45 protein-coding genes (1 of these 45 running past the window's edge) are annotated in these 57,671 nt (G+C 64.5%); 24 read left to right on the plus strand and 21 right to left on the minus strand.

Annotated elements, in window-relative coordinates:
• The 8 genes from BX592_RS34860 to BX592_RS16835 form a co-directional block, all read left to right on the plus strand.
• Nucleotides 1-80 (plus strand): coproporphyrinogen III oxidase (locus BX592_RS34860; protein WP_166676387.1); only part of this gene is annotated, 80 nt, incomplete at its 5' end.
• A 137-nt stretch (nucleotides 81-217) separates the two neighbouring features.
• Nucleotides 218-1,039 carry a nicotinate-nucleotide adenylyltransferase gene (locus BX592_RS16805; protein ID WP_134192955.1) on the plus strand — a complete coding sequence of 274 codons (822 nt, stop codon included), beginning with the start codon at nucleotides 218-220 and terminating at the stop codon, nucleotides 1,037-1,039.
• A 2-nt stretch (nucleotides 1,040-1,041) separates the two neighbouring features.
• Nucleotides 1,042-1,500, plus strand: coding sequence for a ribosome silencing factor (gene rsfS, locus BX592_RS16810; RefSeq protein WP_134192956.1), 459 nt, complete (start codon nucleotides 1,042-1,044; stop codon nucleotides 1,498-1,500).
• Between the two features lie 47 nt (nucleotides 1,501-1,547).
• Entirely contained in the window at nucleotides 1,548-2,018 is a 471-nt protein-coding gene (gene rlmH / locus BX592_RS16815; protein ID WP_134192957.1) for a 23S rRNA (pseudouridine(1915)-N(3))-methyltransferase RlmH, read from the plus strand.
• A 269-nt stretch (nucleotides 2,019-2,287) separates the two neighbouring features.
• Nucleotides 2,288-2,917 carry a Maf family protein gene (locus BX592_RS16820; protein WP_134192958.1) on the plus strand — a complete coding sequence of 210 codons (630 nt, stop codon included), beginning with the start codon at nucleotides 2,288-2,290 and terminating at the stop codon, nucleotides 2,915-2,917.
• A 9-nt stretch (nucleotides 2,918-2,926) separates the two neighbouring features.
• The gene (rng, locus tag BX592_RS16825; RefSeq protein ID WP_134192959.1) at nucleotides 2,927-4,408 is read left to right on the plus strand and encodes a ribonuclease G; all 1,482 of its coding nucleotides are present in this window, start codon (nucleotides 2,927-2,929) and stop codon (nucleotides 4,406-4,408) included.
• Between the two features lie 156 nt (nucleotides 4,409-4,564).
• Nucleotides 4,565-4,762: a hypothetical protein gene (locus BX592_RS16830; protein ID WP_134192960.1), complete on the plus strand. Its 198-nt coding sequence runs from the start codon at nucleotides 4,565-4,567 to the stop codon at nucleotides 4,760-4,762.
• Between the two features lie 432 nt (nucleotides 4,763-5,194).
• A complete protein-coding gene (locus BX592_RS16835) occupies nucleotides 5,195-5,506 on the plus strand; it encodes a hypothetical protein (RefSeq protein ID WP_134192961.1) in 312 nt (103 codons plus the stop codon).
• A 46-nt stretch (nucleotides 5,507-5,552) separates the two neighbouring features.
• Here BX592_RS16835 and BX592_RS16840 read toward each other — a convergent pair whose 3' ends face one another.
• The 5 genes from BX592_RS16840 to msbA all read right to left on the minus strand — a co-directional run bounded on the left by BX592_RS16840 (nucleotide 5,553) and on the right by msbA (nucleotide 12,745).
• A complete protein-coding gene (locus BX592_RS16840) occupies nucleotides 5,553-6,860 on the minus strand; it encodes a glycosyltransferase (protein WP_134192962.1) in 1,308 nt (435 codons plus the stop codon).
• Nucleotides 6,861-6,923: 63 nt separating this feature from the next.
• Complete coding sequence (locus BX592_RS16845; RefSeq protein ID WP_134192963.1) at nucleotides 6,924-8,246, minus strand: O-antigen ligase family protein; 1,323 nt, start codon at nucleotides 8,244-8,246, stop codon at nucleotides 6,924-6,926.
• On the minus strand, nucleotides 8,243-9,373 hold the full coding sequence (locus BX592_RS16850) for a glycosyltransferase family 9 protein (protein ID WP_134192964.1): 1,131 nt from the start codon (nucleotides 9,371-9,373) through the stop codon (nucleotides 8,243-8,245). Before BX592_RS16850 ends, BX592_RS16845 begins: the two co-directional genes overlap by 4 nt.
• A 432-nt stretch (nucleotides 9,374-9,805) precedes the next feature.
• Nucleotides 9,806-10,891, minus strand: a complete 1,086-nt coding sequence (locus BX592_RS16855; protein WP_134192965.1) for a glycosyltransferase family 4 protein — start codon at nucleotides 10,889-10,891, stop codon at nucleotides 9,806-9,808.
• A 60-nt stretch (nucleotides 10,892-10,951) separates the two neighbouring features.
• Nucleotides 10,952-12,745, minus strand: coding sequence for a lipid A export permease/ATP-binding protein MsbA (gene msbA / locus BX592_RS16860; RefSeq protein WP_134192966.1), 1,794 nt, complete (start codon nucleotides 12,743-12,745; stop codon nucleotides 10,952-10,954).
• Nucleotides 12,746-13,035: 290 nt separating this feature from the next.
• On the opposite strand from msbA, the gene BX592_RS16865 reads away from it, so the two are divergent.
• Nucleotides 13,036-13,800: a glycosyltransferase family 2 protein gene (locus BX592_RS16865; RefSeq protein ID WP_134192967.1), complete on the plus strand. Its 765-nt coding sequence runs from the start codon at nucleotides 13,036-13,038 to the stop codon at nucleotides 13,798-13,800.
• A 122-nt stretch (nucleotides 13,801-13,922) separates the two neighbouring features.
• Here BX592_RS16865 and dnaE read toward each other — a convergent pair whose 3' ends face one another.
• Nucleotides 13,923-17,510 carry a DNA polymerase III subunit alpha gene (gene dnaE, locus BX592_RS16870; RefSeq protein WP_134192968.1) on the minus strand — a complete coding sequence of 1,196 codons (3,588 nt, stop codon included), beginning with the start codon at nucleotides 17,508-17,510 and terminating at the stop codon, nucleotides 13,923-13,925.
• Nucleotides 17,511-17,803: 293 nt separating this feature from the next.
• On the opposite strand from dnaE, the gene BX592_RS16875 reads away from it, so the two are divergent.
• Together BX592_RS16875 and gluQRS are read left to right on the plus strand one after the other, a co-directional pair.
• Nucleotides 17,804-18,667: a sulfurtransferase gene (locus BX592_RS16875; RefSeq protein ID WP_134192969.1), complete on the plus strand. Its 864-nt coding sequence runs from the start codon at nucleotides 17,804-17,806 to the stop codon at nucleotides 18,665-18,667.
• Nucleotide 18,668: 1 nt separating this feature from the next.
• A complete protein-coding gene (gene gluQRS / locus BX592_RS16880; RefSeq protein WP_134192970.1) occupies nucleotides 18,669-19,640 on the plus strand; it encodes a tRNA glutamyl-Q(34) synthetase GluQRS in 972 nt (323 codons plus the stop codon).
• A 27-nt stretch (nucleotides 19,641-19,667) separates the two neighbouring features.
• On the opposite strand, the gene BX592_RS16885 is transcribed toward gluQRS, so the two are convergent.
• On the minus strand, nucleotides 19,668-20,423 hold the full coding sequence (locus BX592_RS16885) for an SDR family NAD(P)-dependent oxidoreductase (protein WP_134192971.1): 756 nt from the start codon (nucleotides 20,421-20,423) through the stop codon (nucleotides 19,668-19,670).
• A gap of 232 nt (nucleotides 20,424-20,655) precedes the next feature.
• Nucleotides 20,656-22,365 (minus strand): methyl-accepting chemotaxis protein, encoded by a 1,710-nt coding sequence (locus BX592_RS16890; protein WP_134192972.1) that lies wholly within the window; start codon nucleotides 22,363-22,365, stop codon nucleotides 20,656-20,658.
• 415 nt (nucleotides 22,366-22,780) lie between these two features.
• On the opposite strand from BX592_RS16890, the gene BX592_RS16895 reads away from it, so the two are divergent.
• Nucleotides 22,781-24,016 carry an MFS transporter gene (locus BX592_RS16895; RefSeq protein WP_134193135.1) on the plus strand — a complete coding sequence of 412 codons (1,236 nt, stop codon included), beginning with the start codon at nucleotides 22,781-22,783 and terminating at the stop codon, nucleotides 24,014-24,016.
• Between the two features lie 342 nt (nucleotides 24,017-24,358).
• A complete protein-coding gene (locus BX592_RS16900; RefSeq protein ID WP_134192973.1) occupies nucleotides 24,359-26,287 on the plus strand; it encodes a propionate--CoA ligase in 1,929 nt (642 codons plus the stop codon).
• 124 nt (nucleotides 26,288-26,411) lie between these two features.
• Here BX592_RS16900 and BX592_RS16905 read toward each other — a convergent pair whose 3' ends face one another.
• Nucleotides 26,412-27,146 (minus strand): 5'-methylthioadenosine/adenosylhomocysteine nucleosidase, encoded by a 735-nt coding sequence (locus BX592_RS16905; RefSeq protein ID WP_243849595.1) that lies wholly within the window; start codon nucleotides 27,144-27,146, stop codon nucleotides 26,412-26,414.
• A gap of 89 nt (nucleotides 27,147-27,235) precedes the next feature.
• Nucleotides 27,236-29,602: a UvrD-helicase domain-containing protein gene (locus BX592_RS16910; protein ID WP_134192974.1), complete on the minus strand. Its 2,367-nt coding sequence runs from the start codon at nucleotides 29,600-29,602 to the stop codon at nucleotides 27,236-27,238.
• Between the two features lie 276 nt (nucleotides 29,603-29,878).
• Here BX592_RS16910 and BX592_RS16915 point away from each other — a divergent pair, with 276 nt between their 5' ends.
• On the plus strand, nucleotides 29,879-32,746 hold the full coding sequence (locus BX592_RS16915; protein ID WP_134192975.1) for a valine--tRNA ligase: 2,868 nt from the start codon (nucleotides 29,879-29,881) through the stop codon (nucleotides 32,744-32,746).
• A gap of 115 nt (nucleotides 32,747-32,861) precedes the next feature.
• Complete coding sequence (gene galU, locus BX592_RS16920; protein ID WP_134192976.1) at nucleotides 32,862-33,743, plus strand: UTP--glucose-1-phosphate uridylyltransferase GalU; 882 nt, start codon at nucleotides 32,862-32,864, stop codon at nucleotides 33,741-33,743.
• Between the two features lie 198 nt (nucleotides 33,744-33,941).
• On the opposite strand, the gene BX592_RS16925 is transcribed toward galU, so the two are convergent.
• The 4 genes from BX592_RS16925 to BX592_RS16940 all read right to left on the minus strand — a co-directional run bounded on the left by BX592_RS16925 (nucleotide 33,942) and on the right by BX592_RS16940 (nucleotide 37,223).
• The gene (locus BX592_RS16925; RefSeq protein ID WP_134193137.1) at nucleotides 33,942-34,169 is read right to left on the minus strand and encodes a sulfurtransferase TusA family protein; all 228 of its coding nucleotides are present in this window, start codon (nucleotides 34,167-34,169) and stop codon (nucleotides 33,942-33,944) included.
• A 117-nt stretch (nucleotides 34,170-34,286) separates the two neighbouring features.
• Nucleotides 34,287-35,327: a Gfo/Idh/MocA family oxidoreductase gene (locus tag BX592_RS16930; RefSeq protein ID WP_134193138.1), complete on the minus strand. Its 1,041-nt coding sequence runs from the start codon at nucleotides 35,325-35,327 to the stop codon at nucleotides 34,287-34,289.
• Entirely contained in the window at nucleotides 35,327-36,349 is a 1,023-nt protein-coding gene (gene iolG, locus BX592_RS16935; RefSeq protein ID WP_134192977.1) for an inositol 2-dehydrogenase, read from the minus strand. Before iolG ends, BX592_RS16930 begins: the two co-directional genes overlap by 1 nt.
• On the minus strand, nucleotides 36,342-37,223 hold the full coding sequence (locus BX592_RS16940; RefSeq protein ID WP_134192978.1) for a MurR/RpiR family transcriptional regulator: 882 nt from the start codon (nucleotides 37,221-37,223) through the stop codon (nucleotides 36,342-36,344). Before BX592_RS16940 ends, iolG begins: the two co-directional genes overlap by 8 nt.
• 268 nt (nucleotides 37,224-37,491) lie before the next feature.
• Between BX592_RS16940 and BX592_RS16945 the strand changes: the two genes are divergently transcribed.
• The 8 genes from BX592_RS16945 (at nucleotide 37,492) to BX592_RS16980 (ending at nucleotide 48,023) form a co-directional block, all read left to right on the plus strand.
• Nucleotides 37,492-38,538 (plus strand): sugar ABC transporter substrate-binding protein, encoded by a 1,047-nt coding sequence (locus tag BX592_RS16945; protein ID WP_134192979.1) that lies wholly within the window; start codon nucleotides 37,492-37,494, stop codon nucleotides 38,536-38,538.
• A 168-nt stretch (nucleotides 38,539-38,706) separates the two neighbouring features.
• Entirely contained in the window at nucleotides 38,707-39,885 is a 1,179-nt protein-coding gene (locus tag BX592_RS16950; protein ID WP_134192980.1) for an ABC transporter permease, read from the plus strand.
• A 14-nt stretch (nucleotides 39,886-39,899) separates the two neighbouring features.
• Nucleotides 39,900-40,739 carry an ATP-binding cassette domain-containing protein gene (locus tag BX592_RS16955; protein WP_243849586.1) on the plus strand — a complete coding sequence of 280 codons (840 nt, stop codon included), beginning with the start codon at nucleotides 39,900-39,902 and terminating at the stop codon, nucleotides 40,737-40,739.
• 48 nt (nucleotides 40,740-40,787) lie between these two features.
• Complete coding sequence (locus BX592_RS16960) at nucleotides 40,788-42,812, plus strand: bifunctional 5-dehydro-2-deoxygluconokinase/5-dehydro-2-deoxyphosphogluconate aldolase (RefSeq protein WP_134192981.1); 2,025 nt, start codon at nucleotides 40,788-40,790, stop codon at nucleotides 42,810-42,812.
• A complete protein-coding gene (gene iolD / locus BX592_RS16965) occupies nucleotides 42,809-44,809 on the plus strand; it encodes a 3D-(3,5/4)-trihydroxycyclohexane-1,2-dione acylhydrolase (decyclizing) (protein ID WP_134192982.1) in 2,001 nt (666 codons plus the stop codon). The genes BX592_RS16960 and iolD overlap by 4 nt, the downstream gene beginning before the upstream one ends.
• 10 nt (nucleotides 44,810-44,819) lie before the next feature.
• The gene (gene iolE / locus BX592_RS16970) at nucleotides 44,820-45,734 is read left to right on the plus strand and encodes a myo-inosose-2 dehydratase (RefSeq protein ID WP_134192983.1); all 915 of its coding nucleotides are present in this window, start codon (nucleotides 44,820-44,822) and stop codon (nucleotides 45,732-45,734) included.
• Nucleotides 45,731-46,537, plus strand: a complete 807-nt coding sequence (iolB, locus tag BX592_RS16975) for a 5-deoxy-glucuronate isomerase (RefSeq protein ID WP_134192984.1) — start codon at nucleotides 45,731-45,733, stop codon at nucleotides 46,535-46,537. Before iolE ends, iolB begins: the two co-directional genes overlap by 4 nt.
• A gap of 358 nt (nucleotides 46,538-46,895) precedes the next feature.
• Complete coding sequence (locus BX592_RS16980; protein ID WP_134192985.1) at nucleotides 46,896-48,023, plus strand: hypothetical protein; 1,128 nt, start codon at nucleotides 46,896-46,898, stop codon at nucleotides 48,021-48,023.
• Between the two features lie 93 nt (nucleotides 48,024-48,116).
• Here BX592_RS16980 and BX592_RS16985 read toward each other — a convergent pair whose 3' ends face one another.
• From BX592_RS16985 to BX592_RS17010, 6 genes are all read right to left on the minus strand, one after another.
• Nucleotides 48,117-48,992: an NmrA family NAD(P)-binding protein gene (locus BX592_RS16985; RefSeq protein ID WP_134192986.1), complete on the minus strand. Its 876-nt coding sequence runs from the start codon at nucleotides 48,990-48,992 to the stop codon at nucleotides 48,117-48,119.
• A 150-nt stretch (nucleotides 48,993-49,142) separates the two neighbouring features.
• Entirely contained in the window at nucleotides 49,143-49,925 is a 783-nt protein-coding gene (locus tag BX592_RS16990; protein WP_134192987.1) for an inositol monophosphatase family protein, read from the minus strand.
• Between the two features lie 106 nt (nucleotides 49,926-50,031).
• Nucleotides 50,032-51,180: an iron-containing alcohol dehydrogenase gene (locus tag BX592_RS16995; RefSeq protein WP_134192988.1), complete on the minus strand. Its 1,149-nt coding sequence runs from the start codon at nucleotides 51,178-51,180 to the stop codon at nucleotides 50,032-50,034.
• Nucleotides 51,181-51,327: 147 nt separating this feature from the next.
• Entirely contained in the window at nucleotides 51,328-51,858 is a 531-nt protein-coding gene (locus BX592_RS17000) for an NUDIX domain-containing protein (RefSeq protein WP_134192989.1), read from the minus strand.
• Between the two features lie 117 nt (nucleotides 51,859-51,975).
• Entirely contained in the window at nucleotides 51,976-53,010 is a 1,035-nt protein-coding gene (locus BX592_RS17005; RefSeq protein WP_134192990.1) for a threonine aldolase family protein, read from the minus strand.
• 283 nt (nucleotides 53,011-53,293) lie between these two features.
• Nucleotides 53,294-54,649 (minus strand): YbfB/YjiJ family MFS transporter, encoded by a 1,356-nt coding sequence (locus BX592_RS17010; RefSeq protein ID WP_134192991.1) that lies wholly within the window; start codon nucleotides 54,647-54,649, stop codon nucleotides 53,294-53,296.
• A 144-nt stretch (nucleotides 54,650-54,793) separates the two neighbouring features.
• On the opposite strand from BX592_RS17010, the gene BX592_RS17015 reads away from it, so the two are divergent.
• Nucleotides 54,794-55,726 (plus strand): LysR family transcriptional regulator, encoded by a 933-nt coding sequence (locus BX592_RS17015; protein ID WP_134192992.1) that lies wholly within the window; start codon nucleotides 54,794-54,796, stop codon nucleotides 55,724-55,726.
• A 144-nt stretch (nucleotides 55,727-55,870) separates the two neighbouring features.
• On the opposite strand, the gene alaS is transcribed toward BX592_RS17015, so the two are convergent.
• A protein-coding gene (gene alaS, locus BX592_RS17020; protein ID WP_134192993.1) for an alanine--tRNA ligase crosses the window boundary here: on the minus strand, nucleotides 55,871-57,671 show its 3' portion. 824 nt of this gene lie beyond the right edge of the window; 1,801 of the gene's 2,625 nt are visible here — the last part of the coding sequence; the start codon falls outside the window, past its right edge; the stop codon is at nucleotides 55,871-55,873.

Consider the following 57,671-nt stretch of genomic DNA (forward strand, 5'->3'; position numbering starts at 1 on the left):
GCTATGACTGGCAGCCGGAGCCGGGCACGCCCGAAGCGCGGCTGCAAACCGACTTCCTCGTGCCGCGCGAATGGGTCTGAATGAAACCGATGGCGTGCTGGACCACCGCGCGGACCGACCTACGGACCGCGCCGCAAGCGCCGCACGGGCAAGCCGGCCGGCCGCCCCGATCACAGACGAATCCGCGCGCAATCCGGGCGCCCACCCTGCCACGCTTATGACTTCCGCTTTGTCGTCCGCCGCTGCGTCGTCTGGTTCGTTGACCGCTGTATCATCTGGTTTGCTTTCCGCTGCGTCCTCAGCGTCGTCCGGCACGCGCTCCGTTTCACCGCGCGCGCGCCGCGTCGGCGTGCTCGGCGGCACATTCGACCCGATCCACAACGGCCACCTCGCGCTCGCACAACGCTTCGCGGACGTTCTGCAACTCACCGAGCTGATCCTGCTGCCGGCGGGGCAACCCTGGCAGAAGGCCGGCGTATCGGCGGCGCCGCATCGTCTTGCGATGACCCGTGCCGCCGCCCGCGCGCTGAACCTGCCGCGCGTCGCGGTCACCGTCGCGACCGACGAAATCGAACATGACGGCCCAAGTTACACGGTCGATACGCTGCGGCGCTGGCGCGAGCGCGAAGGCGCCGACGCATCGCTGTCGCTGCTGATCGGCGCGGACCAGCTGGTGCGTCTCGACACGTGGCGCGACTGGCAGCGCCTGTTCGACTATGCGCATATTTGCGCGGCAACCCGGCCAGGCTTCGATCCGGCGTCGGCGGCGCCCGCCGTGGCCGCAGCGATCGCCGCGCGCGTCGCCAGCGCCGACGTGCTGCGCGCGACACCGGCAGGCCATTTGCTGATCGATACAACGCTAGCATTGGATGTGTCGGCGACCGACATCCGCGCGCAGGTGCGGCAGCGGGTCGGAAACCCGGTCGAAAACAAGGTCGCCCCAAAGGGCTCAAGCACCCTGCCCGACACCCCGCTGGAAAGTCAGGTTCCCGCCGCGGTGTGGGACTATATTGTTCAACATCACCTCTACCAATCGTAAAAATGGATATACGCAAGCTGCAACGCACGATCGTCGACGCGCTCGAGGACGTCAAGGCACAAGATATCAAGGTGTTCAACACCAGCCACCTGACCGAGCTGTTCGACCGCGTGATCATCGCGAGCGGCACGTCGAACCGGCAGACGAAAGCGCTCGCATCCAGCGTGCGCGAAAAGGTGAAAGAGTCAGGCGGCGACATCATCAGCACCGAAGGCGAGGACATCGGCGAATGGGTACTGGTCGACTGCGGCGACGTGGTCGTGCATATCCTGCAGCCGGCGCTGCGCCAGTACTACAACCTCGAGGAAATCTGGGGTGACAAGCCGGTGCGCATCAAGCTCGCGAAATCGAGCCCGTTCGGACCGTTCAGCGGCGCGCGTCCGAGCGAGCCGCTCGACGAGGACGAAGAAGACGAGGTGGTCGCGCGTCCTGCACGAAAAGCGCCGGCGCGCCGCCGCTGATCGTCCGGCGCGCGCGGGCCAGTGCCGCGGCGCCTTCACCGCTTACCATGAAACTGCACATTCTCGCCGTCGGCCACAAGATGCCTGACTGGATCGCCGCGGGCTTCGACGAGTACGCGAAGCGCATGCCGCCTGAGCTGCGGATCGAACTGCGCGAAATCAAACCGGAGCAGCGTTCGTCCGGCCGCCCCGCCGACAGCGTAATGGCCGCCGAACGGCAGCGCATCGAAGCGGCGTTGCCGAAAAACGCGCGCATCGTCGCGCTCGACGAGCGCGGCAAGGACTGGACCACGATGCAGCTCGCCGGCGCGCTGCCCGGCTGGCAGCAGGATGGCCGCGACGTCGCGTTCCTGATCGGCGGCGCGGACGGGCTCGATCCCCCGCTGAAAGCGCGTGCCGATCTGCTGTTGCGGCTATCGAGCCTGACGCTGCCGCATGCGATGGTGCGCGTGCTGCTCGCCGAACAGCTGTATCGCGCATGGACGATTACGCAGAATCACCCGTACCATCGCGCGTAAGCATCGGCGGTCGGCGCCGCAACGCCGACGCTTGCGTCGTCATTCGCTTTCTTTGCCGACGATGTCCACCGGCCGCGACAGACCGGCGGCGCATCTGTTGTAATGCGTTGCGATGGCGGCAAGTCGCGGCGATCCACACGGTGGTCGTTCAGGTCACATGGTTGACACCGCTGTTAAATCCCATCGCTGGTCAATCCCGCTGCTAAATCCGTCTGTTATTCCCGCGGATACCCCGCTGATACCTCTTAACCGTTTGTCAGGATCCGTTCATGCCGACGCCGTCTAACGTTTCGTATCCGTTCGTTTACCTCGCGTCGCAGAGCCCGCGCCGCCAGGAGTTGTTGCAGCAACTCGGCGTGCGCTACGAACTGCTGCTGCCGCGCGCGGACGAAGATGCCGAAGCGCTCGAAGCGGAACTGCCCGGCGAGCGCGCGCACGATTACGTGATGCGAGTGTGCGTGCTGAAAGCACAGGCCGCGCGCGAGCGCCTCGACGCAAGCGGCCGGCCAGCGGCGCCGATTCTGGTTGCCGACACAACCGTCACGATCGACGACGCGATCCTCGGCAAGCCACGCGACGCGAGCGATGCGCTCGAGATGCTCACACGCCTCGCCGGCCGCGATCACGAAGTGCTCACCGCGGTGGCCGTCGTCGATGCATCCGGTGTGCCGCTGCCCGCCGTCCTTTCGACATCGCGCGTGCGCTTCGCCGCTGCCACGACCGATGCGCTCACGCGCTATGTCGCAAGCAAAGAGCCGCTCGGCAAAGCCGGCGCCTATGGCGTGCAGGGGCGCGCGGCCGAGTTCATCGAACATATCGACGGGTCCTATTCGGGTATCATGGGTTTGCCGCTCTTTGAGACCGCTGCGCTACTGCGCGCGGCGCGCATCGACTTCTAGAACAAAACCATGAACGAAGAAATCCTGATCAACGTCACGCCGCAGGAGACGCGTGTTGCGTTGGTCCAGCAAGGTGCCGTACAGGAGCTTCATGTCGAACGCACGCTGTCGCGCGGGCGGGTCGGCAATGTCTATCTCGGCAAAGTCGTGCGCGTGCTACCGGGCATGCAGTCGGCGTTTATCGATATCGGTCTCGAACGCGCGGCGTTCCTGCATGTGGCCGATATCTGGCATCCGCGCATCGCCGGTCGCATTGCGGGCGATACGCAGCAAAGCGCGCCGCATCAGCCGATCGAAAAAATCGTGTTCGAAGGCCAGACGCTGATGGTGCAGGTGGTCAAGGATCCGATCGGCACGAAGGGCGCGCGCCTGTCGACGCAAGTCAGCATCGCCGGGCGCACGCTCGTCTATTTGCCGCAGGAACCGCATATCGGCATCTCGCAGAAAATCGAGAGCGAAGCCGAACGCGAAGCGATCCGCGCGCGGCTCACGTCGGTGCTGCCGGTCGACGAGAAAGGCGGCTATATCGTGCGAACCATCGCCGAAGACGCGACCAGCGAAGAACTCGCGGGCGACGTTGCGTATTTGCGCAAGACGTGGGCCACCATTCAATCGCAGTCGCAGCGCTTGCCCCCGACCAGCCTGCTGTATCAGGACCTGAACCTCGCGCAGCGCGTGCTGCGCGATTTCGTCAACGACGACACCACGCGCATTCAGGTCGATTCGCGCGAAACGTTCCAGATGCTGTCGGAGTTCGCGACAGAGTTTACGCCGGCGGTGCTCGCGAAGTTGCATCACTACCCAGGCGAGCGGCCGCTGTTCGACCTGTACAACATCGAGACGGAAATTCAGCGTGCGTTGTCGCGGCGCGTCGACCTGAAATCGGGCGGCTATCTGGTGATCGACCAGACCGAGGCGATGACGACGATCGACGTGAATACCGGCGGCTACGTGGGCGCGCGCAACTTCGACGATACGATCTTCAAGACCAACCTCGAAGCCGCGCATACGATCGCGCGTCAATTGCGGCTGCGCAATCTGGGCGGCGTGATCATTATCGATTTCATCGATATGGAGAACATCGAGCATCGCGACCAGGTGCTGTCGGAACTGAAGAAGGCACTGTCACGCGATCGCACGCGCGTGACCGTGAACGGCTTTTCGCAGTTGGGGCTAGTCGAGATGACCCGCAAGCGCACGCGCGAGTCGCTTGCGCATGTGTTGTGCGAGCCTTGCCCGGTGTGTCAGGGCAAAGGTCAGGTGAAAACCGCGCGTACCGTTTGCTATGACGTGCTGCGTGAAATTTTGCGCGAGTCGCGTCAGTTCAACCCTCGCGAGTTCCGGGTCGTCGCGTCGCAGCAGGTGATCGATCTGTTTCTCGAAGAAGAGTCGCAGCATCTCGCGATGCTGATCGATTTCATCGGCAAACCGGTGTCGTTGCAGGTGGAGTCGAATCTGAGCCAGGAGCAGTACGACATCGTGCTGATGTAGGTTGCATCGCGGGATGCGCGGCGTTGCTGCGTCACCGTTACCGCGTAACCGGGTCAGCGCGCGGGGCAGCAGCGCGAATCGCAAGCGAGTCGGTTTTTGCGCATGGCACGCGGTTTGCTTTATCGGCATACCACACTGCTCGCCTGACACAACATCATGCATTCCGACCGCATCGAACTGGCCGATGACTCCACGGCCGAAACGCCGGGCTTCGGCACGCGCTTCACGTCATACGCGGCGCCCGCCGGCCGCACCGACGCGTCGCCTGAGCCGACGCCGATCGGTTTTCTCACGCTTGGCATCGCATGGCTGTTCGGACTCGAAGCGCTGCTCGCCGACGAGCATCGCCGCTAACCCGACACCAGGAAGATTTGTTACATTCGTTGTAGATGTTACAAGACGTAACATAAGACGATCCGATCCCGAAACCCGTCACCGTGCGCGCGGGCTGTGCGAATCACCTAGACTTTTTGTACGAGGTCGAAACGAAACGGAGGCTGCCATGGCTGAGTCAATGGTAAGCGTCGTGATAGCAGTAGCGCTGATCGCTTTCGCGGCCATTCTTGTTGTTCATCATCAATTCAGGCGCGACTCGTATCGCGGCAGAGCGCCGGGACACTTCGAGCGCCGACATCTGTGGGAACGGGTGCGGCATCGGCATTAGCGAGTCCGCACACCAGCACGAGCGACACGGCAGCCGCATCCGCGACCGGCCCGTTTGACGATGCTCAAAACGATGCGGCTTACCGCGCCGTACGCGCGGCATCGGCAGAAAACGAGGCCACCATGTCCGACGATCAAGTCCGCTGGGAATCGGTCGACTATGAAGGGTTCGAGATTCACGTGTCGACGCGTCCAAAGGAACTCGTGCGACCGGGCGACACGTCACCCGCGCGCTACACCTATATCGGTTACGTATGTCATCCCGGTGCGAACCCCGCGCTGCCAGGCCATACGGTACCGTTTCACGCCGACGGTGAAGACGTGTTCGCGACACCGCGCGACGCGCACGACGAGGCGGTTCAGGTCGGCCGCAGCGTCGTCGACGGCACGCATCCGGATCTGTCGGTGTTATCGCTCGTGACGAGCGGCGTTTGACAGGTGACGGCGACGCGCAACTGGCGACGCTGGTCACGCGACTGGGTCACGCGCGACGTCGGCCCGCCGCGTCGAGGTTCGCCGATAGCATCCGCGCAAGCGTCAGCATCCGGCGGTTCGCGTGGTTCGGCGCGAACGTGTCCGCCTTGGCCAGCCCGTTAGTGATCAACGATTTGCGCAAGGCACGGTCGGTCAGAAGACGCTGCATCTCGTGCGCAAGCGCATGCGCATCGCCCGCCGGCACCAGCAAACCGGCGCGGCCGCCATCGAGCAGATCGCGAGGTCCAGTCGGGCAATCGGTTGACAGCACAGGTGTGCCGATGGCCATCGCTTCGCGCAACACCATCGGCAATCCTTCGTAGCGGCTGCTCAACACCAGCATCTCCGCGTGCCGGACATAGGGGAACGGGTTCGCACGAAATCCCATGAAATGCACGTGCGCGGTGATGCCGAGTTCCGTCGCGAGCCGTTCAAGCAGCGGGCGGTCCGGACCTTCGCCGATCAGCACGAGATCGGGTGCCACCCGGGCGCACTCGCGAAGCAGCGCATACGCGCGCAGCAGCGTCGCGTGATCTTTCTGCCCCTCATCGAGACGCGCGACCGAGGCGATATACGACGCCGCCGGCCGGTCGTCGATCGGCGCGCGCGCTTCGCGGCGGATCGCATCGACGTCGATCACGTTCGGCAATTCCATGATCCGCAACGGGTGCGCGCTAAATAACTGGCGCGCTTCGCGCTCCATATCGGGCGTCAGCACGGCGATTGCCGAGTATCGGCGGAACTGGCTGATGCGCCGCTCGATATAACGCGGGCTCTTCCTCGAGAGCCGCGTCGCCAGACTGAAATGGCTCACGCCGAACCACGGCACGCCGCCGTGCCCCGCGAGGTGCCGCAACGAGAAATCGAAATCGCAAATTACATCGTGCTCGCGCACTAACTCCCGAAAACGGCGCGCGGCAAGCGGCCTGACCGCACCGTATTTGACCACCTTGTGCACGAGCTTTTCCGCGGCGCCCATCTTGCGGCGCCGCGCGATGTTATGCAGCGCATGCATCCATTTCGACCGCGCGAGCACATGCACCTGGACATCGGGCGGAATCGATCTGGCGAGCCAGAACGCGAGGTCGTCAGTAGGGTAGCCGACCGACACGCTCGGCGTGAAGAGCCGCCGGTCAAGAACGTTGAGCCACGACAGCAACGATGTTTCCGTGCCGCCCTTGCCGAAATCGTTGATATGAAAAAGGATACGAACCGGACGCGCGGGCGCGTCTTCTACACTATCGGCGCCACCTTGCCCGTGCGTTCCGAGCGGCGCGCCGTCATGTCGCGTACCGCGTACGTTGTCGTCGGTCATCTCGTTTTCAGCTCATTCCCGTGCATGCCACTCAGTGTCCGTGCGGCCGGCCCGTGAACCGGCTCAGCCGACGTCGCGCGACATGCGCGGCGTTGGCATCCGTGCGTCGCGCCGTCGTTCGCCACTGCCAAGCATCAGGCCAGCGAACGACCAGAACGCGAGCATGGTCGTTTGCCACATGAAATCATCCGTGAAATTTTTCGCAATCATACCAACGACAAGCGCAATTCCTGCGGTGCATAACCACAGGTTGATCTGTCGCAATCGCCAGAACCGCCCGACGAGCGCCGCGAGCAACGCGATCTGCAGCGCGACCCCGATCACGCCGGTTTGAAGCCATGTGTTGAGGAACAGGTTGTGCGCGTGCGTCAACGCAACCGGTTCGAGCTTCAGCAGCGCGTCAGGCATCACGCTGTGGTACGCGAGACCGGGCAACGGCTTACCGAAACCGATGCCGAACCATGCGTGAGACTCCGCCGCCGACGTATAAAACGCCCACAGGCGCGGGCGCGTATCGCCGGCCATCGTATCGTCGATACCGGACAATGCGCGCGGCAGAAAGATCGCGTGGCCATCGATCTGCAGCGCGCTGCGCGGCGGCGCCTGCACCGCCGCTTCGCCGATCCTCATCCGCGAACTGAGTTCGAGCGTGCCGAGCCCCGCGACCGCGATGATCGCGATCGATATCGCAGCTAGCACCAGATGCCGCCGATAGAGCGGATACAGTGCGATCAGCAACGTCACCGCGACCGCGGGCCAGAAAAACCGGTTGAGCGTCGCAAGACCGATGAACAGGCACATCGCGATGCCGGTCGCGCCTGCCAGTCGCCAGCGCGGCTGCGTCAGCAGCTGGCCGGTGAAGAGTGTCAGCGCGAAGATCGCGAGCGTGCTCGTATGGCCGACACGCGCGTAATAGTGCAGCGTAAACGTCTCGGCGGTCGGTGGCTGCAGATGCCCCCAGTTGATCACGCTTGTCACGACGAGCGCCGCGCATGCAAGCCACGTGAACAATACGAGGCGCTCGGGACGCGCACTCTTCGTACCCAGCAGCCAGAACGCCCAGAACGCGACGAGCGGGTAAAACACTTCGTCGAACCACGCATGCAGCGAGACGGACGGCGCAAACGACCAGCCGATCGACGCCAGCGTCCAGATAGCCCACGCGGCGATCGGCAGCGCAAGCGGCCACTTCGGGCGCCGGGCCTGGTACATGCCGTTGGCACCGCGCGCGCGCCACGCGGACCACGCGGCCGCGAGTGTACCGATCGCAAGCAGTGCAAGCGCGATATACACGATCGCCGTCATGTGCGCGAACATCACGACGAACAGAAGAACCGGACACGCGATCCAGAGTGCACGCTCGATACGCGCCGCGGCAACGCTCATTGCACCTTCACCAGAACAGTGTGTAGCGCATCGCATACCGCGGCGCCGGACAGCCGGCCCATGCAGTCGGCGTGGTCTCCATGCCACGCCACGCAGGTCGTCGAGCTACGATCGCAGCGCCGCACCCACTCGATCCTGCGACGGAAAATGTAGGGCTGGTCGCGGCACGGCATGTCGGGAATCGTCACCGCGACGAATGGCACATTGCGCCAGTAGCGGCCCGCACCGTGAATCGATGCATTGCCGGGACCAAACAGCGCGACAGTCGGCACACCGATCAGACGGCCAAGATGCGCCACGCCAGTGTCCGGACAGACCACCGCTGTCGCGCCGGCGAACAGATGCCATAGTTCGCCGAGACCCAGCCGGCCGGCGAGGTTCGGATGGTGTCGATCGGGGTCGATTGCGCGGATCAGATCGACCTCGCCGGGGCCGCCGCTCCAAACAGGCAGATAACCGAGCGATTCGACATAGCGCGCAACCTCCAGCCAGCGAGCGTCGGGCCAACGCTTGACCGCGGTGCTCGCACCCGGATGCAGCACGACGTAAGGCTGCGCAAGCCGATCTGCATCAGGCAATGTGACGTGCGCCGGCGCGGGCCAGTCGTCGGGATGATAGGCACTCGGCGCCGTGCCCGGCACCAGATCGGCCGCCAGGTCAGCCCATGCGGCCGGCGCGGCCGGATACGGCACCGCTTCGTCGACCGGCCAGTTCTTCCATGCGGGCGCGTCATGCGCATGCGCGATGATCCAGCGGCAATCGGCAGCGAGTGCAAGCCAGCTAAAACGGTTATCGCCGGCGACGAAGCCCAGATCGTACGGCCCCGAACGCAGCACGCCACGCACGGTCGCGGCATCGCGCGGATCGAACGGCAATACGTTCACATCGAACGGCCGGCCCGCATACAGCGGCACAATCGCTTTCGGACACGCAAGCACAATATCCGCGTGCGGATAGTGTGCGCGCAGCTTCGCCAACAGCGGCGTAAGCAGCAGCGTATCGCCCAGCAGCAGATGATGTGCAATCAAAATCCGTCGCGGATGCAACGGCTTGCGGCGCAGCGGCATCGCAAGGAGCCGCGGTAACGCGCGAGCGAAAATTCGAATACGTCCAGCTAATCGACTCATTGGGTCATCGGCGAATTCATCCCGCCTGTGATCTTGCTGTGAGCCGTCATCCGGCAAGAAGGCGCATTCCCCGTACTTAATTTCCCCGGCGGTTCGCTTCTTGACGATCGCTTCACGCGCCGGGTGACCGGGGCATATCCCAAAAAGTCGGCACACCATTACAGTGAGCTTCGACGCCCGGCGGGCCCGTCGACTCTGGAAGCGAAGCGAAATCTCAACGTAAAATTCGCTGGAGACAGACAGGAACGCAGACCGAAACTCGAGCGACGATCATAGCATGCGACCTCGCGCGCCAACCTCCGCGCGCGCATCGGCCTGGTCTGACCTTACGCGCTGTGACGGCTTGTGGAGAGCGGTCTCGCGGCGAGCGTCACCTGGTTATAACGGAGCAGCAACGACGCGCGGCACACGGCTTTGCCACCGTCGGCTCGCTTACCGGCGCTCGACGACGACGCGCTGCGCCGCGCGCAGCAATGCGTCGACATGGCTTGCGACGCGTGCGTCATACAGCACGGCGCCGCGCGCCAACTCCGCCGGCAGAGCGGGCATCGCCGAAGGCGCTTGCTCGCGCTGCCGCACGATGCGCGTGAGCGTCGCGCGCAGGTCGGCGACGTCATCCGGTGCGAACACGTGTTTCGCGTGCGGCGCGATCGCCGCACAGCAGCCAAGTGTGGCCGGAAAGATGACCGGTGTGCCGCACATCACCGATTCGATGCCGACGAGACCGAACGGCTCGTACTTCGACGCGAGAATCGTAAAATCCGCGGCACGGTACGCGTCCTCGATGTCTTTCACGTAGCCGATATAGCGGACCCGCGGGTGACTGCTTTCCGGCGCACGCCCGGCGACCGCGAGCACGAGCGACCCGTCGACCCCATCCAGTGCTGCCTCGATCAGCGACAACCCTTTGCGTTGGTGACTGCTCGATGGAAACAGCAACACGATTTCATGGTCGGCAAAGCCGAACTTGCGACGCAATGCCGCGCGCTCCGCCAGACCGACCGGCGAAAATCGCGCATCGTCGACCGGCGGATACAGCACCTCGATTTTCGACTCCGGCACACGATACAACTCGCGCAGTTCGTCGCGCATTAACTGCGAATGCGCGACGATCAACTGCGCGTTGTCATACTGGCGGCGTTCGAGCGCAATCTGTCGAACGTCCGAGCGCTTGTGCCGCTTACCCGTCGCGCGCAGAAAGCCCAGGTGCGTACCGCCGCAGATCGCGATCTCCGATGAGTCGACGCGGTTGCAGCCGATCAGTACATCGACGCCGGCCGCTCGCCGTGCCGCGCGCAACCGGCGCGAGAACCAGCCGTCGCGCAGTTTGCCCGGCAGGAACGACACGTTGATCCGGTGCGCCTCGACCATCGACGTTTCCGGCAGCGATTTGTCGAAACGGCGCGCGAAAAAAGCCGGCGTCACGCCGGCCGCAACAAAGCCGCGCACGAGATCCATCGCATAGCGCTCGAGCCCGCCGCTATGTTTCAGCGCGTTGCTGGATAAGCCGATTTTCATGGTCGGGCGTGCAGGCTGAAGCATGGACTGGGCACAGTGAGGGTCACGTTGCGGTTCGGACTAAGCCGCGTTCTGCTGGAACTGGATGCGATGCAGATGCGCATACAGTCCATTGTGCAGCAGCAGTTCGCGGTGCGTGCCACGCTCGACGATACGCCCGGCTTCCATCACAAGGATCCGGTCCGCGCGCTCGATAGTCGACAGCCGATGGGCGATCACGAGCGTCGTACGGCCCTTCATCAGCGTCTCAAGCGCCGCCTGCACATGGCGCTCGGATTCGGAATCGAGCGCTGACGTGGCTTCGTCGAGGATCAGGATCGGCGCATCCTTGTAGATCGCGCGTGCAATCGCGAGACGCTGGCGCTGGCCGCCGGACAACATCATCCCGTTGTCGCCGATCAGCGTATCGATGCCCATCGGCATCGCGTCGACGGTATCCCACAGGTTGGCGGCGCGCAGCGCTGCGACGACCTTGTCGCGATCCGGCGCCTGCCCGTACGCGACGTTGCTCGCGATCGTATCGTTGAAGAGCACGACGTCCTGGCTCACCATCGCGATCTGGCTGCGCAGCGCGTGAATGCCGTATTCGGGCAGCGCGACGCCGTCGACCAGAATCTCACCGCCGGACGGATCGAAAAAGCGCGGCAACAGGTTCACGAGCGTCGTCTTGCCGCTGCCGGACGGACCCGCGAGCGCGACCATTTCTCCCGGCGCGATCCTGAACGACACCTGCTCGAGCGTCTGGCGCTGCATCGGACCGCTCGACCCATAGGCAAACGACACATCGCGGAATTCGATTTCACCGCTCGCGCGCTCGAGCGGCAGGCCGCCGCCGGCGGGCTCGGGCGGTTCGTCGATCAGCCCGAAGATCAGCTCCGCGGCAGTCATCCCGCGCTGCAGCGGCTGGTTGACGTCCATCAGATGCTTCAGCGGCGAGATGATCAGCAGCATCGACGTGACGAACGCAACGAAGCCCCCGACCGTCGTCTGATCGGAGGTCGACTGCACGACCGCGATCGTCACCACCACCGCGAGCGCGATCGACGCGAGGAATTGCGTGAGCGGCTGCGCAAGGCCGCCTGACACCTGCATGCGCATCGAGTAGCCGCGCAGGCGCTTGCTCATCTCGGTGAAACGGTCGATTTCGTACTGTTCGCCGTTGTGCACCTTCACCACCTTGTAGCCGCCGACCGTCTCCTCGACGATATACGACAGCTCGTTGGTGAGCAGCTGATGCTCGCGATTCAGGCGCCGCAGCCGCCGGTTGATCTTGCCGACCAGCCAGCCGATGGTCGGCAGCAGCACCGCGACGATCAGCGTCAGGCGCCAGTTCAGATAGAACAGATAGCCGAGCAGGAACAGCACCGTCAGCGAGTCGCGCACCAGCGTGACCAGCACGCCGAGCAGCACGTTCAGGATCTGGTTCACTTCGAAGACGATCGCGTTGATCACCGTGCTCGCGGTCTCCCGCTGGAAGAACGCGACGCTCGTGTGGATCATCCGGTTGAACATCTTGAGCCGCAGCTCGAGCAGCACGCGATTCGACACATACGCAAGCAGATAACCAGATGCGTACTGCGAGGTGCTGCGCACCAGCGCAAGACCGATGATCGCCATCGGCACGAACCACCTGGCACGATCGCTGCCGTGCGCGCCGAACCCATGGTCGAGCAGCGGCTTGAGCAACGCCGGGATCGCGGCGTCGGTAGCGGCGCTCGCGGCCATCGCAAGGATCGCGCCGACCAGCACCCAGAACAGCGGCTTCAGGTACGGCCAGATCCGGCGCCAGACAATCACGGCGGACGACGCCTGACCGGATCCGATCGGTTTGCTTAACGTAGGCTTAGCGCTCAAGACTTCCTCAGAATGGGCTGGCCGGCGCGATGCGGCGGAAATACGCGGGCCGGCAAAGAAAAACAGCATTGTAAACCGGCCGGGGTCGGCGACTCCGTTCCAGTTTTCGTGAGGCTGGCACCGGTTGGCGCGGCGCGCTGCTGTGTATACTTGCGCGACGCAGAGGCCAGCAGGTTCGCCAGGCCGGCGCAAACCAGGCTCAATAGGGCACGGCGCGGATCCGACACGGACACACGCGCGGGTTCGCAGCGAAAGCCACTGCATGCGCTTCAACCACCACCCTCACACGCATGAACGAACCCACCCTCGGTGTCGCGATCATCACGAAAAACGCCGCGGCGCGACTCGCCGAGTGCCTGCAGTCCGTCGCCTTCGCCGATGAAATTGTCGTGATCGATGGCGGCAGCACCGATGCGACCGTTCAGATCGCGCAGGCGCACGGGGCGCGGGTGGTGATCGACACCGACTGGCCCGGCTTCGGCCCACAAAAGAACCGCGCACTCGATGCGTTGTCGACCGGATGGGTGCTGTCGATCGACGCCGATGAAATCGTGACGCCGGAACTCGCGGTATCGATCGCAGCGGCGATCGCGACGCCGCGCGCGGACGTCTACGCAATCGACCGGCTATCCGCGTTCTGCGGGCACTGGATCCGTCACAGCGGCTGGTACCCGGACTGGATTCCGCGCCTCTTCAGGCGCGGCAGCGCGCGGTTTTCCGCCGATCTCGTGCATGAACGGCTGGTCTTCGACACGCGCGTCGAGCGCCTGTCGGGCAAGCTATTGCACTACTCGTACGAAGACTTCGAAACGGTACTGCGCAAGCTCGACGCGTATTCGACGGCCGGTGCCCGGCAACGCCACGCGGCCGGCCAGCGCGGCAGCTTCGGCAAGGCGCTCGCGCGCGGCGCGTGGGCATTCATGCGGACCTACGTGATGCGCCGGGGGTTTCTCGATGGCCGCGCGGGATTCATGATCGCGGTGTTTAACGCGGCGACCGTGTACTACCGGTTTCTGAAGCTTGCGCATCTGGAAACGCAGCAGCCGCGCAAGTAGCCGGAAGCCTCTGGTTTGGCAGCAGGCATGGGCGACAGCCGCAATGCACCGCACCGCGCAATGGATCGATCGAGCCAGCCCGCTCGCCAGCCACGCGTCGCATTACATCACGCGTGAGCGCTTCAATAAACGATTTCGATCGAACTGCCCGCGAATTCGCCGCGCAGCGCGGCCAGCAGTTCATCGGTCGGTTTCACGCGCCACGCGTCGCCCAGGCGCACCTCGCCTTCCGCGTGCTCGCTACGATAGACGATCTGCACCGCGAGCCCGTTCGGCGCCGGCGCAGCGGCACGCTGCGCGCGGCCACCGTCATAGCCGCCGTTGCCGCCACGGCCACCGCCACCATTGCCGCCGCGCCCGTTGGCAACCGCCGGCACGTCAACGACACGTTGCGCCGCATCCGCGGCCGCGCTGTACGCTTCGAGCACGCGCCGCAACGCGTGCGCATCCGCATTGCCGTTCATCTGCACCTTCAACGCCTGCGCATAGCGGCTGCGCGCGCGGCCGAGGTCCATCGGCGTGTCGACCGTGAAGCGAATGCCGCCGGTAAATGCGTCGTTGCGCGCTTGCCCTTGCACGACCAGCAATTCGTCTTCCTTGAACAGCTGCTTGTTCGCTTCGAACTGCTCGTTGAAGATCGTCACCTCGCATTGGCCGGTGCCGTCGTCGAGCAGCGCGATCAGCATCTTGCCGCGCTGGGTCATCTGCGTGCGTAGCGACGAGATCACGCCAGCGACCAGCTTGTCGCGCCCTTCCTTCAGCTCGCCGATCTTTTGCCGCACGAAACGGCGCACCTCGTCCTTGTACGCGTCGAACAGATGCCCAGACAGATAGAAACCGAGCGCGCTCTTTTCTTCCTGCAGCCGCCGCTTGTCGGACCACGCCGGTTCGTCGACCAGCTCATGGCCCTGCGACGGCGCGCCGTCGCCCATATCGAACAGGCCCGCCTGCATCGCGTTCGCGCTCGCCTGATCGGCCGCTTCCATCGCGAGCGATACCGACGCGAGTAGTTGCGCGCGATTCGCATGCAGCGTATCGAACGCGCCCGCGCGAATCAGCGCTTCGATCGTGCGGCGATTCACGACGCGGCGATCGATGCGCTGGCAGAAGTCGAACAGATCGGTGAACGGCCCGTCTTCACGCGCGCGCAGAATTTCTTCGATCGCATTCTGGCCGCTGCCCTTGATTGCGCCGAGGCCGTAGCGGATTGTCCGCGAGCGCTTGCCGTCCGCTTCGGCGACCGGCTCGAAGCGATACGCGGACAGATTGATATCCGGCGGCAGCACGGTCATCTTGTTGACCGCGCAGTCTTCGAACAGGATTTTCACCTTGTCCGTGTCGTCCATCGCGAGCGACATGTTGGCCGCCATGAATTCGGCCGGATGGTGCGCCTTGAGCCACGCGGTGTAGTACGCGAGCAGCGCGTAAGCGGCCGCGTGCGACTTGTTGAAGCCGTAGCCCGCGAACTTCTCCATCAGGTCGAAGATCTCGTCGGACTTCTGGCGCGTCAGACCGTTCTTTGCCGCGCCCTCGGCGAAGATCTCACGATGCTGCGCCATTTCCTCGGGCTTTTTCTTGCCCATCGCACGGCGCAGCAGGTCCGCGCCGCCCAGCGAATAGCCGCCGATGATCTGCGCCATCTGCATCACCTGCTCCTGATAGACCATGATTCCGTAGGTCTCTTTCAGAACAGGCTCGACGCGCGGATCCGGATACTCGACCGTTTCGCGGCCGTGCTTGCGCGCGCAGAAGCTCGGGATCAGATCCATCGGACCCGGGCGATACAGCGCCACCAGCGCGATGATGTCCTCGAAGCGGTCCGGCTGCGCATCCTTCAGCATGCCTTGCATGCCGCGGCTTTCCAGCTGGAACACCGCGACCGTGTTCGCTTTCTTCAGGATGGTGAACGACGCCGGATCGTCGAGCGGCACTTGCGCGAGCGACCAGTTTTCCTTCGACGGATCGAGCCGGCGGATATAACGCTCGGCCCAATCGAGAATGGTCAGCGTGGTCAGGCCGAGAAAGTCGAACTTGACGAGGCCGACCGCTTCGACGTCGTCCTTGTCGTACTGGCTGACCACCCCGCCTTCGTCGCCTTGCGCGTACAACGGACAGAAATCGGTCAGCTTGCCGGGCGCGATCAGCACGCCGCCCGCGTGCATGCCGACGTTGCGCGTCAAGCCCTCGACACGCTGCGCGAGTTCGAGCAGCTGATGCACTTCGTCTTCGTTATCGAAGCGCTCCTGCAGTAGCGGCTCTTCCTTCATCGCGTCGGCGATGGTCACGTGCTTGCCGGGCTTGAACGGAATCAGTTTCGCGATGCCGTCGGTGAACGTGTAGCCGAGATCGAGCACGCGGCCGATATCGCGCACCGCGGCCTTCGCGGCCATCGTGCCGAAGGTCGCGATTTGCGACACCGCATCGGCGCCGTACTTGCCCTTCACATACTGAATGACGCGATCACGGCCTTCCTGACAGAAGTCGATATCGAAGTCGGGCATCGACACGCGTTCCGGATTCAGGAAACGTTCGAACAGCAGGTTGTAGCGCAGCGGGTCGAGGTCGGTGATGCCGAGCGCGTACGCGACCAGCGACCCCGCGCCGGAGCCGCGGCCCGGCCCGACCGGCACGCCATTGTTTTTCGCCCAGTTGATGAAGTCCGCGACGATCAGGAAGTAGCCCGGAAAGCCCATCTTGATGATCGTGCCGCATTCGAAATCGAGGCGCGCGTAATACGTGTCGCGCTGCGCGGCGCGCGCGGCCTCGTCCGGATACAACTGCTCGAGCCGCTTTTCGAGCCCGTCCTTCGACAGCTGCACGAGGTAGTCGTCAAGCGACATGCCATCCGGCGTCGGGAAAAGCGGCAGCTTCGGCTTGCCGAGTTCGAGCGTCAGATTGCAGCGCTTCGCGATCTCGACGGTATTCGCGAGCGCGGACGGAATGTCCGCGAACAGCGCGAGCATGTCGTCTTGCGTACGAAAGTGCTGCTCGGTGGTAAAGCGTTTCTGACGCCGCGGATTCGCGAGAATGTCGCCTTCCGAAATGCACACGCGTGCTTCGTGCGCGGTGAAGTCATCGGGCGTCATGTACTGCATCGGATGCGTCGCGACGACCGGCAGCTTCAGCGCGGCCGCGAGCGCGACCGCCTGCTGCACATAAGCCTCGCCGCCCGCCTGGCCGCAGCGCTGCAACTCGATATAGAAACCGTTCGGGAAAATACGCGCCCAGCGCTCGGCATTGCGCCTCGCCGCATCGTCATTGCCGGCTGCGAATGCGATGCCGATGTCGCCCTGCTGCGCGCCGGAGAGTGCGAGCAGCCCGTCGCCGAGTCCCTCTTCGAGCCACTCGGCCTGCACTTCGGCGCGACCGCGATACTGGTTCGTCAGCCACGCTTTCGTCAGCAATTCGCACAGGTTCAGATAACCGCGCCGGTTCTTGACGAGCAGCAGGAGCCGTGATGGCTTGTCGCGATCCGCCGGATTCGTGATCCATACGTCGCAGCCGGCGATGGGTTTGACCCCTTTGCCACGCGCTTCCTTGTAGAAACGGACCAGACCAAATGCATTGCCGAGGTCGGTGAGTGCAAGCGCGCCCTGGCCGTCTTTGGCCGCGGCGGCGACGACGTCGTCCAGACGCACGATGCCGTCGGCAATCGAGAACTCGGAGTGGACGCGAAGATGAACGAAGCGGGGATCTGACATGGGCGGTATTGTAACTCGCGCCCCTGTGCAATAGGCCGTTCGTTATAGGCCGTTTGGCCAGCAAGATCGTGCGTGTTTCCGGTCCGGGTCGTTTGGTCGGAGCCGCGTCGGAGCCGCGTGCGAGCCGCGTCCGAGCGGTTTCGTGCAGGTCGTTGAGTCAGCGCGGGACGGACGACACGGAACGATCGAGTGCCCCGAAAACTCCCGATGGCCCGGAAAACCCGCATGCCGCCGATGCCCGCGCGGGATGAGGGATAATACGGGTTTGTCTGCCGCGGCCGTTTGCCGGACCCCGACTCACCATGAGTATTCTCAACCTTTCCGCCTACCAGTTCGCGACGCTCGACGCGATCGCGCAATGGCGCCCGCTCGTCAAGGCGCGCTGCGATGCGCTCGGGCTGCGCGGCACGATCCTGCTCGCGCCGGAGGGCATCAATCTGTTTATCGCGGGCACGCATGACAACGTGCGCGCGTTTATCGACTACATCCGTCACGACGCGCTGTTCGAAGGCAAATTCGCGAGCTTGCAATTCAAGGAAAGCGTGTCGGCCACACAGCCGTTTCGCCGGATGCTGGTTAAACTCAAGCGCGAAATCATCACGATGAAAAAGCCGGCGATCCGTCCGGAACTCGGCCGCGCGCCATCGGTCGATGCGCGTACGCTGAAGAGCTGGCTCGATCGCGGCCACGACGATGCGGGGCGCCCGGTCGTGATGCTCGACACGCGCAACGCGTTCGAAGTCGATGTCGGCACGTTCGACGATGCGCTCGACTACCGGATCAGCAAGTTCAGCGAGTTTCCGGAAATGATCGAACAGCATCGCGCCGACCTCGAAGGCAAGACGGTGGTGTCGTTCTGCACCGGCGGGATTCGCTGCGAGAAGGCCGCGATCCATATGAAGGACGTCGGCATCGACCACGTCTATCAGCTCGAAGGCGGCATTCTGAAGTACTTCGAGGAAGTCGGCGGCGCGCACTATCACGGCGAGTGCTTCGTCTTCGACTACCGCACCGCGCTGGACCCCGCGCTCGCACCGACGGCCACCGTGCAGTGCTTCGGCTGCCGTGCGGTCGTCACGCCGGAGGGCCAGCGCTCGCCGTTCTACGTGCCGGGCAAAACCTGCGCCGCGTGCCATCCGCAGCGCGACGGCGCACGCGCCGCGTGATGTGACCGAGCCCGCCTATCGCGGCCGCTTTGCGCCGTCGCCGACCGGACCGCTGCACTTCGGCTCGCTGGTCAGCGCGCTTGCGAGTTGGCTCGATGCACGCGCGCATCATGGCTGCTGGCTCGTGCGCATCGAAGATATCGACGAGCCGCGCAGCGTGCCCGGCGCGGCCGACGATATCCTCGCGACGCTCGAGCGGTTCGGCATGCGCGCGGATGAGCCGCCGGTCTGGCAAAGCCGCCGCACCGCATACTACGAGCGCGCGTTCGCTCAGTTGCACGCAGCCGGTCTGATCTATCCGTGCGGCTGCACGCGCAAGGAAATCGCCGACTCGCTGGTGCAGGCGCATGCGCGACATACGACGCTCGCGTATCCAGGCACCTGCCGCGGCGGTCTGCATGGGAGACCCCCGCGCGCATGGCGTCTGCGTGTACCGGAGGACGCGAGCGCGGTCGCAAAGGTGCACACAACCGCAAACCTGGCCGTGAGCGCCGCAGCAAACCGCGCAGCGGACAACCCCGCGGTGATCCGCTTCGACGACCGCTGGCAAGGCCCGCAAAGCCAGAACCTCGCGACCGAAGTCGGCGACTTCGTGCTGTTTCGCGCGGATGGCCAGTGGGCGTATCAACTCGCGGTGGTGGTCGACGATGCCGATGCCGGCATCACGCACATCGTGCGCGGCGCGGATCTGCTCGATTCGACCGCGCGGCAGATTTACCTGCAGCGCTGCCTCGGCGTGCCGACGCCGTCGTATCTGCACGTGCCGGTGGTCGTCAACGAACACGGCGAGAAGCTCAGCAAGCAAACCGGCGCGCAAGCGCTCGACGCAAACCGGCCGCTCGATGCACTGCAAGCCGCCGCGCGTCATCTCGGACTTGATCTGCCCGCTGGGGCGACTGCTTCAGTCGATGCGTTCCACGCAGCGGCCATTCCAGCATGGGCAGCTCGCATCGACGCGATACAAAAACGGTGACGCCGCGCGCAAGCGCGCGCCGCGCGGTCAGAAACTCTCCGCGAACGGCCGCAAGTCGAGTTCATGAGTCCATGCGGAACGATGCTGCTGATGCAGATACCAGTACGCATCGGCAATCGCTTCGATTTGCAGCATGCCGTCCGGGCCCTTCCTGTCGGCGAGATCCGGCACCCGCGTCAGAACTTTCTCGCCGTGAATCGAACCGTCGATCACGACATGCGCGACATGAAGTCCTTGCGGCTGAAATTCGCGAGCCAGCGACTGGCTGACCATCCGTAAGCCGGCCTTGGCGGCCGCAAAGGCGGCGAACTGCGGCCGGCCGCGCAACGACGCGGTCGCTCCGGTAAAGAGAATCGTGCCGCGGCCGCGCGCGAGCATCGAGCGGGCCACTTCGCGGCCAAATATAAAGCCGCCGAGGCAGCAGACTCGCCACGCGTCCTCGAAGCTTGCACTATCGAGTTCAAGGGTCGGCGCCCAGCGCGCGCTGCCCGCGTTGTACACGCCGACTTCCAGCGCACCGATATTGTCGATATGCGCGAGGATGTCGATCAGATCGCGCTCGCTCGTCACGTCGCCGGGCGCCGCCAGTGCGGCGCCGCCGGTCGCCTCGATCGCGCGCACGACCTCGGCGAGCCGTTGCGGCGAGCGGCCGGTGACGACCGCGGTCAGCCCCTCGTTCGCAAAGCGCTGCGCGACCGCGGCGCCCGTGCCGTGCAACGCGCCGACGCCCACGACCCACGCGAGCTTCGTTTCGTGTCCGCTTCCGGTTTCATTTCCCGTCATGATCCGCTCCGTTCAGCCGGCAACGCTTGCCGCGTCGCCGCGCCTCGCCCGACTCCACCCGGCGCGCGCAAGCGATTGAATGCGGCTGCGCCGGGCGACCGTCTAACATCGTAGGCGAAGCGTGCGGACCGCGCTTGCGGGCGCGCGATCGGCAACCGGCGTGCGCGATGCGATGGATCGCCGCGCGAAGCGCATGCAAAGCGTCGCAGCGGAGCGCTGTTGTTTGCGCCCGTCAGCGCAGCCTGAAGCGGCCGACCATTTCCTTGAGCGAGCGAGCCTGATCGTCGAGCGACTTCGCGGCAGCCGTCGCCTGCTCGACGAGCGCCGCATTCTGCTGCGTGCCCGCATCCATCTGCGACACCGCGAGATTGATCTCTTCGATGCCCGAGCTCTGCTCGGCGGACGCGGCGGAAATTTCGCCCATGATGTCGGTCACGCGTTTGACCGCCTTGACGACTTCGTCCATCGTCTGCCCGGCATCCTTCGCAAGCTGCGACCCGTTGTTCGCGCGCTCGACCGACGCGCCGATCAGCGCCTTGATTTCCTTCGCCGCCGACGCGCTGCGCTGCGCGAGATTGCGCACCTCGCCCGCGACCACCGAGAAACCGCGGCCCTCCTCGCCCGCGCGCGCGGCCTCGACGGCGGCGTTCAACGCAAGGATGTTGGTCTGGAATGCGATCCCCTCGATCACTCCGATGATGTCGCCGATGCTTTTCGCGCTTTCGTTGATCTCGTTCATCGTCGCGACCACGCGGCCGACCACGTCGCCACCCTGCTCCGCGATCGCCGATGCGTTGTCCGCGAGCGTGCGCGCCTGCTTCGCGTTGTCGGCGTTCTGCCGCACGGTAGACGTCAGTTCTTCCATGCTGGTCGCGGTGCGCTCGAGCGCCATCGCCTGCTGCTCGGTGCGCTGCGACAGGTCAAGGTTGCCCATCGAGATCTCGCTGGACGCGGACGCAATCGCCTCGGCGCTCGCCGCAATATCGGCGACGGTCGTCGACAGGCCGCGTTGCATCGCGGACAACGCGGACAGCATGCTCGACGTATCGCGCTTGCCGAGCGCGATACCGTTGGACAAATCGCCGGCGGCGATGCGACTCGCAATCTCCTTCGCGTACGCGGGTTCGCCGCCAAGTTGCCGCGCGAGGCGCCGCACGACCCATTCGCTGATCACAAACACGAGCACGATCAGCGCGAGCGTCGCCGCGGCGATCATCACGAACGACGAGCGGAAGATGAATGACGACGCATCGATGGTCGCCTTCGCGGCGGTGCCCTGCTGGGCGACCACTGCGTCGACGAGTTTCTCGAGCTTGCCCGTTTCGACGAGCAGCGACACGTCCTGCATGCCGACCTGCCAGTTCATCTGCGACAGGTCCAGCGGCTGCGCCTGCACGAGCTTCACGAAGTCGCGCAGGTGCCCGCTCCATGCGGCCACCGCCGCCGTGAATTTTTTCTGCTGGTCGGCCGCGGCGGATGTGGTTGCATACTGCTGCAGCGTTTTCAGCTCAGCGTTCAGCGCGGTAAGCCCTTTGTCGATATCCGCGCCGAGTTCGTCGCGCTCCTTCGCGGTGGTCGCGGTCAGCAGCATCTTCTGGGCGCGGCTCGCGCGCAGCATCTCGCCGCGCGCTTCCTCGGCTGCGCGGTTCGCCACGTAACCCTGCTCGTAGATGGACCTCGTCGAGCCGTTCAGGCGACTGATCTGCGTGAGTGCAAACACGCCGATCGCGAGCGTGCCGATCAGCAGCACCGCGAATGCCACGCGCAGCGTGGCCTTGACGGACAGGCCGGCGCGGCGCGCGGCGCTTGACGTCCCGGATGCCCCGGATGTCCCGGATGCACCTGACGCACGCTGTGCGCGCTGTGTCGATGGTCTGCCTGCTGTATTGCCTGCCGATGCAAGCGCGTCGTCTGGCCGATCCCCCAGCGCAACTGTTTTCATAGGTAATCCCCCCGAATCGAACTGCCGGAACGGTCGGATCCAGCAGCCTTTCAACTCATTACAGGACTACGGCAAGCGGGGCTCGTTCTTTAAATTGGCCACCGCACCGCCGTCGTCCCCTCACGCCGCCTCTTGAGCCGCGCGACCGGTGTTATACCCAGACAAAATCACGCGGTCAGCCCCTTCCAGGTGCAAAGTGGCGCCGGATTCACGCGGCTGGTGCCAAATCGACGTCCGGCGATGTCCGATTCGCGATAAAAATTGGCAGAACAACTCCCTCGCGCCACATTACAATTCATCGCACACGATCCTTCACCGACCCTGCAACCGCGCCGTATGTTTGCTGCATGCGTGGTCCGCGGCGGTAAAGGCAAGCCCGTGTATGCCGTTCAGCCACCCCGAACCCAACGATCCAATGGAAACGAGCCTCGACAAACGCACTCTTGCCGGCGCATCCGCCACCGCCAGCGTGGTCAAGGCGCCGCGCACCGTCTATTCGATCCTCGGCGCGATCAGCTTCTCGCATCTGATGAACGACATGATCCAGTCGTTGATCCTCGCGATCTATCCGATGCTGAAGTCGAACTTCGCGCTGTCGTTTGCGCAGATCGGCCTGATCACGCTGACCTATCAGATCACCGCGTCGCTGCTGCAGCCGCTGATCGGCATCTACACCGACAAACATCCGAAACCGTACTCGCTGCCGGTCGGCATGGGCTTTACGCTGGCCGGTCTGTTGCTGATGTCGGTCGCACCGGACTTCGGTGTGCTGCTGGTTGCGGCGGCGCTGGTCGGATGCGGATCGTCGGTGTTTCATCCGGAATCGTCGCGGGTCGCGCGAATGGCGTCGGGCGGCCGTCACGGCCTCGCGCAGTCGCTGTTCCAGGTGGGCGGCAATGCGGGCACGTCGCTCGGGCCGCTGCTCGCCGCGCTGATCGTGATCCCGCACGGCCAGCGCAGCATCGCGTGGTTCTCGGTCGCGGCGCTGGTTGGCATCGTCGTGCTCGCGCAGGTGAGCCGCTGGTACAGCCAGCATCCGGCGACGAAGAAGGCGCGCACGGGCGTTGCGCGACCCGCGCTCGCGCGCGGCAAGATCGCATTGGCGATGAGCGTGCTGGTGATGCTGGTGTTCTCGAAGTATTTCTATCTGGCGAGCATCAACAGTTACTTCACGTTCTATCTGATCGACCGGTTCCATCTGCCGGTGCAGGCCGCGCAGATCCATCTGTTCGTCTTTCTCGCGGCCGTCGCGGCCGGCACGGTGATCGGCGGTCCGATCGGCGACCGGATTGGCCGCAAGTACGTGATCTGGGTGTCGATCCTCGGCGCGGCGCCGTTCACGCTGTTGCTGCCGTATGCGAATCTGTTCTGGACCGGCGTGGTGACGGTGGTGATCGGTATCGTGATCGCATCCGCGTTCTCGGCCATTCTGGTGTATGCACAGGAGTTGATTCCCGGCAAGGTCGGCATGGTCGCGGGACTCTTTTTCGGCTTCGCGTTCGGCCTCGGCGGAGTCGGCGCCGCGGTGCTCGGCCAGTTGGCGGACGCGACCAGCATCGCATACGTGTACAAGGTGTGCTCGTTCCTGCCGCTGCTCGGCATCCTGACGGTATTTTTGCCGGACATCGAGGGCAGGCGCGCGAAGGCATAGACGCACTGCTGCTGACAGTTGCCGCCCATCCGCATGAGGGGCGCCGCATTCGCGGCGCCTTTTTTCTTGTGGCCGCCGTGACTGATATTTCTGACATTCCACACGGTTTGGGGCGAAATGTCAGATATTTCAGTCATCCGCGCGATATGCAAGGACGCGCATGCGCGTCGCGAACGGCTTCTGTTTCACACTGCACGCCGTCATGGTGAACCCGCGTTGTCCGCGCATTCCCTGCTGCTCCATACTGTGCGCGACACCATCTGGGCACACCGATTGCAACCCGGCATCGGTTAGCCAACCCGTTGATCTATCTGGGGCCGCGAGCCCGAAGGATCGCCGCCGATGACCCGCTACCGCGAATTCCACCGCCGATCGATCGAAGCGCCCGACGCGTTCTGGCGCGACGAGGCCGCGCGTATTCACTGGCATAAGGCGTTCGATACCGTGCTCGATCGTTCGGACCCGCCGTTTGCGCGCTGGTTCGTCGGTGGCCAGACCAATCTGTGCCATAACGCGGTCGACCGCCATCTCGCGCAGCGTGCGCAGCAACAGGCGCTGATCTATGTGTCGACGGAAACCGGCATCGAGCGGCGCTACACGTACGCGGAACTGCACGCGGAAGTGAACCGGATGGCCGCGGTGATGCAGTCGCTCGGCGTCGCGCGCGGCGACCGCGTGCTGATCTATCTGCCGATGATTCCCGAGGCCGCATTCGCGATGCTCGCGTGCGCGCGCATCGGTGCGATTCACTCGGTGGTATTCGGCGGCTTCGCGGCGCCGAACCTCGCCGTGCGCATCGACGATGCGAAACCGGTGCTGATTGTCACCGCCGATGCGGGCGCGCGTGGCGGCAAAGTGATCGACTACGCGCCGCTGATCGACGAAGCGCTCGCGCGCGCCGCGCACAAAACACCGCGCGTGCTGATGATCGACCGCCAGCTTGCGCCGGAAAAATTCAGTGCACCGTATCTGATCGACTACGAACCGCTACGCGAGCAGTTCTTCGACGTGCATGTGCCGTGCGCATGGCTCGAATCGAACGAACCGTCGTACGTGCTGTACACGTCGGGCACGACGGGGCGGCCCAAGGGCGTGCAGCGTGACGTCGGCGGCTACGCGGTCGCGCTCGCCGCATCGATGGAGTACATCTTCGAAGGCCGTGCCGGCGACACGATGTTCACCGCGTCCGATATCGGCTGGGTGGTCGGACACAGCTACATCATTTACGCGCCGCTGATCGCGGGTCTGACCACGGTGATGTATGAAGGCACGCCGATCCGCCCGGACGGCGGCATCTGGTGGCGTCTGGTCGAGCAATACGGGATCAACCTGATGTTCACCGCACCGACCGCGCTACGCGTGCTGAAAAAACAGGACCCGGCGTTGATGAAACGCGCCGATCTGTCGAGCCTGCGCGCGCTCTTTCTTGCCGGCGAGCCGCTCGACGAGCCGACCGCCGCGTGGGTTGCGCAATCGCTCGGCAAGCCGGTCGTCGATAACTACTGGCAGACGGAAACGGGTTGGCCGATTCTCGCGATCCAGCGCGGCGTCGAAGCGCTGACGCCGAAACCCGGTTCGCCTGGCGTGCCGGTCTACGGCTACAACGTGACGCTGCGCGACGAAGTGACTGGCGAACCGTGCGCGTCCGGCGAAAAGGGCGTGATTACGCTTGCGTATCCGCTGCCGCCCGGCTGCATGTCGACGGTGTGGGGCGACGATGCGCGTTTTGTCAGCACGTATTGGTCACAAGGCGGCACAAACAGCGGGGCGAACGAGCAACACGAATACGTCTACTCGACGTTCGATTGGGGTGTGCAGGACGACAACGGCTACGTGACGATTCTCGGTCGCACCGACGACGTGATCAACGTCGCCGGCCACCGGCTGGGTACACGGGAAATCGAAGAAGCGCTGTCGGGCCACCACGCGGTCGCCGAGGTCGCGGTAGTCGGCGTGAACGATCCATTGAAAGGACAGGTCGCGGTCGCCTTCGCGGTACTGCGCGATGCGGACCGCTACGCGCCGGGCGATGCGCGCGCCGCGCTCGAAGCAGAGCTGAGCGCGATGGTGGACCGGCAGTTGGGATCGATTGCGCGGCCGGCGCGCGTGCATGTCGTGTCGATGCTGCCGAAGACGCGTTCCGGCAAACTGCTACGCCGCGCGATCGCGGCGCTCGCTGAAGGGCGCGAACCTGGCGATTTGCCGACTATCGAAGATCCGGCCGCGTTACAGCAGATTCGCGATGCGTTGCAGGTGGCCGCACGACGCTAGCGCGTGCGGCACGCGAGCAGCGCGCCGTGCTTATACGCGTGCCTGATAGCGCGCGTGACCGTGAAACGAAATGGCGCCGCGTAACCATGCAGTCGAGGCGCTGCACTACCTCCGCACTACCTCACTAACCGCGCGCCTGTAAAAACCGCCGCAATATCCCACTCGAATACGTACCGGCGATCTCGACGAGAAAGGTCGAAAACGACGCCGGCGCGTGCACATCCGCGGTATCGGAAATCGTGCGCACGATCGCACATGGCACGCCGTATTCGTGGCACACCTGCGCGATCGCCGCACCTTCCATCTCGACGGCGAGCGCGTCGGGCAGTGCCGCGCGCAACGCATTGACCGCCGCCGCGCTGGCGATGAACTGATCGCCGCTAATCACGAGACCGCGATGCACTCGCGGCTGCTCCGTACGGAAGCGCGTGGCAAGCGCGCGGCCTTCGCGCTCGACGAAGTCCTCGCACGCCGCGGCGAGTTGCGCGGCGAGCGTCGCATCGGCGGCGAACTGCGAGATGCCCAGCAGCGGCACTTCGAAACGCGGAAACAACGGCGACGCGTCGAGATCGTGCTGCATCAGCGCACGCGCGACCACGATATCGCCGATCCGCACATCGCGGCCGACGCCACCGGCCACGCCGGTGAACACGACCGCTTCGATATCGAACACATGAATCAGCGCGCTAACGGTCGCGGCCGCCGCCACCTTGCCGACACGCGCCAGCGTGACCACGCACGGCGTGCCATGCACCGTGCCGACGTGATAGTCGCGCTGTCCATGCGCGACGGTGCGCACTTCGCCCTCGGCGCGCATCGCGGCGACCAGATCGCCGAGTTCTTCGGGCAGCGCCGCCATCACGCCGAGCGGACGGCGGCCCGGCACCGCTGCGCGCTCATTCGCACCCCTTGCTAGCGGTTGCTTCGTTTTTACATCCTTCATTTCGCTCATTCCACCGCCTGTAGTTTCGCGACCGCGAGCGCCAGCCACTTCTCGCCGTGCCGCTTGAATCTGACCTGCGCCTTGCCGTCCACGCCGCCGCCTTCAAGCGCAGTGATCGTGCCTTCGCCGAACTTCGTATGGAACACCTGCTGGCCGACGCGAAAGCCGGTATCAGCCGCGCGCTGCTCGTTCGCAAAAGCCGGCAGCGGTGCCGCCGACGCGCCGCTTTGATAGCCCTCGTAGCCGCCTTCGCGCCCCGGGCGGGAGAACCAGTCGCGACCCCATCCCGCATTGTCCGAACGGCCGCCCCACCGCGCGCCGGACTCGGCTTTCGGCGTGAGCCACTTTAGCGTGTCTTGCGGAAGTTCGTCGAAAAAGCGCGAGCGGATGTTGTAGCGCGTCTGCCCATGCAGCATCCGGCTCTGCGCGAACGAAAGATAGAGTCGTTCCTTCGCCCGCGTAATCGCGACATACATCAGGCGCCGCTCTTCCTCGAGCCCGTCTGTTTCCATCGCACTGTTCTCATGCGGGAATAGTCCTTCCTCGAGACCGGTGATAAAGACCGCGGTGAATTCGAGCCCTTTCGCCGAGTGCACGGTCATCAGTTGCACCGCATCTTGGCCGGCCTGCGCCTGGTTGTCGCCTGCTTCGAGTGAGGCATGCGACAGGAAACCGGCCAGCGGCGTCATCGTGTCCGGGTTCTGCGCGGGGTCGTCCAGACTCGCGGCGTCGAGTACGACGCTGCCCGGATCGTCCGACGCAGCGGTCAGCTCAGGCGCCACCGTCGCGCCCGGGCGCAGCGGAATCGAACGCGCCGGCGTATCGAGCCCGTATCCCTCTTCGCTGACGAACGCGGTCGCCGCGTTCACCAGTTCCTGCAGGTTCTCCAGTCGATCCTGACCTTCGCGCTCGTTCTGGTAGAAATCGGCGAGACCGCTGCCGCGCACGACGTATTCGACGGTCTCGGGCAAGCTCATCTGCTGCGTTTCCGCGCGCATTTTCGCGATTAGCGTCGCGAATGCGCCGAGGCTCGAACCGGCCTTGCCGGTCACATACGGAATGGCCGCGGCGAGCGAGCAGTTGTAAAGGCGCGCCGCGTCGGCGAGCTGTTCGATCGAGCGCGCGCCGATGCCGCGCACCGGGAAGTTGACGACGCGCGCGAACGCGGTGTCGTCGTTCGGGTTATCGATCAGCCGCAAATACGCGAGCGCATGCTTCACTTCCTGGCGCTCGAAAAAGCGCAGCCCGCCATACACGCGGTACGGAATGCCGACGTTGACGAGCGTGTGTTCGATCGAGCGCGACTGCGCGTTGCTTCGATACAGCACCGCGATCTCGCCGCGCGACAAACCGGTGCTGATCAGCGCGCGAATCTCTTCGACGATCCAGCTCGCTTCCTGCGTATCGGTCGCCGCTTCGTACACGCGCACCGGCTCGCCGTGGCCTGCATCAGTGCGCAGGTTCTTGCCGAGGCGGCGCGCATTGTGCGCAATCAGCTGGTTCGCTGCGTCGAGGATATAGCCATGCGACCGGTAGTTCTGTTCGAGCTTGATCAGATGCTGAACCTTGAACTCCTGCTCGAAGTCGCGCATGTTGCCGACGTTCGCGCCGCGGAACGCATAGATGGACTGATCGTCGTCGCCGACCGCGAAGATCGCGTTGTGTTCGCCCGCGAGCAGTTTCAGCCACGCGTACTGCAGCTTGTTGGTGTCCTGGAACTCGTCGACGAGGATATGCCTGAAGCGCGCCTGATAATGCGCGCGCAGCGGCGGATTGTGTGCGAGCAACTCGTAGCAGCGCAACAGCAGCTCCGGAAAATCGACGACGCCTTCGCGCTGGCATTGCTGCTCGTACGCGTCATACAGCTCGACGAATTTGCGGTTGAAGTTATCCGTCGCATCGACGTCCTTCGGCCGCAACCCCTGCTCCTTCGCATTGTTGATGAAGTACTGCAGGTTTTTTGCCGGATACTTTTCGTCGTCGACATTGAGGCCTTTCATCAGCCGCTTGATCGCCGATAGCTGGTCAGCCGTGTCGAGAATCTGGAAGGTCTGCGGCAGCCCCGCGTCGCGATAGTGCGCGCGCAGCATCCGGTTGCACAGGCCGTGAAAGGTGCCGATCCACATCCCGCGCGTATCGATCGGCAGCAGCGCGGACAGGCGCGCCATCATCTCGCGCGCGGCCTTGTTCGTAAAGGTGACCGCCAGCACCGTCGGCGGCGATGCAAAGCCGTGCTGGATCAGCCACGCAATCCGTGTAATCAGCACGCGGGTCTTGCCGCTGCCGGCGCCCGCGAGAATGAGCGCCGGTTCGTTCGGCAACGTGACGGCGGCAAGTTGTTCGGGGTTCAGGTTCGCGAGCAGATCGGGCATGTCGGATGGGCAAAACAGCGGAATTCACGCAACGGCGCCGCGCGACGCAGCGCATTGGAATGCAAGGGAGTGGCGTCAGCGCATCGAGCAAAGGCTGCAAGCCGTCCGCCATTATAAGACCGCATGCGAGATGCGCCTTGCTTCGTCCGGCCAGTGGGCGCCGCCGGCACGCGCAATCCGGCCCGAATGCGCGGCGGCACGGCCCGCCGACCCGCGCAGCCTTTATAATTCAACGTTTCGGGCATCTTTTCACGCATTTTTCGGCAGACTTTCACAATGAGCGACAGCACGCTTGCCAAGAGCTTCGAGCCCCATACGATCGAGGCCGAATGGGGCCCCCAATGGGAAAAACGCGGCTATGCCGCGCCGGCGATGCAGCCGGGCCGCGGCAATTTCTCGATCCAGTTGCCGCCGCCGAATGTCACCGGCACGCTGCATATGGGCCACGCGTTCAACCAGACGATCATGGATGGCCTCACGCGCTATCACCGGATGCTCGGCGAGAACACGCTGTGGGTGCCGGGCACCGACCACGCCGGTATCGCGACGCAGATCGTCGTCGAACGGCAGCTCGATGCGCAAAAGGTGTCGCGCCACGATCTCGGCCGCGAGAAGTTCGTCGAGCGCGTGTGGGAATGGAAGCAGGAATCCGGCTCGACCATTACCAACCAGGTGCGGCGTCTCGGCGCATCGATCGACTGGTCGCGCGAATACTTCACGATGGACGACAAGATGTCGGCCGCGGTGGTCGACGTGTTCGTGCGTCTGTTTGAGCAGGGGCTGATCTATCGCGGCAAGCGCCTCGTGAACTGGGACCCGGTGCTTCTTACCGCGGTGTCCGACCTCGAAGTGGTCAGCGAAGAAGAAAACGGCCATCTGTGGCATATCCGCTATCCGCTGACCGACGGCTCCGGCCATCTGACGGTCGCGACCACGCGCCCGGAAACGATGCTCGGCGACGTCGCGGTGATGGTGCATCCGGAAGACGAACGGTATGCGCATCTGATCGGCAAGACGGTGTCGCTGCCGCTCACCGGCCGCGACATTCCGGTCATTGCCGACGACTACGTCGACCGCGAGTTCGGCACCGGCGTCGTGAAAGTGACGCCCGCGCATGACTTCAACGACTATCAGGTCGGCCTGCGCCACCAGCTGCCGCAAATCGAAATCCTGACGCTCGACGCGAAGATCAACGACAACGCGCCGCAAGCGTATCGCGGGCTCGACCGTTTCGACGCACGCAAGCGCGTGGTCGAAGACCTGACGAAGCTGGGTCTGCTCGACTCGGTGAAAGATCACAAGCTGATGGTGCCGCGCGGCGACCGCACCGGCGTCGTGATCGAACCGATGCTGACCGACCAGTGGTTCGTCGCGATGAGCAAGCCGGCGCCGCAAGGCACGTTCAATCCGGGCAAGTCGATCGCCGAAACCGCGCTCGACGTGGTGCGCAACGGCCAGATCAGATTCGTGCCCGAGAACTGGACAACCACCTACTACCAGTGGCTCGAAAACATCCAGGACTGGTGCATCTCGCGGCAACTGTGGTGGGGCCATCAGATTCCCGCGTGGTACGGCGAGAACGGCGAAGTGTTCGTCGCGCATACCGAGGAAGGTGCGCGCGACAAGGCCGCGCAGCAGGGCTACACCGGCCCGCTCACGCGCGACCAGGATGTGCTCGACACCTGGTTCTCGTCGGCACTCGTGCCGTTCTCGTCGCTCGGCTGGCCCGCCGAAACGCCGGAACTGAAGGCGTTCCTGCCGTCGTCGGTGCTCGTGACCGGCTTCGACATCATCTTCTTCTGGGTTGCGCGGATGGTCATGATGACCACCCACTTCACCGGCAAGGTGCCGTTCGACACGGTCTACGTGCACGGCCTCGTGCGCGATCACGAAGGCCAGAAGATGTCGAAGAGCAAGGGCAATACGCTCGATCCGCTCGATATCGTCGACGGCATCACGCTCGACGCGCTGGTCGCGAAGCGCACCACCGGGCTGATGAACCCGAAGCAGGCGGCGAGCATCGAAAAGAAAACCCGCAAGGAATTCCCGGACGGCATTCCGGCGTTTGGCACCGATGCGTTGCGCTTCACGATGGCATCGATGGCGACGCTCGGCCGCAACGTGAACTTCGACCTCGCCCGCTGCGAAGGCTATCGCAACTTCTGCAACAAGCTGTGGAACGCGACGCGCTTCGTGCTGATGAACTGCGAAGGCCACGATTGCGGCTTCAGCAAACCGGGCGCGTGCCAGCCCGGCGATTGCGGCCCCGGCGGCTACACCGACTTCTCGCAGGCGGACCGCTGGATCGTGTCGCTGCTGCAGCGGGTCGAAGCGGACGTCGCGAAGGGCTTTGCCGACTATCGTTTCGACAATGTGGCAAATGCCCTATATAAGTTCGTGTGGGATGAATATTGTGACTGGTACCTGGAGCTTGCGAAGGTGCAGTTGCAGACCGGCACGCCCGAGCAGCAGCGCGCGACGCGCCGCACGCTGCTGCGCGTGCTCGAGTCGGTGCTGCGGCTGCTGCATCCGGTCGTGCCGTTTATCACCGAAGCGCTGTGGCAAAAGGTGGCGCCGCTGACCGACGCGTACCCGGCGGGTGCCGCGCCGGGCGAAGCGTCGATCATGGTGCAGCCGTACCCGGTCGCGGAACCGAAAAAGATCGACGAATCCGCCGAACAGTGGGTCGCCGACCTGAAGGCGGCGATCGATGCGTGCCGCAACCTGCGCGGCGAGATGAGCCTGTCGCCGGCAACCAAAGTGCCGCTGCTCGCGACCGGCAACGCCGACCGGCTAAAGACGTTCGCGCCCTATGCGCAGGCGCTCGCGCGGCTGTCCGAGGTGCGCATCATCGCGGACGAGGCGCAGCTGGACAAGGAAGCGCATGGCGCGCCGATTGCTATCGTAGGAAGTGACAAACTGGTCCTGAAAGTGGAGATCGATGTCGCCGCCGAACGGGAGCGTTTGTCAAAAGAGATTGCGAGATTGAACGCAGAAGTGTCGAAATGTAACGCGAAGCTTCAAAACGACAGTTTCGTCGCGAAAGCACCGCCCGCCGTGGTTGAGCAGGAGCAGAAAAGGCTGGCAGAATACCAGACCACTATCGGCAAGCTTACGGCGCAGCTGACGCGCCTGCCGGCCTGACGGATGCCGCGCCACAAGCGCCCGCTAACAGTGATCGGGTGACCGGGGGTGATCCGCATCGCGACACGGTAGGCCGGTCAACCCGCCGGCCGATCCATTACCAGGGGTAACACGCATGCTTAAAGTTACAAAAGCAGTTTTTCCGGTAGCAGGTCTCGGCACACGGTTCCTCCCTGCGACCAAGGCGAGCCCGAAGGAGATGCTGCCGATCGTCGATAAGCCGCTGATTCAATACGCAGTGGAAGAAGCGATGGCCGCCGGCATCACGGAAATGATCTTCGTGACCGGCCGCAGCAAGCGCGCGATCGAAGATCATTTCGACAAGTCCTACGAGATCGAAGCGGAACTCGAGGCGCGCGGCAAGGCGAAGCTGCTCGAGCTCGTGCGCAGCATCAAGCCGAGCCACGTCGACTGCTTCTACGTGCGTCAGCCGGAAGCGCTGGGTCTGGGCCACGCGGTGCTCTGCGCGGAAAAGCTGGTCGGCGACAACCCGTTTGCGGTGATCCTCGCGGACGACCTGCTGTACGGCACGCCGCCGGTGATGCAGCAGATGATCGAAGTCTTCGACCACTATCACAGCTCGGTGATCGGCGTCGAAGAGATTCCGCGCGACGAGACGAAGTCGTATGGCATTGTCGACGGCAAGGAATGGGAAGACGCGATCATCAAGATGTCGGGCATCGTCGAGAAGCCGGCGCCGGATGAGGCGCCGTCGAATCTTGGCGTGGTCGGCCGCTATGTGCTGAAGCCCCGCATCTTCGAACATATCCGCGCGCTGAAGCCGGGCGCGGGCGGCGAACTGCAGCTGACCGACGCGATCCAGTCGCTGCTCAATGACGAACAGGTGCTCGCGTACAAGTATCACGGCACGCGTTTCGACTGCGGCAGCAAGCTCGGTTATCTGAAAGCGACGGTCGAATTCGCGCTACGTCATCCGGAAGTGGCGGCCGACTTCGAACAGTATCTGCGCACGCGTTCGCCGGTGCTCGAGGGTTGAGTCCGCGCGACGCGCGGATCGGCTGACAAGTCGATGACAAGAGGCGCTGTGTCTGCCGCGATGTTCGCATCGACGGTCGTCACAGCGCCTTTTACTTTGACTTTGACTTTGACTTTGACTTTGACTTTGCAGCAGCCAGCGTGAGTGAAAGCGCCGCGCTACGCGGCGTCGCGCCAAGCCTGATGCATCCCCTGACCCTTAGCGCCGCCGGATCAGAAAAATAAACGTTTTGTCCTGCGTCGCGGTTTCGACGAGGCCATTGCCGGTCTGCTTCGCGAATGCGGCGAAATCGCGCTGCGAGCCAGGGTCGGTGGCCAGCACCTTCAGGATCTGGCCGCTTTCCATATCGGCTAAAGCCTTTTTCGCGCGCAGGATAGGCAGCGGGCAGTTCAGTCCGCGCGCATCGACTTCCTTGTGAATCTGAATTTCCATCGACGAGGACCTTCGGGGTAAGGCGTCCTGGCGACGCCAGGCAGAGGGTCAAATTCTACCGCAGGCGTGCGTTGCACGTCGTACGCCGGGTTGCCGCACGCCCGACGGCCGTTACAGCGTGACAGCCTGCCCGGTTTCGAGCGAACGCCGCAGCGCATTGCCGATGCGGGTCGCCTCGAGCGCGTCGGCCAGCGTCGCGCCGCTTTGCTCGCCGCTTTGCACCGCCGCGACAAACGCCTGCGCCTCGTACAAAAACGCGTCTTCGAAGCGATCGAAGAAGGTCGGCGTGCACTCGTTGCGCACGCCGTGCACGTCCGCGATTTCGACGCGATTCAAGCGCGGGTTGCGGCCGACCGCGAGCGAGCCCGCGGTGCCGATCACCTCGCTGCCCGTGTCGTTGCCGTGCGCCATCGTGCGCGATGCGTAAAACATCGCGAGACGCCCATGTTCGAATTCGCAGATCGCGACGCCGTTATCGACATCGCCGAACTCGCGCAAGCCGTCATGCAACGCGACGGTGCCCGCCGCGTACACGCGCTTCGCGTTCGGCTTGCCCAGCAGCCAGCGCGCGACGTCGATATCGTGCACCGTGCAGTCGAGGAAGATGCCGCCGGACGTCGGCGCAAAGCGCACGAAGAAGCCATCCGGATCGTTCTGGTCGCAAGTCTGCGAGCGCACCATGAAAGGCCGGCCGATCAGGCCCGCCTGAATCTTGTCATACGCATCGCGGTAGCTCGGATCGAAGCGGCGCATAAAGCCGATCGTCGCTTGCAGATGCGGCTGGCGCTGCGCTTCGCGCAGCACACGTTCGCATTCGGCCAGATCGAGCGATAGCGGCTTCTCGCAGAACACGTGCTTGCCGGCGCGCAACGCGTCGACGATCTGCTGCGCATGCAACGCGGACGGTGTGACGAGCCACACCGCGTCGATCTCGCGATCGTCGAGCAGCGCCGCGTAATCGCGATACTCGCGCGCTGCGGGCAACGCGCCGCGCGCCCACGCGAGCTCTTCGTCGAGCGGGCTGCACACCGCGGCGAGCGCCGCGCCGCGCACGCGATACGCGAGATTCTGCGCATGCCGCTTGCCGAGCCGGCCGAGACCGACCACACCGATGCGCAATGGCGCATGCGCCGATAGATCGGGCGCCGTCATCATGCAGCCTCGTTCAGCTTGACCGCGCGCCCTTCGCGCCACGAACGCGTTGCCGCTTCGGCAAGTTCGAGTGCTTTCAAACCATCGGCAACTGTCGTGCGCACCGGCTCGCCCTGCGTGAGCGCTGCGAAGAAATGCGCGATTTCGAGCGCATATGCCGCGCGATAACGTTCGAGGAAAAACGCCTCGGGCACATCGCTCGATACCGCGGTCTTCGAATACGCGACCACTTCGGTTGGCCGGACGTTGCCCGCTTGCAGCATGCCGTCGCTGCCCAGCACTTCGAAGCGCTGGTCGTAACCGTACGCGGCACGCCGCGCGGTATTGATCTGGCACAGGCGGCCGCGCTTCGTGCGAATCGTCACCGCGGTCGAATCGATATCGCCTGCGTCGGCAATCGCCGGGTCCGACAGGCAACTGCCGGTCGCGTGCAGCGTGTCCGCATCATCGTCGAGAATCCAGCGGAAGATATCGAAGTCGTGAATCAGCATGTCCCTGAAGATGCCGCCCGAGTGCTTGATGTACTCGACCGGCGGCGCGCCCGGATCGCGGCTCGTCACGACCAGCATTTCAGGCGTGCCGATTTCGCCCGCGTCGATGCGCGCCTTCACTGCGGCGAAGGTCGGATCGAAGCGCCGCTGGAAGCCGATCATGCAAACCACACCGGCCTTCGCAACCGCATCCGCACATGCGCGTGCGCGCTCGAGCGTGAGGTCGACCGGTTTCTCGCAGAACACGTGCTTCTTCTGCGCAGCCGACTTCAGAATCAGATCCGCATGCGTATCCGTGCTCGAACAGATCACCGTCGCGCCGATCGACGCATCGCCGATCGCGCCGTCGATGTCCGCGACTTGCGCGCCGTGCTGAGCGGCCAGCGCCGCGGCCGCGTCGCGGTTGACGTCGACCACGTACTTGAGCCGCACGCCCGGCTGCCGCGCGAGATTCGCCGCATGAATCTTGCCGATCCGGCCCGCGCCGAATACGGCTACATCGATCGTCTTGCCGCCCGCCACATCAGTCATCGTATCCTCCAGTGTCTTTGGATTCTTCAACGTTCAGTTCAAGCTTGTACGCAAGCGCGATAAACAGCGCCTGGCACAGGCAGATCGTGCTGGTCAGCGAGCGGAACGCGAACGCGCTGCCCTCTTTCACATACAGTTGCGTGGTCGCATAGCGCGCGAGCGGCGACAACTGGCTGTCGCTGATCAACAGCGTCTTCGCCTGATGGTGATGCGCGATGCGCAGGCAGTACTGCGTCTCCTTGCCATACGGCGCGAAACTGATCGCGATCACGACGTCGCCTTTTTTCACGCTGCGAATCTGCTCGCGGTACATGCCGCCGAAGCCGGACACCAGGTGCACGCGCTTGGGCGTGTGCTGCAGCGCATAGACGATGTAGCTCGCGACCGGAAACGAGCGCCGCACGCCGACCACATAGATGTTGTCCGCCTGCTGCATCATCTTCACCGCGGCGTCGAACTGCGCGTCGTCGAGCGTGCCGTCGAGTTCGTCGAGACCGCCGCGGCACGCGGCGATAAATTCGCGCGCCACCGTGCCGCCGGACACACGCCCCGGCTTTTCATCAATCAGCTTGCGGATACGTTGCTGATAGCTCGGCGACGACGCACCCTGCCCCGTATACGCCTGACGAAACACCGCCTGCAGATCGGAAAACCCGGAGAAGCCGAACCGCTGCGCAAAACGCACGACCGCGGACGGATGCACGCCGCAACTGGTCGCAATATCGCTGGTGCGATCGACCATCACACTGCCGCGATGCTGCTCGATATACGTCGCGACGCTTTTCAACTGCCGCGGTAGCGACTCGTAGTTATCCGCGATGCGTTGCATCAATTCATCGACGCTCGGCAGTTCTTCTGTGCTCTCTTCAGCCATGGGCATTCCTTCATTGCTCTGTTGCGTCGCAAAAGTCGCGCCGCGCGTGCTGCTCGCACGGTCCGCCGGGGCCGGCCAGACGATGCCGATTATAGGCAGCGATCCCGGCAAATGGAATGTATTTTCCAATTTTATTTGCCGTGAAATTTTCATTGCATCGCCATCGAACTTGACCTAATCTTGGTCGTGAGCGATGGCGCAGCCCCAGTGCAGATATGCGCGCCATACGCTCCCCTCAAAAACGAACAGACCGAGAAAGGTGGAGACAATGAAACTTTGCAGAGGCAAGGGTTCGCTCACGGCGCTTCTGGCAGCGCTATCGCTATCGCTGGGCTTCGCGGCGTCATTGCCCGCCCACGCGGCTGATGCGCACTTCGTGCTGATCAGTCACGCACCCGATTCCGACTCGTGGTGGAACACGATCAAGAACGCGATCAAGCAGGCCGACGAGGACTTCAACGTCGAAACCGATTACCGCAATCCGCCGAACGGCGATATCGCCGATATGTCGCGGCTGATCGAGCAGGCGGCCGCGCGCAACTATGACGGCGTGATCACGACGATCGCCGACTACGACGTGCTGAAGAGTTCGATCGGCAAAGTGACCGCGAAGAAGATTCCGCTGGTGACGATCAACTCGGGCACGGAAGAGCAGAGCCAGAAGCTCGGCGCGATCATGCACGTCGGCCAGCCCGAATATGTGGCGGGCAAGGCGGCCGGTGAAAAGGCGAAGGCTGCTGGCGTGAAGTCGTTCCTGTGTGTGAATCACATTGCGACCAACTCGGTTTCGTTCGACCGCTGCCGCGGCTTTGCGGAAGCGATCGGGGTCGACTACAAGACGTCGACGATCGACTCGGGCCAGGACCCGACGGAGATCCAGTCGAAGGTCAGCGCGTATCTGCGCAACCATCCGAATACCGGCGCGATCCTGACGCTCGGTCCGGTGCCGGCCGCCGCGACGCTAAAGGCCGTTCAGCAGATGGGCCTCGCGGGCAAGATCTACTTCGCGACGTTCGATTTTTCGGATGACATCGCAAAGGCGATTCAGGCCGGCACGATTGCGTTTGCGATCGACCAGCAGCCGTATTTGCAAGGCTATATCCCGGTCGCGGTGCTCGCGATCGCGAAGAAGGAGCACACGACGGATCCGGTGAAGATCCGCCAGATCCTGCAGGCCAACGCGAAGTTCAAGGGGCGTCTCGAGACGTATGGTCTCGAACCGTCTTATGGTCCGCGGGATATTCGCTCGGGTCCGGGTTTCATCACGAAGGCGAATCTCGACAAGGTCGTCAAGTACGCGGGGCAATACCGCTGATCTGACTTGACCTGGTAGCCAGTTGCACGCGGCACCGGACGCGCGATCCATCAGCGCGGCACCGGCGGGCATCGCTCCGCCTGTCGCCGCCGCAGCGCCCACGGTCCGGGGCCGCGTTATTCACCGGCTTTCGATGACACGGGAGCCGGGCATTCAGTGGGAGACATCATGGGCATAGCCGGCAAACACTATCCGTCGCACACAGCAGACGCGTCTGGCAGCAGCAACGACGCAACGCCAGCCACGCCACCCTCAGCCGCGCATTCCGACGAACGCATCCGCAAGGAATCTTTTTTCGGCCATCTGCTGAACCGGCCCGAATTCGCCGCGATTTCCGGCACCGTGCTCGTGTTCATTGTGTTCGCGATCAGCGCGGGTCACTCCGGCATGTTCAATCTCGACGGCGTGATGAACTGGTCGCAGGTCTCCGCGTACCTCGGCATCCTCGCGGTCGGCGCGTGCCTGTTGATGATCGCCGGCGAGTTCGACCTGTCGATCGGCTCGATGATCGGCTTCGCCGGCATGATGGTCGCCATTCCATCCGTCTACTTTCACTGGCCGATCTGGGCGGCAATCATCTTCGCGTTCGTCGGTTCGATGCTGCTCGGCGCGTTGAACGGCTATCTCGTCATGCGCACCCGGCTACCGTCGTTTATCGTCACGCTCGCGTTCCTGTTTATCCTGCGCGGCCTCACGCTCGCGCTGTCGATCATGGTCGCGGACCGCACCATCATCTCCGGCGTCGGCGATCTCGCACAAGCAGACCCGGTGACCAACTTCCTGTTCCATGGCGTCGCGCTTCACGGTCTCTTCACAGCGCTCGCGCATATGGGAATCGGCACGCTGCTCGATAACGGCAAGCCGCTCGTGCCCGGCATTCCGAAAGTGCTGCTGTGGTGGTTCGCGCTCGCCGCGATCTGCGCGTTCGTGCTCGCGAAGACGCGCTACGGCAACTGGATTCTCGCGGTCGGCGGCGATGCGAATGCGGCGAAAAATGTCGGCGTGCCCGTCAAGCGCGTGAAGATCTCGCTGTTCGTGCTGACCGCTTTCTGCGCGTGCCTGTTCGCGGTGCTGCAGGTTGCCGACATTGGCTCGGCCGCCGCGGACCGCGGCTTGCAGAAGGAATTCGAAGCGATCATCGCCGCGGTAATCGGCGGCACGCTGCTCACGGGCGGCTACGGCTCGGTGGTCGGCGCATGCTTCGGCGCGCTGATCTTCGGCGTCGTGCAGATCGGCATTACCTATACCGACGTCAGCTCCGACTGGTTCCGCGTGTTCCTCGGCGTGATGCTGCTGCTCGCGGTGCTGTTCAACCACTATGTGCGCCGCCGCGTCGCTCAATCGTAATCGAGGAGACGAACATGTCCGACGTCATCAACCCGAATACCACCGCCACGCCAAACCCGGCAGCAAGCAGTGGCGACTATATCCTCGCACTTGAGAACGTCAGCAAGTTTTTCGGCAAGGTGATCGCGCTATCGGGCGTCACACTGCGCCTCAAACGCGGCGAAGTGCATTGCCTGCTCGGCGACAACGGCGCCGGCAAATCGACGCTGATCAAAACCCTCGCCGGCGTGCATGCGCCGTCGGCCGGCCAGTATCTGGTCGACGGTCACCCGGTGCATTTCGAGTCGCCAAAAGATGCGCTCGACCGCGGTATCGCAACCGTTTATCAGGACCTGGCGCTAGTGCCGCTGCTGTCCGTCGCGCGCAATTTCTTTATGGGCCGCGAGCCGCAGAAGAAACTGTTCGGCCTGATCAACGTGATGGACCTCGACACCAGCGCGCAAACCGCGCGCGACAAGCTCGCGGAAATGGGCATCAACGTGCGCGATCCGCATCAGCCGATCGGCACGATGTCGGGCGGCGAACGTCAGTGTCTGGCAATCGCGCGTGCGATCCATTTCGGCGCGCGCGTGCTGATTCTCGACGAACCGACCGCCGCACTCGGCGTGAAGCAGAGCTTCAACGTGCTGAAGCTGATCCACAAGGCGCGCGCGAAGGGCATCTCGGTGATCTTCATTACGCACAACGTGCATCACGCGTATCCGATCGGCGATTCGTTCACGCTGCTCAACCGCGGCAAATCGCTCGGCACGTATACGAAAGACACGATCAGCAAGGACCAGGTGCTCGACATGATGGCGGGCGGCGCGGAAATGCAGAAGATGATCGCCGAGCTCGACGGCGCGACCATCTGAGCGTCACACGCCCCACCGATCCGGCGCCCCGACATTCAGGATAAATCTATGGCTCCTACCTCCCCTTCCGCAGCCGGCGCGACCAGCCGCTTTGCCGCCGGCCGCAGCCGCGACATCATCTGTCTCGGTCGCCTCGCGGTGGATCTGTACGCGCAGCAGGTCGGCGCGCGCCTCGAAGACGTATCGAGCTTCGCGAAATATCTGGGCGGATCGTCCGCGAATATCGCGTTCGGCTGCGCACGGCTTGGGCTCGCATCGGCGATGCTCGCGCGCGTCGGCAACGACCATATGGGGCGCTTTCTGACCGAGACGCTCGCGAGCGAAGGCTGCGACGTCAGCCACGTGCGCACCGACCACGAACGTCTGACCGCGCTCGTACTGCTCGGCCTGAAGGACCGCGATACGTTCCCGCTGATTTTCTACCGCGAGAACTGCGCGGACATGGCCGTCGACGAAGACGACTTCGACGAAGCGTTTATCGCGTCGTCGAAAGCGCTGCTGATTACCGGTACGCATCTGTCGACCGAACAGGTCAATTGCACGAGCCGGCGCGCGCTCGACTACGCGCGCCGCAACAACGTGCGCACCGTGCTCGACATCGACTACCGGCCGGTGCTGTGGGGCCTCACCGGCAAAGCCGACGGCGAAACGCGCTTTATCGCGAACGACAGCGTGAGCGCGCATTTGCAGAGCCTGCTGCCGCTGTTCGATCTGGTGATCGGCACGGAAGAAGAGTTTTGCATCGCGGGCGGCCACACCCATCTGACCGACGCATTGCGCACGGTGCGCGCGGTCACACCGGCGACGCTGATCGTCAAGCGCGGGCCGCTTGGCTGCCAGATCATCGACGGCGCGGTGCCCGCGACGCTCGACGATGCTCCGATTCACGGCGGCGTGCAGGTCGAAGTGCTGAACGTGCTTGGCGCGGGCGATGCGTTCGCATCGGGCTTTCTGTCGGGATGGCTGCGCGATCAGCCGCTCGACGCGTGCGCGCGCGCCGCGAATGCAAGCGGTGCGCTGGTCGTATCGCGTCACGGCTGCGCACCGGCGATGCCAACCCCCGCCGAACTCGACTACTTTCTCGCGCAAGCCAAAGCCGATCCGCAACGGATGCGGCGCCCGGACCTCGACGCGAAGCTCGCGCGGCTGCATCGCGTGACACCCGCGCGAAAGCGTTGGGACGAAGTGCTCGGCTTCGCATTCGACCATCGCAACCAGTTCTTCGAACTCGCGCAGCAAAGCGGCGCAAGCGAAGCGCGCATCGCGACGTTGAAGGGCCTGCTGGTCGACGCGGTCGCGCAAACCGAAACCGCGCTCGGTCTGCAAGGACGCATTGGCGTGCTGATCGACGACCGGTACGGCCAGGATGCGCTGAACGCAGCCACCGGCCGCGGCTGGTGGATCGGCCGTCCGGTCGAACTGCCGGGCTCGGCGCCGCTCGTCTTCGACCACGGCCGCTCGATCGGCACGACGCTCACCAGCTGGCCGCGCGAGCACGTGGTCAAGTGTCTCGTTCACTATCACCCGGACGAACCGGTCGAACAGCGGCTCGAACAGGAAGCGCAACTGCGCGCGCTGTACGACGCGGTGCAGGCGAGCGGCCATGAGCTGCTGCTCGAAGTGATTCCGCCGAAGCGCGCGGAGCTGCCCGCCGATGCCGATACCGTGGTTCGCGCATTGAAGCGCCTGTACAACATCGGCATCTATCCGGAATGGTGGAAGCTCGCACCACTCGACGCCGCGCAATGGAAAGCAGTCGACGCGCTGATCGCCGAGCGTGATCCGTATTGCCGCGGCGTCGTGCTGCTCGGCCTGTCGGCCCCGGTGGAGCAGCTGGTCGACGGCTTCCGCGCGGCGGCCGCGTCCGCGACGTGCCGCGGCTTCACGGTCGGCCGCACGATCTTCCATGAACCGGGCCATGCGTGGCTCGCCGGTGAAATCGGCGACGATGAACTGATCGCCCGCGTGCGGCGCACTTTTGAAACCTTGATCGCGGCGTGGCGCGCGGCGTGCGGCGGCGACGCCGCGCGAGCCGGCAGCCCGCGCACGGTCCACCAGGAGCAGGCAGCATGAACCAGCGTGGCTTGCAACACGAAACCGCAGCGGCGCAAAGCGCCGTCGCACAGGCCTCGCCAGACGGCACGATTCGTTTGACCGCGGCGCAGGCGCTGGTCCGCTATCTGGCGGCACAACGCGTCGTGACCGAAGACGGCAAAGGCACCGAGCCGCTTTTCGGCGGCGTATTCGCGATCTTCGGCCATGGCAACGTGGCCGGCATCGGCGAAGCGCTGTACCAGCACCGCAACGAATTGCCGACGCTGCGCGCGCATAACGAACAGGCGATGGCGCATAGCGCGATCGCCTATGCGAAGGCCCATTTCCGTCGCCGGATGATGGCGGTCACCACTTCCATCGGACCGGGCGCGACCAACCTCGTGACCGCGGCGGCGCTCGCGCACGTGAACCGTCTGCCGGTGCTGCTGCTGCCCGGCGATATCTTCGTATCGCGCGCGCCGGACCCGGTGCTGCAACAGGTCGAGGATTTCCACGACGGCGGCATCTCCGCGAACGACGCGTTCAAACCGGTGTCGCGCTACTTCGACCGGATCATGCATCCGGCGCAATTGCTCAGCGCGCTGCCACGCGCGTTGCGCGTGCTGACCGACGCCGCGCTATGCGGCCCGGTCACGCTCGCGCTGCCGCAGGACGTGCAAGCCACCGCGTACGACTATCCGGCCGACTTCTTTGAACCGCGCGTCGTGCAGTTTCATGCGCCGGCGCCGGTCGATCATGAAATCGCGGCCGCGCTTGCGCGACTACGCGAAGCGAAGCGGCCGCTGATCGCCGCCGGCGGCGGCGTGCTTTACGGCCGCGCGACCGAAGCGCTGCGCGCGTTCGCCGCGCAGCACGGTATGCCGGTCGCCGAAACGCAAGCCGGCAAAGGCTCGCTCGCGTGGGACAACCCGCTGAACATGGGCGCGCTCGGCGTAACCGGCTCGCCTGGTGCGAATGCGCTCGCGCACGAAGCCGATTGCGTGCTCGCGGTCGGTACACGCTTGCAGGACTTCACGACCGGCTCGAATACACTCTTTACGCAAGCGGAGGTGATCGGCATCAACGCGAATGCATTCGATGGACTCAAGCATCGCGGACTCGTTGTTCAGGCCGACGCGGGACGGGCACTGGCCGCTTTGTCCGCTCAATTGCGGGACTGGCGCGCGGACACCGGATGGACCCAGCGCGCGCACACGCTCGCCGACGAATGGCGCGCGAGCGTCGACAAGCTGACGCACGCGCCGCAGCGCGACAACGTGCTGCCGTACGACGCGGATGTGATCGGCACGGTCCAGCGTTCGAGTGCTCAGTCGTCGGCGAACGACATCGTCGTCTGCGCGGCCGGCACGCTGCCCGCCGAACTGCACAAGCTGTGGCGCGCGGGCCGGCCCGGCGCGTATCACGTCGAATACGGCTACTCGTGCATGGGCTACGAGATTGCCGGCGGCCTCGGCGTGAAGCTCGCGCGACCCGAGCGCGAAGTGATCGTGATGGTCGGCGATGGCAGTTATCTGATGCTCAACAGCGAGATCGCCACTTCCGTGATGCTCGGCGCGAAGCTGATCATCGTCGTGCTCGACAACCGGGGCTATGGCTGCATCAACCGTCTGCAGCAGGCGTGCGGCGGCGCACCGTTCAACAATCTGTTCGACGACTGCGTGCAGCAGACGCCCGGCGCACAGGCGATCGATTTCGCCGCGCATGCGCGCGCACTCGGTGCACGCGCGGAACACGCGGCGAATATCGGCGAGCTCGAAGCGGCGATGCAGCGTGCCCGCGCCGCGGACCGCACCTACGTGATCAGTATCGACACCGACCCCGCGCGCACCACCGACGACGGCGGCTGGTGGTGGGAGGTCGCGGTGCCCGAAGTGTCGCCGCGTGCGGGCGTGCGCGATGCACGCGCGCAATACGATGCGCAGCTCGCCGCGCGCGGCGATTCTCACAGGCAGGCACACGCAGGGTCGCGCGCGGCGTCTGGCGCCCACGCAGACAGCCCGTCATCCGACGAATGAGGACTTTCGCATGTCAACCTTCGAAGTACGTATCGGCATCAATCCGTTGTCGTGGATGAACGACGATCTGCCGTCGCTAGGCGGTGAAACGCCGCTCGAGGTCGCACTGACCGAAGGCCGCGAAATCGGCTATCAGGGGTTCGAACTCGGCAACAAATTTCCGCGCGAACCGCAGGCGTTGAAGACATTGCTCGCGCAGTACGATCTCGCGCTGGTCTCCGGCTGGTACTCCGGGCGGCTCGCGCAGCGCAGCGTCGCGGAAGAAATCGAATCGGTCGGGCCGCACCTGGAACTACTCGCGAAAAACGGCGCGAATGTGATGGTGTACGGCGAAGTCGCCGATTCGATTCAAGGGGCGCCGGCGCCGCTATATCAGCGCCCGCGCTTTTTTACCGACGCGCAGTGGGATGCTTACGCGACACGTGTCGACGAATTCGCGCAGTACACATTGAGCCGTGGCGTGCGGCTTGCTTATCACCATCATATGGGCGCGTACGTCGAAACGCCCGCCGACGTCGACCGGCTGATGGCGCAAACCGGCGATGCAGTCGGCCTGCTGTTCGACGCCGGCCATATTACGTTCGCGGGCGGCGATCCGCTCGAGGTGCTCGATAGACATATCGCGCGCGTGTGCCATGTGCATTGCAAGGACGTGCGCCCCGCGGTGATGAAGCTCGCGCGCAATCGTAACTGGAGTTTTCTCGATGCGGTGCTCAATGGCGCATTCACGGTGCCGGGCGATGGCGCGGTCGATTTCGCGGGCATCATCACGCGGCTGAAGCAACACGGTTATCGCGGCTGGCTGGTGGTCGAGGCCGAACAGGACCCGGCGGTCGCGCCGTCGTATGCGTACGCGGCGAAAGGCTACCGGACGCTGCGCTCGCTCGTCGATGCTCCGTTGCTCGCCGCACAGGAGGCAGCATGAGCTTACTGGTGAAGGCCCAGCGCGAAGGCCAGACAATCGCGCGCGTGACGCCCGACACGGCGGGCTGGCGCTATGTCGGCTTCGCCGCGTACCGGCTCGAAGCGAATGAAGTCGTGCATGTGCTCGAAGTCGAGCGCGAGGTATGCATCGTCGTGCTCGCGGGCGCGGTCGATATCGAAACCGATGCAACGCGCTGGAGCAGCCTCGGTTCGCGCGACAGCGTATTCGAAGACAGTGCGCCGGTTGCGGTTTATCTGCCGCCCGGCGTGCGCGCGACGGTTCGTGCGAACCGCCGTGCGGAAGTGGGCGTGGCAAGCGCGCCCGCGACCGGCAAGCACGCGGCGCGGCTGATCGAGCCCGCGAGCATGAAACGCTCGACGCGCGGCAAAGGGCTCAACACCCGCTATGTGTGCGACATTCTTCCGCAAACCGAACCGGCCGAAGCGCTACTCGTCGTCGAAGTGCGCACACCGGGCGGCCATTCGTCGAGCTATCCGCCGCACAAGCACGACACCGACAATGTGCCGCACGAAAGCTCGCTTGAGGAAACCTATTACCACCGGCTGAACCCGCCGCAGGGCTTTGCGTTCCAGCGTGTCTACACCGATGAGCGCGACCTCGACGAATCGATGGCCGTCGAAGACCACGACGTCGTGATGGTGCCGCGCGGTTACCATCCGGTGGTTGTGCCGTATGGCTACGACTCGTACTACCTGAATGTGATGGCCGGCACGCAGCGCGTGTGGCACTTCAAGAACGATCCCGCCCACGAGTGGATTATCGAGCGCGACGCGCGAGCCTGAAGGGTGGCGCCGATATCGGGCTACCACCTCGCGGATGAAGGGTCTGTTGTGATAGAGGGGCGGTTTCGCGCATGCTGACCGCCCCTCTTTCATGCAAGCCATGCCTATGACGACATCCGCATTGAACCCCTCCGTTGCTGCGCGCGCCGCTGCGCACACCAATACTGAACCGCATATCCCGGTCGTCGCGACACGAACAGGTGCGCGCGATGGCAGGCGCCCTCCCGACTATCGGCGCCGGCCTCATCCACAGCACAAACAATCACCTTCAGCCGCGCTGCCGACCAGCACGCAACTCACTAACCGGGGTGCATTGCCGCCGGCCGCTCCGACCCCGCCCACCATCGCAGCGGGCCCATTGGAATCGACGCCCGACGAACGATCGGCAACCGATACCGAATTGACGTCGCTGCTCGCACGCCATGACAAGGACGCGAGTGGAGACAATGCGAACGCTACCCTCGACGCGGTGAATGCCCAGTTGCACGCACGGCTAGCGGATGTTTCGATGGCCGGTTACCCGGATGACGTGCGCCGCTTCGAGCAGGACGAACAACGCGATCTCGGCAAGCTTGCGCAACTGTCGACCGATGACGCTGCTGCGTATCGCGACGGCATCAACATCAACGCCGGCAATGTCGGTTCGACGCCGAATGCGTGGCTGCGCGGCTTGTACGAACACGACGAGGACGGACTACGTGCCGAGATCGACACCGTTCATCTCGAAGCCGAGACCGACCCTCGCGAGCGCGCGCAAGCGGTATTCAATGCTCCCTTTGACCATGAAAAGTTGCTCGCCCCGCAGGAGCAGCGCAGTCTCGCGGCGCTTGGCGAACTGCGCCAGCAATTCCGCGCCGCAAGCACGGTAGCGGACCGCGACAAGATCTTCTCGGACGCATGCGCGCTCAAGCAATCGTTACAGAACAGGATTAGCGACGTCATAATCGACGCAATCCACGCGCAGAAAAAGGCCGAAGCGGCCAATGAAAACGACGTGATGCAGGCGTTCGAAGGCGCGCGCTCGTTGAGCGGTCCCGGCGCGACGTCAGGCGCGCGCCTCGCGTATTTCGCCAGCCGGATAGCTGCGGATGCCGCCCACGCGCGCGCGTTCACCGAGCTTCGGAACGTCACGCCGGAGCGGCTTGCACAACTCGACAAAGACGATCCGGAACGGTATCGGCAGCTAGCGGCGCTCGCACCCGAACGGCTTGCTCAACTGACGCAGTGGGAAAACGAGCTCGCCGCGCAGGACAGCGACGCCGCCCGTCGCTTGCCGGAGGTGACGCTCGACCCGCCGAAGAATTTGTCGGACGTGCGCTTTTATACGCCCGCTCCGGGGCCGGACTATGGCGAGAATCTGCGCAATCTCTACGGCGACGCACTCCGAAGCATCGTCGCCGCGGAAAAGCGCATCAGTATCTCGCATGAGCGACCTTCGTCTCCGGTCCGGCAAAACTACATCAAGCTGCATCAGCCCGAATCGTGACCGCGCGCGCCCCGTGACACGTGACCGGTGAGACGCGCGTGATCCACACGCCGGACCGCCCGCGCGCGTCGCCGCCCTCGCCTTCATCGCGTGTCAATTCGCCAATGCGTGCGCGCTTACAAGCTGGCGCAGCACCGTCTCCAGTTCGACGTCGCCTTTCAACACCTGCGCCGGGTCCTGCTCGAAATCGATCCAGCCCTCGTTGAAACCGTCGAGCATCTGGATTCGCGGCAGCGGGTACTTCATTTGTTGCGCTCGGAACAGATCATTCCACATCATGCGCGGCACGACCTGCGCGTGCACCTCGCGGCCAAGCACCGCACCGAACGCAGCGGCGATATCGCGTGGCGACACGCGACGCGGCCCTTCGAGCTCGACCACGCGTTTGCCGATCCATTCCTGTTGCAGCATCGTTGCGGCGACGCGTCCGATGTCCGCGGTCGCGACCATCGGCAGCGCCTTGTCGAGCGGCTGCAGAAAGCTCGACACGATGCCGTCGTCGCGTGCCGATGCGACGTCCCACGCGGCATTTTCCATAAACCACGCCGGACGCAGAAACGCGACTGGCATCGGTAAATCGGCGAGCGCCTCTTCCAACAGCGTACGTTGCGTCAACAGGTTCGGCCGTTGCACGTGCGCGCCGACCGTCGACAGGCAGACGACGCGCGCGGGCCGCGCCATCTGCAGCGCGGCCTTCACCGCGTCGATGACCGCACGCGCTTCGGGAAAGCCCGGCGCCGGATCGAACTCCGATGGCGGCAGGATAAAGACGCCGCGCGCGCCGTCGAACGCGGCGGCAAGCGCTGACGCGTCGCGCATATCAGCCTGCGCGATCGCGCAGCCTCGCGCGGCCCACGTGCGGCCCTTGTCGAGATCGCGCACGATCGCGCGTACAGGTTGAGCGTCGGCCAGCAGTGCACGCCCGAGCGCGCCGCCGACCTGGCCCGTGATACCGGTGATTGCATACATGACAGCTTCCTTCAGAGATCGGTTAAGAATCCGTTGCGATGAACGTTGGCCGTATCTTAGGAAGCGAACCGCGCCGGAGAAATCGACGCGATGTCATTTGATTCGTGACTTTGGATCACCACTGCGACGAAAAACCCCGGCGGAAAAGACTCAAACGTCCATCACGCGCTCGATCTGTTCGCGCAACGCCGGCGTGCAGACCATCACGCGATTGCCGTGCTGCAAACATTCCGGCGTGAGGAAGTCGTTTGCCCAGCCGCCCGCTTCCTCGACAAGCAGCACGCCAGCCGCCGCATCCCACGAATTGATGTGCAGTTCGCAATAAGCGTCCTGTCGTCCGATTGCGACATACGCGATGCCGAGCGCTCCGGAGCCGCGCCGCTTCACGCCGGCGCCGAGCGCATGCAGACGCGCATGCACCGTCGAATAGCTGTCGAACGCCACGCGCGATGACCAGCCCAGTTCGACGACGGACTGCCGGATATCGGTGATAGGGCTGACCTTGATCGGCGCGCCGTTCAACGTCGCACCGGCACCACGCCGCGCCGCGAACAGTTCGTCGCGCATCGGGTCGTACAGCACGCCGACCTCGGTGCGCCCGTCGCGCACAAACGCAATCGACACACAAAAATGCGCGACGCCGCGCGCGAAATCCGCGGTGCCGTCGATCGGATCGACGATCCACACGTCGCGGCCGAACGACCCGCCGCCTTCTTCGCCGAAGAAATCGTCGTCGGGGAACGCTTCAGCAATGCGCGCCGCAATCAGGCGTTCGACTTCCGCATCCGTTTCGGTCAGATAGTCTTGCGGTCCCTTGAACTTCAACGTCAACGCTTCGTCACGCTGTTCGAATCTCAGGCGGGTCAGCCGGCCGGCCTCGCGCGCGATCGCGCAGGCGGCCAGATAGCGATGAGTCAACTGCAGGTCGGTCATACATTCCCTCACATCGGACAAGCGCGGGCCAGCGGCGCCGCGCGGGTGGCGTGGTTCAGCGCGCTTGCCTCGCGCGCGCCGGCATCGAAGCGCACCGGAACGCGTATCAAAGCGATTCGGTTAGCATCCGCCGGTAGTCGGCTGCGCTCGCGTCGCGCGGATTGGTCTTGTGGCAATGGTCGGCGAGCGCGCCCGCAATGACCTTGTCGAACACGCTCGCGTCGACGCCCATCTGCGCGAGGCCGGTCGGCAAGCCAAGACGCGCGGTCATATCGTGCACTGCCTGTGCGACATCCGCGTGATCCGGCAAGCCCATTGCGCGGCGCATGCGCGGGAAACGGCGGTTCGCGATCACGCTGTCCGCGCTTTCGTTAAAGCGCAGCACCGCCGGCAGCACGACCGCGTTCAGCGTGCCATGGTGCAGTGACGTGCGTCCGCCAACCGGCACGCCGCCCAGCGGATGCGATAGCGAATGCACGCAGCCGAGCCCCTTCTGAAACGCCATCGCGCCTTGCATCGATGCGCTCATCATCTGCAGGCGCGCGTCGCGGTCGCTGCCGTCCGCAGTCGCGCGCTCGATATGCGCCCATGCGCGCTCGAGCCCGTCGAGCGCGATACCGTCCGCCGGCGGATTGAACGCCGACGACAGAAACGTCTCGATGCAATGCGCGATCGCATCCATACCGGTCGCTGCCGTCAACGCGGGCGGCAAGCCTAGCGTGAGACCCGGATCGCAGATCGCCGCCTTCGGCAGCAGGTGCCACGAATGAAAACCGAGTTTGCGGCCGTCGTTCAGAATGACGATCGCACCGCGCGCGACTTCGCTGCCGGTGCCGGCGGTCGTCGGCACCGCGATCAGCGGCGCGCTTCTTTCCGTGATCCGGTTGCTGCCGCCTTCGATCGTCGCGTACTGCGTGAGCGGCCCTGCGTGCGCAACGACGATCGCGACGCCCTTCGCAAGGTCGATCGACGAACCGCCGCCGACCGCGATCAGCCCGTCGCAGCCGGCTTCGCGATAACGCGCGGCGGCGGCTAGCACCATCGCTTCGGTCGGGTTCGATGGCGTATCGTCGAATACCGGTGCGTCGCCGAAGCTCGACGCGTCGAGGACGCGCGCGACGAGCCCCGCCGCGACCACGCCCTTGTCGGAGACGACGAGCGGCCGCTTGATACCGGCGCGCGCGCATTCGGCCGGCAATTGCGCGAGCGCGTCGTAGCCGAGATGAATGTGGGTCAGATAGTAGATGTACGCCATGTCGGTTGCGCTCCTCGATGTTCGTTCTGATAGTCGGCAGCGTGCTGCCGGGTTCCGGAGACATCCTGCTGATACGCAAAACGAATGCGCCGCCGCGGCACATACGCAACCGGTTTCGCGCAGTGCGCGTGGCGACTGACGTCTAGTCTACTGCCCCGGGCGCTCGACAAACTCGAACGGCAGTCCGCGCCGGCGCATCCATTCGCCTAGCGCCTGACCGGTGCCCGCGCGCCACGGCCGCAGCTTTGCCGGCTCGACGAGCCGGTACTCGAGCAGTTCCGGCGACAGCGCAATGGTGCCGTGCGCGCGCACGTGATACGCGATGATCAGCTCGTTCTTGCGGATAAATTCATAGACGCCGACGAGATCGACCGTATCGGCAACCAGCGACGTCTCCTCCTTCACTTCGCGCGCGATGCCTTGCTCCGGCGTCTCGCCGTTTTCAAGAAAACCGGTGATCAGCGCAAACATGCCCTCCTGCCATGCGGCGTTGCGCGCAAGCAGAATCCGGCCTTCGTATTCGACAATCGCGGCCACTACCGGCAGCGGATTGTTCCAGTGCACGTAGCCGCAGCCATCGGCCGGACAGTTTTGACGAATGCGGCCGCCTTCATGGGCGGGATCGGCGCGCTCGGTGAGCGGCGTCGCACAGCGGGGGCAGAAACGGTAATCGGACATGTTGACGGACGTGGTAGTCGGGTTTTGCTTAGGTATCGGGACAGTGATCCGGCATGATGCGCTGAGGCGGTCGTGACGCGGCGGCGTCGTTACGCTCTGGCGCCCGCGGTTTCACCGTTACGCCGCATCGCAAAGCTGCCGCACTTCGGCAACGAAGCGCTCGACGGTTTCCGGCTGCGTATCCCACGCGCACATCAGCCGGCAACCGCCCGCGCCGATGAACTCGTAGAACTTCCAGCCGCGCGTGCGCATCGCCTTCGCGACGTCGGCCGGCAGCTGCGCAAACACTGCGTTCGATTGCGATGGAAACATGATGCTGACGCCCGGGATCCCGGCCAGCCGTGTTGCCATCAACCGTGCCATCGCGTTCGCGTGGCGCGCGTTGCGCAGCCACACATCGTGGTCGAGCAGACCGAGCCACGGCGCGGAGATAAAGCGCATCTTCGACGCGAGCTGGCCCGCCTGCTTCAACCGGTACGCGAAATCCTCGGCGAGCGCGCGATCGAAAAACACCACCGCCTCGCCGACCGGCAAGCCGTTTTTCGTGCCGCCGAAGCACAGCACGTCGACGCCGGCGCGCCATGTGATTTCGGACGGATGCACGTCGAGCGCGGCGACCGCGTTCGCGAAGCGCGCGCCATCCATATGCACTTTCAGATGCCGGCGCTTCGCGATGGCCGCGATCGCGCGCACTTCCTCGACGCTGTACACGGTGCCGACTTCCGTCGATTGCGTGAGCGTGACGACCTTCGGCTTCGGATAGTGGATATCCGCGCGGCGGGTGACCACTGCTTCGATCGCATCGGGCGTGAGCTTGCCGTTCACGCCGGGCGCGGTCAGCAGCTTCGAACCGTTCGAGAAGAATTCGGGACCGCCGCATTCGTCGGTTTCGATATGCGCGAGTTCATGGCAGATCACCGAGTGGTACGACTGACACAGCGACGCGAGCGCGAGCGAGTTCGCGGCGGTGCCGTTGAACACGAAGAACACTTCGCAGTCGGTCTGGAACAGATCGCGCAGGCGGTCGCAGACGCGCTGCGTCCAGGAGTCGTCGCCGTAAGCGGGCTCGTGGCCGCTGCCGTTGGCGGCGATTAGCGCTTCGAGCGCCTCGGGGCAAATGCCCGCATAGTTGTCCGACGCGAAATGTTGCATGGCTGCGGTGCGCGCGGCGCGTGCCGCGCGTTTCTCGTATGGGGGAAAGCTGACATTTTAGTGCGCGGGCGGCCGATCGGTTGGGCGCGCGCGGGACGCGCAGGTGCCAGCAGGCACGCAGAGGGACTCATCGCGTCGCCGGCATGTTGGTGCGGCGAGGCCGATGTGACGACGCGGGTGCGTGCGCAATCGCTGCGACCGGTGCTTCCTGAATGCGATGGGATGGCGAAGATGCGACGTCGCATGCTATGGCACGGCAACGCGCGAGCACGCAATCCGCGCGCTACCTTCGCGTCGCCCACACGAGCACGACCAGACCGATCGCACCCGCCAGCAGCGCGCCGGCCGCGAGCCAAAGCGCCAGCGTGAACGAGCCGGTCCTCGCGGCAATCGGCGCGGCGGCGAGCGGTCCGGCGATCTGGCCAAGACCGTACGCGGCTGTCGCATAGCCCATCAGACCGGCCGCGTCGTCGCCGTGGAGCCGGCGAGCCTCGCGCATCGCGAATAGCGTGATCGCGGTGAACGGCAATCCAATCAGCACACTGCCGGACGCGAAACCCGCCGCGCTCGGCCAGACGATGCCCGACGCGATACCCAGCGCCTGCAGCAGGTAACAACCCGCCAGCAACGTCCGGTTATCCCAGTGCGCGGGCAGACGCGCACCACACAGCGAGCCCGCCATCAGCGCGATGCCGAACATCGGCCAGAACAGATCGGGCCATGCTGAGCCCGGCAGCGCAGCGCGCGCGATCACCGGCAGAAAGGTCGCCGTGATGATGTAACCGAAGCCAGGAATCGCATAGAGGACTACGAGCCACGCGGCATCGGTGCGGTGCACACGGCGTTCGATCGCGGCGGCGACGCTCGCGCGGTCGGTTGCACGCGGTGAGGGGGTCATGGTTGCGTCACGGGTGGTGAAACGCGGCACGGCAACGGGCGCGACTGAAGGCGTGGCGCGCGCCGGGGTTCGCTTCGGGTTGGCTTCGCCGGTCGCGCACGCCGCAGCGGCAGCGCGACGGCGAGGTGCTCCGGTCGCCTGTTCGAGACGATTAACCGGATCGAAAACCCGCCATACGGCAGCGCTGAGCACGGCCGATACCAGGCCGAAACCGAGCCAACCCGCTTGCGCGCCGTAGTTGCCGGCGACGCTCACAAACAATCCAGTGCCGACGATGCCCATACCGGGGCCGGTGTAGATCAGCCCACCCCACGCGCTCTCGCCCAGTTCGGCCAGCCGGCGCAACCCCCATTGCGACGCGAACACGAAGGTCCATGCGCTGGCAATACCCGCGGCGAAACGCACCGCTGCCCAACACCCGATGCCGTCGATCGCACCCATCGCCAGCACCAGCAGCACGGTCGCACACAGTCCGCCACGCACGACGCGCGCCGCATTGACGCGCAGCGCCGCGCAACTGAGCGCACCGGCGAAATAGCCCGCGTAGTTCGCCGATGCCAGCCAGCCGCCTTGCTGGATATCGAGCGCGCCGCTTTTGAGCATCAGCGGCAGCAGCGGCGTGAACGCGAAACGGCCGACGCCGAGCGCCACCGCCAGCGCCACCATGCACGCGAGCGCCGTGCGGCGCGCCGCGGCCGGCTCGGCGCGCACTTCGGTCGTGGCGCGGGTACGGCCGTTCATCAAGCGAAACAGGGTCGGTCGCATTGAGACGCATCAAGGAACCCGATGCATCCCATGCTAAACCGCCTTTCCTATTCGAAAAAATGAATTATATTGAACGGAATCATCGCCCGGAGAGAACGTCTGGGGAATCTGGAGAGATGCATGGACCTCGCCGCATTGACGATTTTCCGCGCAGTGGTACGCGAGAACGGCGTAACACGGGCTGCCGCAAAGCTAAACCGGGTGCAGTCGAACGTGACGACGCGCATCAAGCAGCTTGAAGAGCAACTCGGCACGGACCTTTTTATCCGCGACGGCCGCCGGCTGGTGCTGACGCCTGCTGGCGAAACGCTGCTGCCGTACGCAGAACGTCTGCTCGCGCTTGCTGACGAAGCGCGCCACGCGGTCCGTGAAAACCGTCCGAGCGGACGGCTGCGCGTGGGCACGATGGAAAGCGTCGCGGCGACACGAATGCCGGAACTGCTCGCGCGGTATCACCGAACCTGGCCCGATGTATCGCTCGAGCTCGAAACCGGTACGACAGGACGGCTGATTGAACGCGTGCGCGAATTCGAAGTGGACGCCGCGCTGGTCGCGACACCGCTCGACGTTGCGGCGTGTCTTGGCGAGCAGTTCGATTCGGTGCCGGTGTTTCGCGAGGACCTCGTGATGCTGACGCCGCGCGATCATCCGCCGATTCACCATGCGCGCGACATTGCGCTGTCGACGCTGATTGCGTTCGAACGGGGCTGTGCGTATCGCAGCTACGTCGAGAAGTGGTACCACGAACATGGGATGCAGCCGGCACGCGTGCTGGAACTCGGCTCGTACCACGCGATCATCGCGTGCGTCGCGGCGGGAGCGGGTGTCGCCGTTGCGCCCCGGTCCGTGCTGGAACTGCGGCCGGAAGCGGACAACGTCGCGGTGCACTCGCTGGGTGAGCTCGGCTCGATCGAAACGCTGCTGATCTGGCGGCGCGGGCATTTTTCGTCGGCGCTCAACGCGCTGCGGGAGATGCTGCTGGAACAGAGTAACCTGAGTGCGGTTGGCGCGAGGGCGGTGGAAGACCGGGATGGGGTGGTAGAGGCGGTGTAGCCTGGACAACGCGTGGTTGGAGCGTGGCGGCGAATCTTGTCAATGTACCGCTGATGCCAGGCAATCGCGGTACCAGGACAAAAAGCCCAAAAGTCGATGGTCAACTTTTGGGCTTTTTTGCTGTCAGTCCGCGTCAGAACCGCATCACAGCTGCGCTTCGACCCAGCCTTTGACGCCGGCCAGCGCGGCCGGCAAGTTAGCGGGTTCAGTGCCGCCGGCCTGGGCCATGTCCGGGCGACCGCCGCCCTTGCCGCCGACCTGCTGTGCAACGAAGTTCACAAGTTCGCCCGCCTTCACCTTCTTGCTCGCATCCGACGTGACGCCGGCGATCAGGCTGACCTTGCCGCCCTCGACCGACGCGAGCACGATCGCCGCGCTCTTCAGCTTGTCCTTCAGCTTGTCCACCGTTTCGCGCAGCGTCTTCACATCCGCGCCTTCAAGCGTGGCCGCGAGCACATGCACGCCGGACACTTCGATCGCCTGACCAGCCAGCTCGTCGCCCTGGCTCGACGCAAGCTTCGACTTCAGCGCGCCCAGTTCCTTTTCGAGCGACTTCACCTGGTCCTGCACCTGCGCGATGCGCTGCGTGAGCTCCGACGGCTGCGCCTTCAGCGCGGCCGCGGCCGCGTTGATGCGCGTATCGAGCTCCTGCACGTAGCGCACTGCGTTGTCGCCGGTAATCGCCTCGACGCGGCGAATACCCGCCGCCACGCCGCCTTCCATCACAATCTTGAAGAAGCCGATATCGCCGGTGCGGTGCACGTGAGTGCCGCCGCACAGCTCGCGCGAGAAACCGAGATCGAGCACGCGCACTTCATCGCCGTACTTTTCGCCGAACAGCGCCATCGCACCGCCCTTCACCGCTTCATCGAACGGCATCACGCGCACGATGCCCGGCGCGTTCGAGAGCACTTCGGCGTTGACGATCGCCTCGACGCGACGGATTTCGTCATCGGTCATGGGCGCGTTGTGCGCGAAGTCGAAACGCGTCTTGTCCGCGTCGACGAGCGAGCCTTTCTGCTGCACGTGGCTGCCGAGCACTTCGCGCAACGCCTTGTGCATCAGGTGCGTGGCCGAGTGATTGCGCGCGGTGCGCGCGCGGCGCACCGCATCGATCTCCGCCTTCACGACGTCGCCAACCTTAAGCAAGCCCTGCTCGAGCTCGCCGTGATGGCCGACCACGTCCGCCTGCACCTTCTGCGTATCGGTGACCGCGAAGCGCACGCTCGCATTCGCGAGCACACCCTGGTCGCCGATCTGGCCGCCCGACTCCGCGTAGAACGGTGTGTGATCGAGCACGACCACCGCCTGCTGCCCCTTCGCGACCTCCTTGACCGGCGCGCCATCGACATACAGCGCGGTGACCTTCGCATCGTCGAAGACGATCTCTTCGTAGCCATGGAACGTGGTCTTCGCACCGGAGTACTCGAGCCCCTGCGCCATCTTGAACTTGCCGGCCGCGCGCGCCTGCTCGCGCTGACGCGCCATCGCCTCGTCGAATGCCGGTTCGTCGACGCTGACGCCGCGCTCGCGGCACACGTCGGCGGTCAGATCGAGCGGGAAGCCGTACGTGTCGTGCAGCTTGAACGCGAGCTCGCCGTCGAGCGTCTTGCCGCTCTTTGCGTCGAGGTCGGCCAGCGCGTTTTCGAGAATCGACATGCCGTGCTCGATCGTCTCGAAGAAACGCTCTTCTTCCTGCCGCAGCACGTCGGTCACGCGGGCCTGCGCTTCCTTCAGTTCCGGATACGCGCCGCCCATCTGCGCAACGAGGTCCGCCACCAGCTTGTGGAAGAACGCCTGCTTGCGGCCGAGCTTGTAGCCATGCCGGATCGCGCGGCGCACGATCCGGCGCAGCACGTAGCCGCGGCCTTCGTTGCCCGGAATCACGCCGTCGACGATCAGGAACGAACACGCGCGAATATGGTCGGCAATCACCTTCAACGAG

This window comes from Paraburkholderia rhizosphaerae, from assembly GCF_004366595.1.
GTDB classification, from domain to species: Bacteria; Pseudomonadota; Gammaproteobacteria; order Burkholderiales; family Burkholderiaceae; genus Paraburkholderia; species Paraburkholderia rhizosphaerae.

Excerpts from the sequence above, each read along its gene's own strand:
- BX592_RS16805 (WP_134192955.1), top strand. The coding sequence starts at position 218 with ATGACTTCCGCTTTGTCGTCCGCCGCTGCGTCGTCTGGTTCGTTGACC.
- rsfS (WP_134192956.1), top strand. The coding sequence starts at position 1,042 with ATGGATATACGCAAGCTGCAACGCACGATCGTCGACGCGCTCGAGGAC.
- rlmH (WP_134192957.1), top strand. The coding sequence starts at position 1,548 with ATGAAACTGCACATTCTCGCCGTCGGCCACAAGATGCCTGACTGGATC.
- BX592_RS16820 (WP_134192958.1), top strand. The coding sequence starts at position 2,288 with ATGCCGACGCCGTCTAACGTTTCGTATCCGTTCGTTTACCTCGCGTCG.
- rng (WP_134192959.1), top strand. The coding sequence starts at position 2,927 with ATGAACGAAGAAATCCTGATCAACGTCACGCCGCAGGAGACGCGTGTT.
- BX592_RS16830 (WP_134192960.1), top strand. The coding sequence starts at position 4,565 with ATGCATTCCGACCGCATCGAACTGGCCGATGACTCCACGGCCGAAACG.
- BX592_RS16835 (WP_134192961.1), top strand. The coding sequence starts at position 5,195 with ATGTCCGACGATCAAGTCCGCTGGGAATCGGTCGACTATGAAGGGTTC.
- BX592_RS16840 (WP_134192962.1), bottom strand. The coding sequence starts at position 6,860 with ATGACCGACGACAACGTACGCGGTACGCGACATGACGGCGCGCCGCTC.
- BX592_RS16845 (WP_134192963.1), bottom strand. The coding sequence starts at position 8,246 with ATGAGCGTTGCCGCGGCGCGTATCGAGCGTGCACTCTGGATCGCGTGT.
- BX592_RS16850 (WP_134192964.1), bottom strand. The coding sequence starts at position 9,373 with ATGAGTCGATTAGCTGGACGTATTCGAATTTTCGCTCGCGCGTTACCG.
- BX592_RS16855 (WP_134192965.1), bottom strand. The coding sequence starts at position 10,891 with ATGAAAATCGGCTTATCCAGCAACGCGCTGAAACATAGCGGCGGGCTC.
- BX592_RS16865 (WP_134192967.1), top strand. The coding sequence starts at position 13,036 with ATGAACGAACCCACCCTCGGTGTCGCGATCATCACGAAAAACGCCGCG.
- BX592_RS16875 (WP_134192969.1), top strand. The coding sequence starts at position 17,804 with ATGAGTATTCTCAACCTTTCCGCCTACCAGTTCGCGACGCTCGACGCG.
- BX592_RS16885 (WP_134192971.1), bottom strand. The coding sequence starts at position 20,423 with ATGACGGGAAATGAAACCGGAAGCGGACACGAAACGAAGCTCGCGTGG.
- BX592_RS16890 (WP_134192972.1), bottom strand. The coding sequence starts at position 22,365 with ATGAAAACAGTTGCGCTGGGGGATCGGCCAGACGACGCGCTTGCATCG.
- BX592_RS16895 (WP_134193135.1), top strand. The coding sequence starts at position 22,781 with ATGGAAACGAGCCTCGACAAACGCACTCTTGCCGGCGCATCCGCCACC.
- BX592_RS16900 (WP_134192973.1), top strand. The coding sequence starts at position 24,359 with ATGACCCGCTACCGCGAATTCCACCGCCGATCGATCGAAGCGCCCGAC.
- BX592_RS16905 (WP_243849595.1), bottom strand. The coding sequence starts at position 27,146 with ATGGCGGCGCTGCCCGAAGAACTCGGCGATCTGGTCGCCGCGATGCGC.
- BX592_RS16910 (WP_134192974.1), bottom strand. The coding sequence starts at position 29,602 with ATGCCCGATCTGCTCGCGAACCTGAACCCCGAACAACTTGCCGCCGTC.
- BX592_RS16915 (WP_134192975.1), top strand. The coding sequence starts at position 29,879 with ATGAGCGACAGCACGCTTGCCAAGAGCTTCGAGCCCCATACGATCGAG.
- galU (WP_134192976.1), top strand. The coding sequence starts at position 32,862 with ATGCTTAAAGTTACAAAAGCAGTTTTTCCGGTAGCAGGTCTCGGCACA.
- BX592_RS16930 (WP_134193138.1), bottom strand. The coding sequence starts at position 35,327 with ATGACGGCGCCCGATCTATCGGCGCATGCGCCATTGCGCATCGGTGTG.
- iolG (WP_134192977.1), bottom strand. The coding sequence starts at position 36,349 with ATGACTGATGTGGCGGGCGGCAAGACGATCGATGTAGCCGTATTCGGC.
- BX592_RS16940 (WP_134192978.1), bottom strand. The coding sequence starts at position 37,223 with ATGGCTGAAGAGAGCACAGAAGAACTGCCGAGCGTCGATGAATTGATG.
- BX592_RS16945 (WP_134192979.1), top strand. The coding sequence starts at position 37,492 with ATGAAACTTTGCAGAGGCAAGGGTTCGCTCACGGCGCTTCTGGCAGCG.
- BX592_RS16950 (WP_134192980.1), top strand. The coding sequence starts at position 38,707 with ATGGGCATAGCCGGCAAACACTATCCGTCGCACACAGCAGACGCGTCT.
- BX592_RS16955 (WP_243849586.1), top strand. The coding sequence starts at position 39,900 with ATGTCCGACGTCATCAACCCGAATACCACCGCCACGCCAAACCCGGCA.
- BX592_RS16960 (WP_134192981.1), top strand. The coding sequence starts at position 40,788 with ATGGCTCCTACCTCCCCTTCCGCAGCCGGCGCGACCAGCCGCTTTGCC.
- iolD (WP_134192982.1), top strand. The coding sequence starts at position 42,809 with ATGAACCAGCGTGGCTTGCAACACGAAACCGCAGCGGCGCAAAGCGCC.
- iolE (WP_134192983.1), top strand. The coding sequence starts at position 44,820 with ATGTCAACCTTCGAAGTACGTATCGGCATCAATCCGTTGTCGTGGATG.
- iolB (WP_134192984.1), top strand. The coding sequence starts at position 45,731 with ATGAGCTTACTGGTGAAGGCCCAGCGCGAAGGCCAGACAATCGCGCGC.
- BX592_RS16985 (WP_134192986.1), bottom strand. The coding sequence starts at position 48,992 with ATGTATGCAATCACCGGTATCACGGGCCAGGTCGGCGGCGCGCTCGGG.
- BX592_RS16990 (WP_134192987.1), bottom strand. The coding sequence starts at position 49,925 with ATGACCGACCTGCAGTTGACTCATCGCTATCTGGCCGCCTGCGCGATC.
- BX592_RS16995 (WP_134192988.1), bottom strand. The coding sequence starts at position 51,180 with ATGGCGTACATCTACTATCTGACCCACATTCATCTCGGCTACGACGCG.
- BX592_RS17000 (WP_134192989.1), bottom strand. The coding sequence starts at position 51,858 with ATGTCCGATTACCGTTTCTGCCCCCGCTGTGCGACGCCGCTCACCGAG.
- BX592_RS17005 (WP_134192990.1), bottom strand. The coding sequence starts at position 53,010 with ATGCAACATTTCGCGTCGGACAACTATGCGGGCATTTGCCCCGAGGCG.
- BX592_RS17010 (WP_134192991.1), bottom strand. The coding sequence starts at position 54,649 with ATGAACGGCCGTACCCGCGCCACGACCGAAGTGCGCGCCGAGCCGGCC.
- BX592_RS17015 (WP_134192992.1), top strand. The coding sequence starts at position 54,794 with ATGGACCTCGCCGCATTGACGATTTTCCGCGCAGTGGTACGCGAGAAC.